40 protein-coding genes and 5 pseudogenes (2 of these 45 only partly in view) are annotated in these 57,671 nt (G+C 70.0%); 23 read left to right on the forward strand and 22 right to left on the reverse strand.

Annotation, left to right across the window (positions count from 1 at the left end; genetic code table 11):
• Positions 1 to 347 carry the start of a hypothetical protein gene (locus ACIP64_RS13175; RefSeq protein ID WP_401585003.1) on the reverse strand. Its footprint begins 784 nt before the window's first position, so 347 of the gene's 1,131 nt are visible here — the first part of the coding sequence; it begins with the start codon at positions 345 to 347; its stop codon lies off the left edge, out of view.
• Positions 348 to 703: 356 nt separating this feature from the next.
• On the opposite strand from ACIP64_RS13175, the gene ACIP64_RS13180 reads away from it, so the two are divergent.
• Entirely contained in the window at positions 704 to 1,030 is a 327-nt protein-coding gene (locus ACIP64_RS13180) for a hypothetical protein (RefSeq protein WP_401585006.1), read from the forward strand.
• Positions 1,031 to 1,171: 141 nt separating this feature from the next.
• Here the strand turns inward: ACIP64_RS13180 and ACIP64_RS13185 are convergent, their stop codons facing one another.
• The 3 genes from ACIP64_RS13185 to ACIP64_RS13195 all read right to left on the reverse strand — a co-directional run bounded on the left by ACIP64_RS13185 (position 1,172) and on the right by ACIP64_RS13195 (position 4,351).
• Positions 1,172 to 1,711 (reverse strand): hypothetical protein, encoded by a 540-nt coding sequence (locus ACIP64_RS13185; protein WP_401585009.1) that lies wholly within the window; start codon positions 1,709 to 1,711, stop codon positions 1,172 to 1,174.
• A gap of 329 nt (positions 1,712 to 2,040) precedes the next feature.
• Positions 2,041 to 3,087 (reverse strand): NAD(P)-dependent alcohol dehydrogenase, encoded by a 1,047-nt coding sequence (locus ACIP64_RS13190; protein WP_401585011.1) that lies wholly within the window; start codon positions 3,085 to 3,087, stop codon positions 2,041 to 2,043.
• A 277-nt stretch (positions 3,088 to 3,364) separates the two neighbouring features.
• Positions 3,365 to 4,351, reverse strand: a complete 987-nt coding sequence (locus tag ACIP64_RS13195) for an SDR family NAD(P)-dependent oxidoreductase (RefSeq protein ID WP_401585014.1) — start codon at positions 4,349 to 4,351, stop codon at positions 3,365 to 3,367.
• A 768-nt stretch (positions 4,352 to 5,119) separates the two neighbouring features.
• Here ACIP64_RS13195 and ACIP64_RS13200 point away from each other — a divergent pair.
• A complete protein-coding gene (locus tag ACIP64_RS13200) occupies positions 5,120 to 6,412 on the forward strand; it encodes a glycosyltransferase (RefSeq protein WP_401585016.1) in 1,293 nt (430 codons plus the stop codon).
• A 56-nt stretch (positions 6,413 to 6,468) separates the two neighbouring features.
• Here the strand turns inward: ACIP64_RS13200 and ACIP64_RS13205 are convergent, their stop codons facing one another.
• Genes ACIP64_RS13205 through ACIP64_RS13215 form a run of 3 tightly spaced genes read right to left on the reverse strand, consistent with a single transcriptional unit; the run spans position 6,469 to position 7,770 of the window.
• Positions 6,469 to 6,663: a hypothetical protein gene (locus tag ACIP64_RS13205; RefSeq protein ID WP_401585018.1), complete on the reverse strand. Its 195-nt coding sequence runs from the start codon at positions 6,661 to 6,663 to the stop codon at positions 6,469 to 6,471.
• Positions 6,664 to 6,715: 52 nt separating this feature from the next.
• Positions 6,716 to 7,171, reverse strand: coding sequence for a helix-turn-helix domain-containing protein (locus ACIP64_RS13210; protein ID WP_401585021.1), 456 nt, complete (start codon positions 7,169 to 7,171; stop codon positions 6,716 to 6,718).
• Positions 7,168 to 7,770, reverse strand: a complete 603-nt coding sequence (locus ACIP64_RS13215; RefSeq protein WP_401585024.1) for a hypothetical protein — start codon at positions 7,768 to 7,770, stop codon at positions 7,168 to 7,170. The genes ACIP64_RS13210 and ACIP64_RS13215 overlap by 4 nt, the downstream gene beginning before the upstream one ends.
• Between ACIP64_RS13215 and ACIP64_RS13220 the strand changes: the two genes are divergently transcribed.
• The 4 genes and pseudogenes from ACIP64_RS13220 to ACIP64_RS13235 all read left to right on the forward strand — a co-directional run bounded on the left by ACIP64_RS13220 (position 7,758) and on the right by ACIP64_RS13235 (position 10,436).
• Entirely contained in the window at positions 7,758 to 8,153 is a 396-nt protein-coding gene (locus ACIP64_RS13220; RefSeq protein ID WP_401585026.1) for a hypothetical protein, read from the forward strand. The two genes, ACIP64_RS13215 and ACIP64_RS13220, sit on opposite strands and share 13 nt — an antisense overlap.
• Positions 8,123 to 8,608 (forward strand): annotated as a pseudogene (locus tag ACIP64_RS13225) (IS5 family transposase); the annotation flags it as partial. The gene ACIP64_RS13220 and the pseudogene ACIP64_RS13225, both read left to right, overlap by 31 nt.
• A gap of 191 nt (positions 8,609 to 8,799) precedes the next feature.
• On the forward strand, positions 8,800 to 9,147 hold the full coding sequence (locus tag ACIP64_RS13230; protein ID WP_401585029.1) for a YciI family protein: 348 nt from the start codon (positions 8,800 to 8,802) through the stop codon (positions 9,145 to 9,147).
• Positions 9,144 to 10,436: an RNA polymerase sigma factor gene (locus ACIP64_RS13235; RefSeq protein WP_401585032.1), complete on the forward strand. Its 1,293-nt coding sequence runs from the start codon at positions 9,144 to 9,146 to the stop codon at positions 10,434 to 10,436. The genes ACIP64_RS13230 and ACIP64_RS13235 overlap by 4 nt, the downstream gene beginning before the upstream one ends.
• A 287-nt stretch (positions 10,437 to 10,723) precedes the next feature.
• Here the strand turns inward: ACIP64_RS13235 and ACIP64_RS13240 are convergent, their stop codons facing one another.
• From ACIP64_RS13240 to ACIP64_RS13255, 4 genes and pseudogenes are all read right to left on the reverse strand, one after another.
• Positions 10,724 to 10,978, reverse strand: coding sequence for a hypothetical protein (locus ACIP64_RS13240; protein ID WP_401585649.1), 255 nt, complete (start codon positions 10,976 to 10,978; stop codon positions 10,724 to 10,726).
• Positions 10,979 to 11,010: 32 nt separating this feature from the next.
• Positions 11,011 to 11,130 (reverse strand): annotated as a pseudogene (locus ACIP64_RS13245) (group II intron maturase-specific domain-containing protein); the annotation flags it as partial.
• Between the two features lie 293 nt (positions 11,131 to 11,423).
• On the reverse strand, positions 11,424 to 12,062 hold the full coding sequence (locus ACIP64_RS13250; RefSeq protein WP_401585035.1) for a DsbA family protein: 639 nt from the start codon (positions 12,060 to 12,062) through the stop codon (positions 11,424 to 11,426).
• A gap of 67 nt (positions 12,063 to 12,129) precedes the next feature.
• Positions 12,130 to 12,984, reverse strand: a complete 855-nt coding sequence (locus ACIP64_RS13255) for an oxidoreductase (RefSeq protein ID WP_401585037.1) — start codon at positions 12,982 to 12,984, stop codon at positions 12,130 to 12,132.
• A gap of 145 nt (positions 12,985 to 13,129) precedes the next feature.
• Between ACIP64_RS13255 and ACIP64_RS13260 the strand changes: the two genes are divergently transcribed.
• The 5 genes and pseudogenes from ACIP64_RS13260 to ACIP64_RS13280 form a co-directional block, all read left to right on the forward strand.
• Entirely contained in the window at positions 13,130 to 13,708 is a 579-nt protein-coding gene (locus ACIP64_RS13260; RefSeq protein WP_401585040.1) for a transposase, read from the forward strand.
• Positions 13,709 to 13,718: 10 nt separating this feature from the next.
• Positions 13,719 to 13,928 (forward strand): annotated as a pseudogene (locus ACIP64_RS13265) (ISAs1 family transposase); the annotation flags it as partial.
• A gap of 381 nt (positions 13,929 to 14,309) precedes the next feature.
• A complete protein-coding gene (locus ACIP64_RS13270; protein ID WP_401585042.1) occupies positions 14,310 to 14,510 on the forward strand; it encodes a hypothetical protein in 201 nt (66 codons plus the stop codon).
• 55 nt (positions 14,511 to 14,565) lie between these two features.
• Positions 14,566 to 15,009, forward strand: a complete 444-nt coding sequence (locus tag ACIP64_RS13275) for an SAM-dependent methyltransferase (RefSeq protein WP_401585044.1) — start codon at positions 14,566 to 14,568, stop codon at positions 15,007 to 15,009.
• Positions 15,010 to 15,150: 141 nt separating this feature from the next.
• Positions 15,151 to 15,738 (forward strand): annotated as a pseudogene (locus ACIP64_RS13280) (aminoglycoside phosphotransferase family protein); the annotation flags it as partial.
• A 291-nt stretch (positions 15,739 to 16,029) separates the two neighbouring features.
• Here ACIP64_RS13280 and ACIP64_RS13285 read toward each other — a convergent pair.
• The 3 genes from ACIP64_RS13285 to ACIP64_RS13295 form a co-directional block, all read right to left on the reverse strand.
• On the reverse strand, positions 16,030 to 17,199 hold the full coding sequence (locus ACIP64_RS13285) for a hypothetical protein (RefSeq protein ID WP_401585047.1): 1,170 nt from the start codon (positions 17,197 to 17,199) through the stop codon (positions 16,030 to 16,032).
• A gap of 58 nt (positions 17,200 to 17,257) precedes the next feature.
• On the reverse strand, positions 17,258 to 17,485 hold the full coding sequence (locus ACIP64_RS13290) for a hypothetical protein (protein WP_401585049.1): 228 nt from the start codon (positions 17,483 to 17,485) through the stop codon (positions 17,258 to 17,260).
• Between the two features lie 234 nt (positions 17,486 to 17,719).
• Entirely contained in the window at positions 17,720 to 17,923 is a 204-nt protein-coding gene (locus ACIP64_RS13295) for a hypothetical protein (protein WP_401585051.1), read from the reverse strand.
• Positions 17,924 to 17,987: 64 nt separating this feature from the next.
• Between ACIP64_RS13295 and ACIP64_RS13300 the strand changes: the two are divergent.
• Positions 17,988 to 18,317, forward strand: a pseudogene (locus tag ACIP64_RS13300) (transposase); the annotation flags it as partial.
• 69 nt (positions 18,318 to 18,386) lie between these two features.
• Here ACIP64_RS13300 and ACIP64_RS13305 read toward each other — a convergent pair.
• Both ACIP64_RS13305 and ACIP64_RS13310 read right to left on the reverse strand, forming a co-directional pair.
• The gene (locus ACIP64_RS13305; protein WP_401585053.1) at positions 18,387 to 18,683 is read right to left on the reverse strand and encodes a hypothetical protein; all 297 of its coding nucleotides are present in this window, start codon (positions 18,681 to 18,683) and stop codon (positions 18,387 to 18,389) included.
• Between the two features lie 168 nt (positions 18,684 to 18,851).
• On the reverse strand, positions 18,852 to 19,922 hold the full coding sequence (locus ACIP64_RS13310) for a Tat pathway signal sequence domain protein (protein WP_401585056.1): 1,071 nt from the start codon (positions 19,920 to 19,922) through the stop codon (positions 18,852 to 18,854).
• 266 nt (positions 19,923 to 20,188) lie between these two features.
• On the opposite strand from ACIP64_RS13310, the gene ACIP64_RS13315 reads away from it, so the two are divergent.
• The gene (locus ACIP64_RS13315) at positions 20,189 to 26,719 is read left to right on the forward strand and encodes an RHS repeat-associated core domain-containing protein (protein ID WP_401585059.1); all 6,531 of its coding nucleotides are present in this window, start codon (positions 20,189 to 20,191) and stop codon (positions 26,717 to 26,719) included.
• Entirely contained in the window at positions 26,716 to 27,279 is a 564-nt protein-coding gene (locus ACIP64_RS13320; protein ID WP_401585062.1) for a hypothetical protein, read from the forward strand. The genes ACIP64_RS13315 and ACIP64_RS13320 overlap by 4 nt, the downstream gene beginning before the upstream one ends.
• Before the next feature lie 124 nt (positions 27,280 to 27,403).
• Here the strand turns inward: ACIP64_RS13320 and ACIP64_RS13325 are convergent, their stop codons facing one another.
• Positions 27,404 to 29,620 carry a carbohydrate-binding protein gene (locus tag ACIP64_RS13325; RefSeq protein ID WP_401585065.1) on the reverse strand — a complete coding sequence of 739 codons (2,217 nt, stop codon included), beginning with the start codon at positions 29,618 to 29,620 and terminating at the stop codon, positions 27,404 to 27,406.
• Between the two features lie 547 nt (positions 29,621 to 30,167).
• Here ACIP64_RS13325 and ACIP64_RS13330 point away from each other — a divergent pair.
• The 4 genes from ACIP64_RS13330 to ACIP64_RS13345 all read left to right on the forward strand — a co-directional run bounded on the left by ACIP64_RS13330 (position 30,168) and on the right by ACIP64_RS13345 (position 40,492).
• Positions 30,168 to 31,934, forward strand: coding sequence for an NlpC/P60 family protein (locus ACIP64_RS13330; protein WP_401585067.1), 1,767 nt, complete (start codon positions 30,168 to 30,170; stop codon positions 31,932 to 31,934).
• A 394-nt stretch (positions 31,935 to 32,328) separates the two neighbouring features.
• Positions 32,329 to 33,054, forward strand: coding sequence for an ABC transporter ATP-binding protein (locus ACIP64_RS13335; RefSeq protein ID WP_401585070.1), 726 nt, complete (start codon positions 32,329 to 32,331; stop codon positions 33,052 to 33,054).
• On the forward strand, positions 33,051 to 34,733 hold the full coding sequence (locus ACIP64_RS13340) for a hypothetical protein (protein ID WP_401585073.1): 1,683 nt from the start codon (positions 33,051 to 33,053) through the stop codon (positions 34,731 to 34,733). The genes ACIP64_RS13335 and ACIP64_RS13340 overlap by 4 nt, the downstream gene beginning before the upstream one ends.
• A 2,159-nt stretch (positions 34,734 to 36,892) precedes the next feature.
• Positions 36,893 to 40,492 (forward strand): Ig-like domain repeat protein, encoded by a 3,600-nt coding sequence (locus ACIP64_RS13345; RefSeq protein ID WP_401585076.1) that lies wholly within the window; start codon positions 36,893 to 36,895, stop codon positions 40,490 to 40,492.
• Positions 40,493 to 40,750: 258 nt separating this feature from the next.
• Here the strand turns inward: ACIP64_RS13345 and zwf are convergent, their stop codons facing one another.
• From zwf to ACIP64_RS13360, 3 genes are all read right to left on the reverse strand, one after another.
• On the reverse strand, positions 40,751 to 42,211 hold the full coding sequence (gene zwf, locus ACIP64_RS13350; protein WP_401585078.1) for a glucose-6-phosphate dehydrogenase: 1,461 nt from the start codon (positions 42,209 to 42,211) through the stop codon (positions 40,751 to 40,753).
• Positions 42,212 to 42,218: 7 nt separating this feature from the next.
• Positions 42,219 to 43,250: a phosphogluconate dehydrogenase (NAD(+)-dependent, decarboxylating) gene (gene gnd, locus ACIP64_RS13355; RefSeq protein ID WP_401585081.1), complete on the reverse strand. Its 1,032-nt coding sequence runs from the start codon at positions 43,248 to 43,250 to the stop codon at positions 42,219 to 42,221.
• Between the two features lie 480 nt (positions 43,251 to 43,730).
• On the reverse strand, positions 43,731 to 44,378 hold the full coding sequence (locus ACIP64_RS13360) for a TetR/AcrR family transcriptional regulator (protein ID WP_401585084.1): 648 nt from the start codon (positions 44,376 to 44,378) through the stop codon (positions 43,731 to 43,733).
• 65 nt (positions 44,379 to 44,443) lie between these two features.
• On the opposite strand from ACIP64_RS13360, the gene ACIP64_RS13365 reads away from it, so the two are divergent.
• Entirely contained in the window at positions 44,444 to 46,099 is a 1,656-nt protein-coding gene (locus tag ACIP64_RS13365; RefSeq protein WP_401585087.1) for an FAD-binding oxidoreductase, read from the forward strand.
• Between the two features lie 361 nt (positions 46,100 to 46,460).
• Here the strand turns inward: ACIP64_RS13365 and ACIP64_RS13370 are convergent, their stop codons facing one another.
• Entirely contained in the window at positions 46,461 to 49,031 is a 2,571-nt protein-coding gene (locus tag ACIP64_RS13370; RefSeq protein ID WP_401585090.1) for an ADP-ribosylglycohydrolase family protein, read from the reverse strand.
• A 301-nt stretch (positions 49,032 to 49,332) separates the two neighbouring features.
• On the opposite strand from ACIP64_RS13370, the gene ACIP64_RS13375 reads away from it, so the two are divergent.
• The 4 genes from ACIP64_RS13375 (at position 49,333) to ACIP64_RS13390 (ending at position 56,753) form a co-directional block, all read left to right on the forward strand.
• Positions 49,333 to 53,310 carry a metallophosphoesterase gene (locus ACIP64_RS13375; RefSeq protein ID WP_401585092.1) on the forward strand — a complete coding sequence of 1,326 codons (3,978 nt, stop codon included), beginning with the start codon at positions 49,333 to 49,335 and terminating at the stop codon, positions 53,308 to 53,310.
• 108 nt (positions 53,311 to 53,418) lie between these two features.
• Complete coding sequence (locus ACIP64_RS13380; protein WP_401585094.1) at positions 53,419 to 54,567, forward strand: HupE/UreJ family protein; 1,149 nt, start codon at positions 53,419 to 53,421, stop codon at positions 54,565 to 54,567.
• An 87-nt stretch (positions 54,568 to 54,654) separates the two neighbouring features.
• Positions 54,655 to 56,148 carry an MFS transporter gene (locus ACIP64_RS13385; RefSeq protein ID WP_401585096.1) on the forward strand — a complete coding sequence of 498 codons (1,494 nt, stop codon included), beginning with the start codon at positions 54,655 to 54,657 and terminating at the stop codon, positions 56,146 to 56,148.
• Entirely contained in the window at positions 56,145 to 56,753 is a 609-nt protein-coding gene (locus tag ACIP64_RS13390) for a TetR family transcriptional regulator (protein ID WP_401585099.1), read from the forward strand. The genes ACIP64_RS13385 and ACIP64_RS13390 overlap by 4 nt, the downstream gene beginning before the upstream one ends.
• A gap of 57 nt (positions 56,754 to 56,810) precedes the next feature.
• Here the strand turns inward: ACIP64_RS13390 and ACIP64_RS13395 are convergent, their stop codons facing one another.
• Positions 56,811 to 57,671, reverse strand: the 3' end of a protein-coding gene (locus ACIP64_RS13395) for an esterase-like activity of phytase family protein (RefSeq protein WP_401585102.1). It continues 1,461 nt past the right edge of the window; the window shows 861 of its 2,322 coding nt (coding positions 1,462-2,322); its start codon lies off the right edge, out of view; it ends in the stop codon at positions 56,811 to 56,813.

The raw sequence follows: 57,671 nt of genomic DNA on the forward strand, positions 1-57,671 counted from the left end.
CAGTAGCCACCGCACTTCTCCGGGATCAGCACGGTGCCGCGGACATCTCCAGGCGCGATGACGATCGCGCCCGGCGCGCCGTCAGACAGGACGTGGACCGGCGCGTAGATGCCGCGCGCAGCCAGCTCGTCCGGATCGATCTCCTCCCACCTCCGCCACGGAGGCCCCCAGGGCTCCGGCTCCACGGCGAACGTGCCCGACTCCATAAGGACCGGGAGCTGAATCCCGTTCCCGTACTTCTGATGGGCGTGGACCGGCAGGACCACTTGGGACAGCGGGGCGGTCAGTTCGGCGCCGCACCCCTCACACTCGAAGACGAACAAATGCCCTCCGCTTGAAAACAGCATCGTCGCAGCTTGGCGGCGGCCGAGCCATGATGTTTCCCGTCCGTCGCAGGGCCCGAGGGCCGCCACGACGTCGACAACGGGTTCCAGCGCCGACGACGGCATCCGCCTTGCGGCCACCTCTCGGACCACACCTCACGCAGCGTTCGAATCCTCGGTGCGTCGTGCTGCCTCCCGAAGTGGTGCACATCTGCTGTCCGTTCTCATGAACGGAGCCAGCCGAGGAGGTCGAGCGCTTCCAACAGCAGGGCCTGTGGTGGGCGAACTGGATGACCGGCTGCTCTGCCGCGCCGGACGCTCCGTAACGGCTCTGCGTATCCTGGTCGGCGCGGGCGCGGGGCTCGACGCCTCAAGGGGCTGTGCGTCTGCGCACGCTGGACATCGACGCCTGGAGCTGGCTCAACTGCAAGCCGGTCATGGTCGATCCGGACCGTCCCGCGAACAGTGCGGCCTTCCCCGAACTTGCCAGCTCCTGGGTGCCCGCCGCTGATCTGCGGCGCCTGGCCGCGTACAAGCTCCTCGCCGCGTATGACGACAAGCAGGCCGGGCAGCTCGCCGCCGTCGCCTTCAACTCGGCCGATCTGCTGGAGTTCCTGCGGCGCGCCGGTCTCGATCCCGACACGGTCGACATCACCGAACCCGAGCTCGTTGACTGGCGCGACGGCGGCCCCGGAACCTGGGCTTGAGCAGCCCCGCCCGAGGTGCGTGCGCGGTGTACGAGCGGGGCTGCCTTTCAAGGGTGCGCGCTGCCCAAACCGGCTGCATCCTGACGGGTCCGCGCGGTCCGACACGTCAAGCCCCTGCCGCCCCGATGTTGCCAGGCGCTGTCAGCGCCGGACTTCCATGCCGAATTGATGCAGCAGGCCACTGTTGAGCTCGTATGCACATGCCCGGAGGGCTGCATCGCCGGCGTTGGGCGTCAGAACGCTGGATGCAGGCCGAAGCTTTTTCGGATGGCGCGTTTCCTCCACTTGCCTCATCCGTCCGAAGTCCGGGTCGAATGGGACGAGCCGTCGGTTGGTTTCGGGCGCCAATACGGTTGCTGCCATCTCGATCGGAGCATCCGCGGAACGGTGAAGGCGGTGGGTGTCCGCCAACGCCACTGCTTCGTCCACGACAAGGCGCAGGTTATTCGCGTCGACAGGAGGGCCGTAGCCAGGCGTAGGCAAGTTGGCACTGAGGTCGACACCCACCGCGACCGATTCGTCGTGGTGCAGTTCAACCAGGATTCCACGGCTGCTTGTGGCGCGGTCTGGCACGAGCAAGTTGCTACTCGCCCACCGTCGGAAACCGACGCTCAGGTAGTCGCCGATACGGTTGGAGAGGATAAAAGCCCGGGCGATACCCACTCGGTCGGCGGCCTCCATAGCTTTCCGGAATCCCGCAACGGCTTCGACTTGGGTTGGTGCCGGGACCAGTTTAGGTACCGGGCGGGTGAGCATCGTGGCCACTACTACTCACGCGTGTGACTCCCGAGCTTCGCCGAGAATGACGTCGGATGCCTCCGAAAGGCGTTCTTTCAGCAGAGTGTCGGGGGCCGAGGTGGAGGAGCCGGCCGAGCCGGTGGAGGTCGTCGACCTGATGGCGGCGCTCGAGGCGAGCATCGCGGCGGCGCGCCGGGAGTAATGGGGCACGCCGCCGCGTGGTCGCCTGCCGATAGCCTCCGCCGTCGGCAGCGCTGTCAAAAGGACGTATGTCAGATCGTGTCCGCGTCAATTACGAAGCGGTACCGCACGTCGCCTTCCCGCAGTCGTTGGTACGCCTCGTTGATCTGCTCGGCACGGATCAGCTCGATCTCAGCGCCGAAGCCGTGCTTGGCGCAGAAGTCCAGCATCTCCTGAGTCTCCGCGATGCCGCCGATCGCTGAACCCGCGAGGGCCCTTCGGCCTGCGATCACGGAGAAGAGGTTGAGAGAGATCGGCTCCTCGGGAATGCCTACGTTCACCAGGGTGCCGTCGGTCTTCAGCAGGGACAGGTAGGCGGCGAAGTCGAGTGGCGCCGAGACGGTGGAGAGGATGAGGTCGAAGGTGCCCTCCAGATCCGCGAAGGTCTGCGGGTCGCTGGTGGCGCGGTAGTGGTCCGCTCCCAACTTCAGGCCGTCGTCCTTTTTGCGCAGGGACTGCGAGAGGACGGTTACTTCGGCGCCGAGGAAATGGGAGATCTTCACGGCCAGGTGGCCGAGGCCTCCCATGCCCAGGACTGCCACTCTCACTCCGGGGCCGGCACCGAAGTGCCGAAGGGGTGAATAGGTGGTGATGCCGGCACACAGCAGCGGCGCGGCGACGTCAAGCGAGAGTGCGTCGGGTATACGGACCACGTAGTTCTCGTCGACGACGATGGTCCGGGAGTAGCCGCCGTAGGTGGGTCGGCCGTCCTTGCCGATCGCGTTGTACGTGCCGACCATCCCGCCACGCGTGCAGTACTGCTCGTTGCCGGCCTTGCAGTTGTCGCAGGTGCGGCAGGAGTCGACCATGCAGCCGACGCCCACACGGTCGCCGACCCGGAACTTGGTGACGCGGGGGCCGACTTCCGAGACGATGCCTGCGATTTCGTGGCCGGGCACCATGGGGAAGATGGAGTCGCCCCAGCCCTCGTCGACCTGGTGGATGTCGGAGTGGCAAATGCCGACGTACTTGATATCGATATGAATGTCGAACTCGCCCACTGTACGACGCTCGATGGTGGTGCGCTCCAGCCGAGATTTGGGAGCGAGCGCGGCATAGGCCGTTGTGGTGGTAGTCATGCTGAGATTCCTTGGAATTTGGGCGTTGTTGACAGCCGAATGGAGCAGACCTGGTCACGGCTACGCAGATCCTGAGGCGGGCGGAACAGGGCAATCGAGAGGCGGCAGCGCGTGGGCCCTCAGACGTGGCCGGAGCCGCGTACGTGCGGAACTCGGCCCCGCCCCCGGCCATGAAGCGAGGCTGGATCCCACTCGCCGCTACGACTGGATGAGACTGGCCGGCTTGAATGGCACTGAAATCGGCAGGAGTTCAGTGCCACTCTTGCGAGGATTCTGCTTACACGGCCATTGCGGCGAGTGACAGTTCCCACAGACGCTCGGCGGCGTCCGGGTCGACCGCGTACGGGGCTACGCCGCCGGGGGACTTCCCCACGGCCTCGGCCGACAGTTTCTCGCCCTCGTTGTTGTCCTCGAAGTAGCGGCCGCCGATGCCTTCCAGCTGGGGTGAGGTCGCGACCAGGACGCTCGTCGCGGCGCCCTGAGCGACCGTCTTGAACCGGAACGGCGCGCCCTGGAAGGTGCCGAATTCCCCGGCCGCGGCGGCTTCGCGCAGCTGTGCGAGTTGTTCCGGCTCCATGTAGCGCGTCAGGTTCGTCCCCAGGATCACCCCGGGGTGGACGGCGTTGGCGGTGATCCCGTCGGCTGCCCAGCGGTTCGTCGCCCCGACCGCGAAGAGGATGTTGGCGGTCTTGGACTGCCCGTAACCGAGTCGCGGGTCGTAGGGGCGGGAGGTGAAGTTGATGTCGTCGAACTCGACGGGTGAGGCATGGTGGCCGCGGGAGCTCAGCGACACGATGCGCGCGCCGCCGGCCGATGCGAGCGCGTCGTGCAGGCCGATCGCGAGCGCGAAGTGGCCGAGATGGTTGGACGCGAACTGCAGCTCCCAGCCGTCGGGTGTGCGGTCGAGTGTGGGCGGCTGCATGACGCCGGCGTTGTTGACGAGGATGTGCAGGGGCCCCGTCCATGCGCTCGTGAAGGCGGTGATCGACGCGTTGTCGGTGAGGTCGACGCGGCCGACGTGGACGGCGTCGTTGCCGGTGGCCTTGCGTATGTCGGCCGCGGCCCGCTCGCCGGCGTCCGTGTCACGGACTGCGAGGGTGACCGAGGCGCCGGCACTGGCGAGAGCGCGTGCGGTCTCGGTGCCGAGGCCCGAAGCGGCACCGGTGACGACTGCTTGCTTGCCGGAAAGGTCGACACCTTCGACGACCTCGGCGGCCGTCGACTCTTCTCCGAAGGGGGTGCGGATGCGCTGGGTGAATTTCATGGTCTCAATCCTTGTCAGTGGGGTGATCAGGGATGCGGAGCTCGGTAGATTTTGGTTCGGATTACATCTCGGCGGTTCCAGTAAATTGCGGCCCGTTTGCCGGTGAGAATGCGACTGCGACGCTGGGGACCCCTTCGTCCGAGCCCTCTGGAGAAATGTTTCGGCGCCCCTGAATCCATCGGTTTCCGTGGGCTCTTTCCTCAGGTCGAATTTCCTGGGAAGAGCAGTCCAGAATTGTGGCGTCGGGGCGTCCGTGCACCCACTCTCTGAAGTAGACGAACGGTCGCCTATTGCACGCTACCAGAACCCTTGCCGAGCGAGACCAAATGTGATGTTCACCCCATATAGCGCTTCCGCTGCATGTCGCCGCGCGGCTTCAGCAGGCAAGGGGGCGCCTTCGGCGCGGTCAAACCCCCACCGGCCCCGTCGTCACCGTCGATCCGGCCGACGCCACCGCCCGCTGGCACACCGCCGCCCCTCGACGGCCTGACCTGCGGCTGCGACCAGTGCGCTCAGGGGCCGCCAGCTCACCGAGCAGGAAGGGTGAACGGGTCTGGGTCCGCATCTGTGTATGATCCAGAAATAGGCGACCGGTCGTCTGTCGTGCCCAGTGCGCACTCACGGGGTCGAGGCTGCAACGACCTCTTTTCCGGAGTGGCCGCCGTCGCACGGCATCGGCACCGCCACCTCGACGCGCGCACGAACGGCCCTCGACTTTGGCCATCCACCGGCCGGCACACGGCATCCCGACTATTTCGAAGCGAGACCATGGCAAAGATCATTGTCACCTCGAATCCGCTGCAGGGGCACTTCGCTCCCCTCGCGGCGATCGCATCGGACCTCGTCACGCGTGGTCACGAGGTGCTCTTCTACACAAGCGCCCGGTTCGAGGAGCAGGTCCGGCGGACCGGGGCGCGTTTCACCCCGTTCGCGGCAGAAGTCGACCTCGACACGCGCGATCTGGCCGCGCTGTACCCCGAGTACGACGAGCTCTCGCCGTTCGAGCAAGCGAACTTCAACAACAAGCACCTGTTCTTCGAACCGGCTCCGCTCCACGACGCGCGCCTACAGGAACTGCTCGTCGACTTCCCGGCCACCGTGGTCATCGGTGAACTGTCACTCCTGGGGACACTGCCCATGGCTCTGCGAGCTCCCCGGCACCAGCGCCCCCTCCTGGTGCAGATCGGCATTTCGGCGCCCACCTTCGAGAGTGCGGACGCCGCTCCCTACGGTCCTGGCCTGCCGCCGCCCACCACCGACGAGGAGCGCGCCGCATACTCCGACCTGCGTGCCCGGACACGGGAGATGTTCGGCGAGGTCCAGAAGTACGGCGAAGAGCTCTTCCGCTCGATAGGCGTCGATTTTCCCGACTTCTTCCTCAACGCATGGGCCACCGTCCCGGACTACTACCTCCAACTGACCGTGCCCTCCTTCGAGTACCCGCGCGGCGACGCCCCGAAGGGCTTCCGCCTCATCGGCCCGGTCCCGTCCGGGACCAGTGCCGTTTTCGAGCGTCCCGACTGGTGGGCGGAGCTGTCCTCCGACCGACCGGTAGTGGTCGTCACCCAGGGAACCCTGGCGAACCACGACCTGTCCGAATTGGTTATCCCTACCATCCGGGCCCTGGCGGACACCGACGTCATGGTCGTCGCTGCCACCGCTCGTCCCGACGGGCCCGACATCGTGCGGGCCATGTTGGGCGGCGACGTCCCCGGCAACGTACGCCTCGCGGGGTTTGTGCCCTTCGATGAACTCCTGCCGCTGTCCGACGTCCTCGTCACCAACGCCGGCTACGGCGGCGTGCACACGGCACTGCGCCATGGCGTACCCCTCGTCGTCGCCGGGCAGACGGAGGACAAGCCAGAGGTTGCCGCACGGGTGGAATGGAGCGGCACAGGCGTCAACCTGCGCACCGGCCGCCCGGACGTTGCAGCAGTTCGCGCCGCCGTCGAGGCCGTGCTCCATCAGCCGCGCTACCGCGATCGCGCCCGGGCGCTGCAGAGTGAAATCCTGGCATCCCGTCCCTTCGAGCGCATCGCCGAGATCGTCGAGCAGGCCTAGCCAGGTAGTCCATTACTGACACTCCTCGGCACTGGGACCCATTCCCCCATCTGCACTCAGTGTCGAGGTGATGCGTCAGGGCCGGGCGACGGTACGGCGATGGTGCGGCCGCGGTACGCGTCGAGGCTTGCGAGGGCCACGAACGCCAGGACGGCGGCGATGCCGAGGGCGGCGGTGATGAGGCCGGCGAGGATCGTCTGAGCATGCGGCTGCTCCTGGCGGCCGGCGAGGTAGTCCTTGAACTCGGCCACGACGGCGCGGTCCTGGTCGGTGAGCCGACTACCGGGGATGCGGCAGGGGCCATCAGCGCCTCCGTCCGGGGTGGTTGTTGCCTCCGCGGGATCGGGACTTGACGTTGGCCTCGCTGAGGAGGCGGTGGGCGGCGCCGTACGAGCAGCCGAAGTCGGCCGCGACGCTACGGACGGAAGCGCCTGCGTTGTAGAGCTCGGCGGCGCGCTGGCGGGCGGCGGCACGGTCGGTGAACTGGGTCTTGGCCACGGGTGTTGCTCCTTGGGTGGTGGGCGGGTCCGTGAGGGAGCGCCAGGCCGGGCGGTCCGGCCGGCGGGTCGGGGTGTCGCAGGGGCAGGTGCGGAACGCGGCGAGGGACTCGCGGAGGCGGCGGGAGAGCTCGGCGAAGGCCTCGCTCATGCGCTGCATGGCCTCGGTGAAACCGGTGATGACCAGCGTCGCGGGGTGCGGGGGGAGGGCCTGCTGGAAGCGGTCGGCGGCCTCGGCCGCGGAGGGCGTGGGGCCGGTCACCAGCGGGCTCCGACGCGGAGGGTGTGCCAGCGGGTCCTGCTGGTGCAGAACGGGGCGTGGTGGGTGAGGGTGACCTGCCAGCACTCGGCGTGGTCGACGATGCGGCGGGTCTCCTTCTGTCCTGTGATGACGTCCCGGCAGGTGCGGCGATTGGTCTTGCGGTCCGGCCTGCAGAGCCTCATGGGCTTGTCGACCTGCACGGTGGTCGGCGGGACGGGGCTGTAGACGGGCCACCAGCGGCAGTCGCAGGCGCCGTGGTGGTCGCCGGTGCAGTCGGGCTCCCAGCGGACGGTGACGGGGAGCGGCCCGAGGTGGCCGTCGTGGACCCAGGCGTCATCGGCCGGGGGCTTGCCGCAGGCCTGGTGGAGGATGGAGATGCCGCCCTCGTCGACCTCGAAGGGGGACGGGCCTTCGGGCTCGACGCAGTCGCAGGCGGCGAGGCGCCCCTCCTCGGCGACCTCGACGGCGGCGGCCTCAGGCGCTCGAGGAACCGGAAGCCGAGGGGTTGCGCGGCCTCGACGCGGAGGGCGTCGATGACGGGCTGGATCGCCTGCTGCGTTGCGGCGAGGATCGCGGCCGGAGTGGCGTGCTGGCCCCACTCCTCGATCTCGCGGGCGAGCCGGGCGAAGACGAGCTCTGCGGGGTGCTCGTCCGCCGGCGGGGGGCCGACGGTGAGGGCGATGTGAGAGTCCTCCGTCTCCTGGACACCTCGGCGGTGACGGGGACCGGCCCCATGAAGAGCGTGTCGACGCTCGGCCAGCCCTTGTCGACCTCGCCGCCGCACGCGGCGTGGCGGAGCACGGGCTCGCTGCCGGTGAGCTCGAGTAGGTTCCGGACATCGGTGCCGGCGCAGGAGCAGGCGGGCAGCGGCTCGGGCGGGGTCCTCAGGGTCGTGCCGACCTCGACGGCGGTGAGCCTGCGGCTCCTGCTGGAGGGGGCGGTGCGGCAGGTGAGGCCCTCGGCCGCTCCCGCGGCGGGCTGACGACGAAGATTCACCTGGCGGCGGAGGGGAAGTGCCGCCCGCTGTCGATGGTCATCACGCCGGGACAGCGGGCGGACCGCACCCAGTTCGAACCGGTCATGGAGAAGATCCGCGTGCCCCGCAAGGGACGCGGTCGTCCACGTCGCACCCCCTGCAGCGTGAGCGCGGACGGGGCATACAACAACAGCAAGATCCGCGCCTCCCTGCGCAGTCGCGGCGTCCGGCACCTGATCCCGGAGAAGAAGGACCACAAGGCCGCTCGCCTGCGCCGGGGTTCACGCGGCGGGCGGCCTAGTGATGTCGATCCGGCGCGGTACAAGAAGCGCAACACGGTGGAGCGGGCGATCAATAAGTTGAAGCAGTTCAGGGCCGTGGCCACGCGGTATGACAAGCACGGCTACGTCTTCCTGGGAAGCGTCACCGCGGCGGCGCTCATGATCTGGCTGCGCACATAGCCGCTCCCCGGTTCTGGGGGTTGAGGAACGTCGGGACGAACGTCGTCATACCAGGACCGACGCTCTTCATCGCCCGAGGTACCGGGAGCCGGCCCGGGGCACCTGAAAAACTTCGGGTAGGTCTGTCGAATTCGCGTCCCCCGTCCGACGTAGAGGCGTACCGACCAGACACACAGCAAGGGAGACTCGTGATGGCCCAGTACGCGATCCTCATCTTCGACAACCCCGCGGCCGGCGACTACACCCCCGACCAGCAGGCGGCGAGCAGGCGGCACGCCGACGACCTCATCGACTCCGGCGCCATGATCACGGCGTACGCGCTGCAGTCCGCCGACACCGCCACCTCGCTGCGCGGTGATGTGGTCACCGACGGTCCCTTCATCGACTCCAAGGAGGTCATCGCCGGCGTCTGCATCATCGAGGCCCCCGACCTTGACGCCGCCCTGGAGTTGGCGCGTCGCAACCCCGCCGTCCAGTGGGGCCGCGGCGGTGTCGAGGTGCGGCCCGTCGCGGGCGGCATCCCGCCCCTGGCCCGATGACGGCTGAAACGGACGCAGGACATGCGGTCGCCGACGCGCACCGGCGCGAGTGGGCCTTCGTGCTCGCCGCGACGGCGCGCGTCGCCCGCGACCTGGACCTGGCCGAGGAGTGCGTGCAGGAGGCGTACGCCGCGGCGCTGTCGGCCTGGGAACGCGACGGGATCCCAGGCAACCCCGCGGCGTGGCTGACCACCGCGGCCAAGCGCCGGGCGATGGACGCGATCCGCCGCGAGCGGACGTTCCGCTCGAAGCTGCCGCTGCTGGTGGAGCCGGAAGAGGCCGTCGACGAGCTCGCCCTGGGCGAGCTGGGCGAGCAGAAGGAGGAGCAGGTCGTGGGCCCGGAGGGTGTCGTACCCGACGAACGGCTGCGGCTCATCTTCACCTGCTGCCATCCCGCGCTCGCGCAAGAGGCGCAACTCGCGCTCACATTAAGGCTGGTGTGCGGGCTGCCGACAGCGGACGTCGCCCGGGCGCTGTTGGTGTCGGAACAGACGATGGCTGCCCGGATCTCCAGGGCGAAGAAGAAGATCTCCGCCGCCCGTATCCCTTACCGGGTGCCGCGCCCGGCTGAGCTGCCGGACCGGCTGACGGCCGTGCTGGGCGTGATCCACCTGCTGTTCACCGCCGGGCACACCGCCCCATCAGGCCCCGCGCTCATGCGCACCGACCTGGCCGACCGCGCATTGCACCTGGCCCGCACCCTGCACGACCTCATGCCCGACGAGCCCGAGGTCCGCGGGCTGCTGGCGCTGCTCCTGGTCACCGACGCCCGGCGCGCGACCCGGACCGCCGCCGACGGCCGGCTGCTGCGGCTCGAGGAGCAGGACCGCTTTCTGTGGGACCGCGCCGCGCTGGCCGAGGCGCACGAGTTGATCGTGGCCGGGCTGCGCGGCGGCCGCGCGGGACGCTATCTGCTGCAGGCGGCGATCGCCTCGCTGTACGCCGAGGCACCGACGTACGAGGAGACGGACTGGCCACAGATCGTGGCCCTCTACGACAGGCTGCTGTCGCAGTGGCCCTCACCGGTCGTCGCACTGAACCGGACGGTGCCGGTATCGATGGCTCGCGGACCGGCGGTCGCGCTGGCGCAGGTAGAGGCGCTGGAGCAGGACGGCCGGCTCTCCCGGTACCAGTACCTGCCGGCGATCAAGGCGGATCTGCTGCAGCGACTCGGCCGTACAGACGAGGCCGCAGCCGCATACCGGCAGGCGCTGGAGCTGACCGGCAACGAGGCGGAGCGCGCGTTCCTCACCGCACGCCTCACCCGTCACCAGACCAGCCCCATGTAAGGGAAGTTCGTTGACGTCGGCGTAGCGCACTCGCTGCACCTCTTCTCGAGATTGCCAGGGTGGCGCGAAAGTGCACATAGTGGCCCGCCAAACTCATCGGTCATGGCCAGGTGAGGTCGAGGAGATGGCCTAGAAGGATGGGGGTTCCCGGCTTCAGCCTCGAACGGCATGTGTTGGGTGGGGACGGGACGCCTTACACGTTCTCGGGCGTCGGTTTTCCCATCCCCGCCCGCCGAACCGGACGTGCCCGTTGGCCGAGCATCCGGCTCTCCACGTGATCGGCTGGATCAGGCGAGGTACTCGCTGACCTGACCGACGAAGGCCACATCGTCGTGGCTGGTACGGCGGAAGCGAGTCCCGTCCGGATCTACCTCGTCGATGTTGCAAGGCGTGCTGATCTGCGCTCTGCGGAAGCGGTAGCGCTCGACCCGCATCTTCGCCGGGTTGTAGAGGACGAGACCGCCCTCCGTGATGCGAACGGCCCCGTAGTAGCGGCGCCGCAGTTGCTTCCAGGCCGGATGCAGCGGAAGAGCCTCCACCACGCGTACCGGCCGAGGTAGGGGAACGTCCGCTTCGAAGCGCCGCAGCGGAAGTAAGCAGCCCAGCCCCGAAGAACCGGGTTGATCGTCCGCAGTACCTCCTCCAACGAGAGCGACGTGGTACTTCGCCCCGTCAGTTTCTTGATCTTGTGCATCACCGACGCCGAGGCCGGCTTGGACGGGATGGTGAGCACGACGCGCCGGCCGTCGCCAAAGGTCCAATGCGCGGGCGCCGGCGGCTCTGACGAGCCGCCGCCGACACGGCCTCCGGCCGTGCGAAGGTGGGCTGTCGGCGGAGCGTGCTGGAGTGACGCCTTCTCTCGCCGGATGCGGACGCGGGGCAGAACGGCCCGCGACGGCCTCGACGAAACCGGGCCCGGGGGCCCACCGCGCCAGGGGGCAGCGGTGGGCCCCCGGTCGCCATCACCGTCGCCGCAGTCGCCGCGCCTCAGTCGAAGACGGGACCGGAGGTGCGGGTGCGCTTCATCTCGTAGAAGTCCGGTATGGAGGCGAGGACGATCGCGGCGTCCCAGAGGCGCCCTGCCTCTTCGCCCTTCGGGGCGGGGCTGACCACAGGGCCGAAGAACGCGGCCCTGCCACCGTCCTGACCGGGCAGGGCGACGACGGGGCTGCCGACGTCCTTGCCGACCAGGTCGACGGCTTGCTGGTGGGAGGCGCGCACCAAGGCATCGAAGGTATCGGTGTCGCCGGCGTCCGCGAGGCTCTCGGGCAGGCCGGCGTCGCGCAGCGCGGCCGCGATTGTCGACTTGGTCCGGGGCTGCTGGTGCAGGTGGAAGCGGGTGCCCATGGCGGTGTACAAGGGCCCCGTCACCTCGGGCCCGAAGGCCTGCGAGGCCGCTGTGAGGACCCGGACCGGCGCCCATGCCAGGCCCATGAGCTCGCGTATGCGCTCCGGCAGTTGGTCGAGGCGGTCCTCGTTGAGCACGGCCAGGCTCATTACGCGCCAGGTGACGTCGACCGTCCGGATCCTTTCGACCTCGAGCATCCAGCGCGAGGTCAGCCAGGTCCAGGGGCACACCGGGTCAAGCCAGAAGTCGACGGCCGTACGGGGGCGGGATTCGTTCACAGGAGGGTCCAAACTCGGTCGCGGGAACCCTGGCGGAGGGGCCAGGGAGATGTCGGGGTCACGGTGTTCACCGGGCGGCGGGGAAATCGGTGGAGACCGTGAGGTCGGCCCAGGCGGCGAGGTCCTCGCCCAACAGCCGCTGACCCTCTTCGACCAGACGCAGAGCGTCTGTGCCGAGGACGAGGTGGACCGGAGGGTTGTCGGCGTCCAGGACCCGCAGCAGCGCGCGGGCGGCGCGGACCGGATCACCGGCCTGGTTGCCGCTCTTGGCCTGCCGGGCGGACCTGATGGGGTCGAACAGCGTGTCGTAGTCGGGGATGCTGCGCGGCACGCGGGTCATCGAGCGGCCGGCCCAGTCGGTGCGGAACGAGCCGAGCGCGAGGGAGGTGACGTGGATGCCGAAGCCGGCGACCTCCTGGGCCAGGGATGCGGCGATCCCCTCCATGGCGAACTTGCTCGCGCCGTAGAACGCGACTCCGGGGAGGGCGGTGAGGCCGGCCATGGACGAGAGCGTCACGATGTGCCCGCCGCGGCGCCGGCGCATGTGGGGCAGGACCGCTTTGATGACGGCGACGCTGCCGAAGACGTTGACCTCGAACTGCCGGCGCAGGTCCGCCATCGTCGACTCCTCGACGGTGCCTTCGAGGCCGTAGCCGGCGTTGCTGATCAGCACGTCGACGGGGCCGATGTTCCGTTCCACCTCGTCGACGAGGGGGACGACGGCCTGCTCGTCCGTCACGTCCAGCAGCCTGGCACTGGCACGCCCCGGGGCCAGAGCCTCGAACTCGGTGATCCTCTCCGGTGCTCGGACCGTGCCGACGACCCGGTGGCCGGCGGCGAGTGCCTCCTGGGCGAAGGCGCGGCCGAGGCCACCGCTGACACCGGTGATCAGAAACGTCTTGCTCTGGCCCTGAACGCTCATGGTGTTCCTGCTCCGAGGGAGGTGATGAGACGTAGTAGATGATCGGTCTACTACAGGTACGATAGGCGACCGGTCGGGGTGCGTCAAAGCTGCGGGCCCCATCCACCCTCTTGGTTTCGTTCCGGAGGTGGGACACGTCCCGGATATGAGAGACCCCGCCCCCACGTCCGTCGACGCCCGCCTCGCCGAGCTGCGCGACGAGCGCGGCTGGTCCCGCACCGGCGTCACCCCGGTGTTCCGGGTCAACGGCGGCAGCAGACGTCACCTGTCAGTGGCCGCTCTGTGCTGCTACAAGCCGGGCAAGCGGCCGCGGTTGGTCTTCCGGCACACCGGTGACCGGCGGGTCGACGGCCGCAAAGGCTTCTCCTGGAAGGACTTACGAGACCTGCTCACCGCCGCCCACAGCAAGCTCGGCGGACCGATCGTGCTGGTCTGGGGCAACGTCGGCCTGCACCTCAGTCGCGCGATGCGCGCCTGGACCACGGCCCGGGACTGGCTCACGGTGTTCCAGTTGCCGGCCTATGCACCCGACCTCAACCCCGTGGAGGGGATCTGGTCCAGCCTGCGGCGCAGCGGCCTGGCGAACATAGCCTTCGCCGACTACACGCAACTGGTCAGCGCAGTCCGCCGGGGCTTACGCCAGATCCAGTACCGGCCCACCATCATCACCGGCTGCCTCATCGGCACCGGCCTCGCCACAAGCCCCGGCGACATCACGCATTAATCCTCAGTAGACGGTGGAGAACACCGTCCACTGGTGTCGAGATGTGACCTTCAACGAGGACAAGTCCCAGGTCAGGACCCATAACACGCCCTCAGTCCTCGCCGCCGTCCGCGACCTGATCCGCGGTGCGCTCAAGCTTGCCGGGTACGTCAACACCGCCGGCGGCCGCCGGGCCCATACCGAAAGCGTCCTCGTCCTCAGCCTCTACGGCATCACATGATCAAACCGGATGACCCGGGTAAACGCCGGGGCCCTGTGGAGAAAGTCACCCTCCTTGGGTGAGCTCAGGGACGGGAACGTCGCCACGCCGGGAGACGCGGATGTTGCCGGCGTGTGCGACGGATGATGCTTCGACCCGGTCTTAACTCCCGGGCCGACCGCCCTGGGGGAGACGGCGGGTTCCCTTCCCGGGACGGGAAGGGGCGGGCGGCCCTCCCGTGCACGAGCCCCCTGTCACGCGCACGAGACAGAATTCGCGTGCACCCTCCGCGACAGCGGCGGCCTCGGGGGCGCTCTGGCCCAGTTCCAGCGCAGGGTCCACACAAGGAAAGCTGCCGCGTTCGCGCGCACCCACTCTGTGGCCTTCGGCTACTACGGCGCTGTGCTCTGTCAAGGCACCATCGAGGAGGCGTGCGCGACCTGGAACCGCGCCCTGGACACCATGGATGGAGTCCGCTCCGGCCGCGCCCGCCAGCCCGCCGTCACCATGCGGTCCGCACTGTCGCCGTACCAGCAGCGCGGCGTGCGGGCCGTGAAGGAGACTGACGCTCGCGCGGCCCGGTTCCTGGCCGATGCTGCCTGACAGCCGATGAGAGGGAGACCTGACCGACTCGTTCGAGGTACAGCCCATCGCCACCGTGGTCGGCGGCCGCACCGACGTCGCAGACGATTACTGGGGAGGCGTCCTGTCGATCATCCGTCTCGACCCGAGCTTCCCGGCAGAGACGCTTCAGGGGATCGACGCCTTCTCCCACCTGGTCGTCACCTGGTGCTTCCACCTGGCCTCACCCGGCGACGTGGCGCTGCACGCCCGCAGCCCCCGCAACAACCCGGCATGGCCGCCCACGGGCACGTTCGTGCACCGCAATCACCGCCGACCGAACCAGCTCGCCGTGTCCTTCCCGCGTCTGGTCAAGGTCGACGGCCTGGACCTGCACTTCACCGACCTGGACGCAGTCGAAGGAACTCCGATCGTTGACTTGGCCCCCTACTTCCGTGCGATGGGCCCGCAGGGGCCCACCCATGAGCCGGAGTGGCCCGGCGAGATGCTGGCGGACTATTGGGCTGCGCCACGGAGCTGACGCCCGCAAGGTTCGCCTACCAGTACTCCGACCTGGCTAGGACAGGCCCCAGATCGCGACCGTAGTGCGTGGTCTGCCGGGTGGCGGCAGCGGGCGGCTTGGTCTTGGTGGCTGCGGCGCGCTGGCGCGTAGGGTGCCGGGATGATCGCGATGCCGGAGGAGTTCGCACGGAGCACCGTCGACCGCGAGGGGGAGGTCGGGGCGGCGTGGCTCGCCGAGCTGCCCGGGATCGTCGAGGAGTTGCTGGGGCGCTGGGGGTGCGTGCCGGATGGTGGGGTCATGCACGGGGGCGTCGGTGTCATCGTTCCGGTAAGGCGGCGGGCTGAGGACAGCGTCGTGCTGAAGGTGTCGTTTCCGCACCCCGGCAACGTCCATGAGCCGGATGCGTTCGTCGCGTGGGGCGGGCGCGGCGCTGTCCTGCTGCACGAGCGGGACGACGAGCGGTTCGCGATGCTGCTGGAGCGGGTTCAGCCGTCGACCCTGGCGGAGGTCGAGGACGGCGACGAGGTGGTGACGGTCGCGGGGCGGCTCAATCGCCGCCTCGCCATCCCCGCACCGCCCGGCCTGCCCCGGCTGTGTGAGCTGGCCGATGCCTGGGAAGAGCAGTTGTGCAAGGACGCCGAGGAGCTGACGCATGCATGGCCGCGCCGGGTGCTGGATGCCGCCGTGGCGACCGTTCGGGAGCTGGGTCGGTCCCAGCCGGACACCCTCATCCATGGCGACCTCCATGCCCTTCATTAGGCAAGGCGACTGTCGGGTCCAAAGTTGTCGGAACTTTGGTCCATGGATCTCAGCTGTTGTGATGCCCGGTGACGACCCATCTCTCCACGTCCTTGAGGTCGATCACCCCAAAGTCTCCTGCCGAAGATCCGGCATGCGCCGGGCCGAACCTCGGGGAGGCGGTCCGCGTCCTCCGCGAACAGCCCCCGCGCGGGGCGGGCGCATCCGGTCGGGCAGTGCGGTCACGGCTTCGCCGTAGCGGTGCGTCGGGTTCGGAAGGCGGCGCGCGGCGGGGCTTTCCTACTCGGCCGGCAGACGGAGCATCGGTTCGAAGGCCGCGTCCTCCTCGCCCTCGACCGAGGGAAGGAAGCCGTCCGGGACGGTGCGGGCTGCCGTGGTGAGGAGGCGGGCCAGGACCTCGGGCTCGGTCGCCGGGGGGAGGCGGAGGGCGGCGAGGAGGCGGTAGCGGACCTCGGGGTGGTCCGGGTTGTCCTCAAGGTAGTCGGCGTTGAGCGCGGGGGGACGGAAGCCGGCCAGGGCGTCGTGCCAGGAGGGGAGGACGATGGCCAGGGTCAGGGCCTCGGCGAGGGACTCCGCGATGAGGGAGGCCCGGCCCTCGGAGTCGGTGTAGAGGACGGGGCGGACGCGGTCGGAGCCGGCCGGGCCGCAGAGGTAGTGGGTGCCTCCCGCGTTGCAGCCTGCCACGGGCTCCACCGGGAGACCGGCCGGCAGGGCGATCGACTCGATGGGGTCGGTCCGCGTGAGGTCGAACTCGCCGTCGCAGGCGAGGTACGCCTCGACCTCGGGGTCGGCGGCGATCCGGCGGAGCAGGGCCTCGTCGGAGAGGGCGGCCGGGTTGAGGCCGTGGGCGGCTTCGGGGGTCAGGGGGTGGCCCGCGAGGACGTGGCGGACGGTGTCGAGGGGGACGGGCCGCCCGTAGTCCTCCTCGAAGTGCGCCTGGACGGTCTCAGGGGAGCGGTCGGTGAGGAGGCGGAAGAGGTGCCCGGAGCCGTCCGGGTCCGGGCTGTCCGAGGGGAACTCGATGCCCGAGCCGGTGCGCCAGGCGCTGCCGCCGGTCTCCCACCACAGGCAGGCGGTGACCCGCGGGGCGCCGAGGCCCTCGTCGACAAAGGCCGGGTCGTCCAGGAGCGGGCGCAGCGCAGCGGGCACCTCGTCGATGACACCGGGCCAGACCTGTTCGTCGTCCGTGCCGTACGGGCTCATCTCCGACTCGTGGTCGAAGCCGCGGACGAGCACACCGGCCGGGGTGAAGACGACGGAGAAGTCGTCACCCGAGCCGTTGTCCATCAGGGCCGCCTCCGTCCCAGGCCCCCAGGTGGTGGAGAAGGAGTAGCGGGAGAACCGCGGGTCGCGGCAGATCGCCTGGTCCAGCACGGCCAGCGCGCGCAGGTGCGCGCGGAGCTCGGCGGGGTCCGGGAGGAGGGCGGCGGTCGTGTGCACGGTGTCCATGGGCTCATGTAAGCAGCCGGCACTGACATCCAGGGCGGTGGATCGGTCACACCCTCTCTCACGCAGGGAACGAAAAGCCCAGCTCACGCAGGCGGGGCAAGCACACTGCGAGGCATTGCTCCACAGACGCAGCATCGGTTCGCACAAGGACGTCCTCGCGCAACGGCGCTCCACTGGCGACGAAGGTCCAAGGCTTGCCCCTCTCTGCCATCCGCTCGGCGTCGGCCTTGAACAGCACCGTTAGGCCCTGTTTAGCCAGTGCTTCCATAATCGCGACGACGTCCACCGGCACTCTCCCCTCCTGAAGCGCTTCGAACGCGCCATCGGACGAACATACTCACTCCGGGCCGGTCCCTGGACACCGCCCGCATGACCCAAAGTGACCGATCGGGGCGCTCTGAGCTGGAATACGCGACACCGCAACATGCGAGCTCACCAGTCAAGCCCGAGTACCCGCGAGGTCCCCGACGCCGTGGCCCGACGCTGCCCAACCTGACCGCACGGTGGAGTGTGCCGAGCTTCAGCCGGGAATTCGTCCAGTTCCTCGCGGACCCGGAAGCCGGGTGACCTGTTGCACCGCTGCGAGTTCTTCGCGGGTCTGCTCCAGCTCCAGGGACAGCTCGGTGGCAGCGCGTACCAGTGCGTGAACCCGTTCTCGCTCCGCTGCGAGTTCTGCCTTGATCTTCGCCAGGGCTTCGCGCAGCACGATGTTCTCGTCGGCCATGCTCTGAACGACCCTGCGGAGTGAAGTTCTGCGCTTTGGCCCGTGCCGGGAACTCGTCCACGAGCTACTCGGCCTCCTCACCACGGCCTGCACCGAGATGACCCAGCTCACCGCCCTCATCCGCGACTTCGCCGCCCTCCTGACGCCCGCAAGCCGCAACGACTCCAAGCTCACGGAATGGATCGCCCAGGCCCGCTGCGTAGGACTGCCCCACCCGCACAGCTTCTGCAACGGCCTGGAACTCGACCGTGCCGCTGTCAACGCCGGCCTGGCCCTCCCCTGGAACAAGGGCCGCACCGAAGGCGTCAACACCCACACGAAACGGATCATGCGACAGATGCACGGCCGAGCAGGATTCGAACTCCTCCGCCACCGCATCCTGCTCAGCACATAGGCACCCACCGTCACCACCGACTACGGAACAGAGCCCGATCGGCTGTGCAGGTATTGCGTGGTGCCGACCTCACCCGGTCGCAGGAAATGGGCAGTCGGGGGCGTCCAGCCAGAACCGGTGGTCTCCGTTCGGAGGGACCATGAGCCCGAAGCGGTCCAGGCCCGGTGCGCCGGCGCCCTGCCACTGCATGATGTGCTTCTCGACGTCGTCCCACAGCCGGGCAGGACCGCCCTGTCGGACCCGCCACGTGTCCCCTACGCGGTAGAGCAGCGCCCACGCGCCGGCCTCTACGTCCAGGAGGACGTCCCCGGCCTCGCCGAGTTGCAGGCGCTGCGCCGCGACGAGACGAAGGACGCCTCCGGTCACCGGCGCGAGCGCGCAACAAAGGGGCGGGGGCGTCCTCTCCGCCGCGGTGGGGAGGACGGGCGCCGAGTGCGGGCCCGCGCACCCCTGCCCTCCATGGGTGCTCGGGATCACGAAGCGGCGGGCGGATATCGAGCAACCCAGGGAGGCAGGGCAGCGGCGACGGCGCGGTCAGACCAGGCTGTCCTTGTAGTAGAAGCTGGCCTTCCTGTTGCTGTCGGTGTCGGAGGCACTGCTGGCGAAGCCCATGACCAGGCGGCACTTGGTCGTGTCGGCGGTGTTCGGTATCTGGATCGCGAGCCCTTCGGGTTCGCGGAAGAGCAGGCTGGTTCCGGCCTTGGTGAGTTCCCGCTGCTTCGTGGTGCCGGTGTTCCAGTCGACGGAGGTGATGTACGTGTTGCCGGGCGAAGGGTTGCTGTCGGAGTAGGAGTTGCCGTCGATGAGGTAGAGGTACTGGCCGAGGCTGGTGAAGCCCTGGAAGGTGCCCAGGCCCGCGGGCTGGGTCATGGTGGCCAGCGGGGTGAAGGTGCCGGCGGTGAAGGTGGCCAGGTCGTAGAGGTTGTACTTGAAGGTGGATCCGGTGCTGCCGGGGCGGTGGCGGACGGCCAAGCGGCTGTTGACCGGGTCGATGGCGATGGTGGTCCGGTCGGCCCCCGCGACCGGGCTGTACTTGGTGAGCTGGGGCGACGTCGGGGTGAGCACGGCACCGTTGGCGAACTTGAAGCGGGCCAGTCGGGTGCCCCAGCCGATGTACTGGCCGGTGGCGGAGTCGAGCGCCTGGACGGAATCCGTCTCGGTCCACAGGTAGGCACTGTTGCCCGAGGGCTCGGCGGCGATGGAAACGCCGTGGCCGAAGCCCTTGAGGTACATGCGGCCGATGATGGCGCCGGTGAGGTCCAGCCGGGTGACGCACAGGTCGCCGTTGGCCTCGCGTTCGGTGCCGGTGTAGGCCCGCGACTCACCGGGAAGTTGTCGACCGCCCTGGACCAGGCCCACGGCATACAGGTGCTTGTTGGTGTTGTCGAAGGAGAACGACTGCAGGACGCGGGTCTCTTGCAGCCAGATCTCGCGGAAGAGTTCGTCCGACGCGTCGGTCAGGTCGAATCGCGCCGAGGCGCTGACCGCACTGGCCGTGCCCCCGGACAGGGCGACGGCGGCGGATCCGAGTGCGGTTACGCCGAGCGCACCGCCGGTCCACTTGATCAGCTGTCGGCGGCTCAGTACCGGACTCGTTTCGCTCACGGCGCTTCCCAACCCCTTGTGGCTCGATGCGGGGGCGATTGAATCACCCGCCAGCGGGCCCGCGCCAGTGCAGTATCGATGAAAAGCACAGGTCAGGGACCTGAAGGAGTCGAAAGTGGTGCAGGTCACAGGCTTCTTCGGGGTGGGTGGTGTCGTCTGATCGCTATTGCCGGTTTTATTGATCTTCCCCTTGAGTTAACCAGCCGTTATGGTCGGCCCTCGCCGGCGCGACCCCGCGCCGGTTTTGTGTGCGGGGTGGGAGTTTCATGTCCTGGCGTGGGAAGCGCTTGGTGCTGGCGGTGTCCGGTGCCCTGGTCGCCGCTGTGTTGTCGGGTGTTCCTGCGGTGGCGGCGCCCGCGGCGCCCGCGGCGGCCAAGGCGAAACCTCCCGTGAACGTGCCGGTGCAGCGGGCGGGTACGGCGCCGGCGGACCGCTCCGATCTCACCCTGGGCGAGCCGGTACGCCTCACGTGGCCCAAGGCGACGGCGGCGCGGGTGCACCTGGGCGGGCTGAAGGCCGGCGAGGCTCTGGCGGTTGCGCCCTCCGGCGCGGTGGTGAAGGCCGGTGGCACCAGCTCCGACGCGAAGGCCGCCGTGGTGTCCGTCGCTCCTGCTCCCGAGCCCGACCTCGTCAAGGACGGCCTTGACTCCGGCGCCGTCGTTCCCGGTCTGCGGAACGGCCCGGTGACGGTACCGGCACCACGGGACGTCGATGTGCAGGTCCTGGACCGCAAGTCCCTGGCCGAAGCCGGGGGCCTCGGCCTCGGCGTCCGGCTGACCCGCAGTGACGGTCTGTCCCAGTCCGGCGCGGTGCAGGTGACGCTGGACTACTCGGGATTCAAGTACGCCTACGGTGGTGACCTCGCCTCCCGTTTGAGACTGGTGCAGCTGCCCGCGTGTGCCCTGAGCACACCGCGTGCCAAGGGCTGTTCCGCGCACAAACCGGTGTTCGTCAAGGCCCGCAACGACGTCGAAGCCGGCACGATGACGGCCACGGTCCAGGCCGACGGCGATCCGGCCGGACACCCGATGGGCGAGCTCGTGCCCGACTCCCTCGGGGCTGCGGCCAAGGCGGCGTCGACGAGTACGGGGTCGGTCTACGCCGTGGCGTCGACATCGTCGTCCGATGCCGGCGACTACCGCGCATCGACCCTGAGCCCGTCAGGCTCATGGAATGTGTCCGTCGGCTCGGGTGCGTTCAACTACAACCTGCCCATCCAGGTCCCCAAAGCCCCCACCGGCTCCACGCCCGGGCTGAGCCTGAGCTACAACTCGCAAGCGGTGGACAGCCTGACCTCGGCCGCCAACACCCAGGCCTCATGGGCCGGTCTGGGCTGGGACCTGAACGTCGGCTACGTCGAGCGGCGGTACCGCGGATGCAGCACGGACGGCCTCACCGGAGTCGGTGACCTCTGCTGGGACTCCCCGAACTCGAGCGCGGAGCCGGACGGCGCCATCTACGTGATCAACCTGAACGGTGTGACGTCCGAGCTGGTCCAGGACGGCACCGGAACCGGTTCGTACCATGTGAAGGACGACCCGGGCTGGCGAGTGCAGCATTTGACGGGCGGTCATGGCGCGGATGACGAGTACTGGGTGGTTTCCCAGCAGGACGGCATGCGCTACTACTTCGGCTGGGGCCGCTCCGAGCGAACGGACCCGGACCCGAACTGGGACCGTTACACGCATTCGGTGCTGACGGTGCCCGTGGTCGGCAACGACCCCGGAGAACCCTGCTACAGCCAGCGCCCCGAGCCGTGCACGCAGGCCTGGCGCTGGGGCCTGGACCGGGTCGTTGATCCCCACGAGGTGGAGAACGCCTACTTCTACGAGAAGCAGCAGAACCACTACCGGTCCTGGGCCAACGCCGACAAGGCGCGTGCCTATGACGCGGCCGGCTATCTGGTGCGCATCGAGTACGGCTGGGCCTCGGACATCGCGGGAGCGCAGCTGCCCGCGAAGGTCGAGCTCACCCATGTGGGGCGTTGCGTGGACCGCATGGCCGAGAAGGACCCGCTGGCGAACGATCCTGATCCGTGCCCTGCACTGTCGTTGCATCCGGAGGCGTACCCGGACGTGCCGACCGACCTCCTGTGCGACGGTACGGCCGCCGACGACAACTGCCGAAGCATCACGGGACAGACGGCGTCCCCCACGTTCTTCACCACGGACATGCTGTGGGACATCAAGACCTTCGTCCGGGACGACGACTCCTCGACGTGGGACCCCGCGATGCAGTACCAGATGAAGTACGGGCTGCCGAACCCCGAGGGCACGATCGGCAAGACCCTGTGGCTGGACTACGTGGAGCGCAAGGGCTACGGCGACGGCAAGGACCTCACCCTGCCGACGATCAACTTCAACGGTGAGTGGCGGGACAACCAGCTCGGCGACCACGTGCTGAACTTCCGCCGGGTCACCCAGGTCCACGGGGACCTCGGCTCGTTCGTCGACGTCGACTACCTCAACTACGACGCCGACCCGAACGGCTGCGACATCGCCGACCCGCCCAGCGAGTCGTCCAACACCCAGGACTGCTTCAAGCAGACCTGGACCCCCGAGGGGGCGACGTCGGCAAGCAGCGGCTGGTTCAAGAAGTACCTCGTCCACAAGGTCAGCGTCGACCCCGGAGTCGGCAAGGGCGCTGATGACGACGGCGACCCGGTGATGACCACCACCTACGACTACAAGGGCAAGCCGGCCTGGGCCTTCCCGAACGACCCGCTCACCAAGGACGACGACGAGTCCTGGACCGACTGGCGCGGCTACCAGCAGGTCGAGGTCTTCACCGGCACCAAGGACAACGCCGCCTCCACCTACTACTGGCTCTACCGCGGCCTGGACGGCGACCGCACCTCGAAGACCGACCCGTCCGCCACGCGCAGCGTGAACGTCACCGACGGCGACAGCGGCAGCGCCGACGTCCCCGACCGCGCCTGGCTGAACGGCAAGACCCTGGAGTCCAGCCGGCGCGACGGCACCGGACAGTCCCACGAGCGGGTCTGGCACACCTACTGGGCGCACACCACCGCCACCTACGAGGGCCTGCCCGACGCCCGCTTCGTCCGCGACGCGAAGACCACGACGGACGAACTGACCTCCTCGGGCTGGCGCGAGCACGTCGTGAACGACGAGTACGACGACACAGACCCGGTCAGCACCACCTACGGACTTCCCCTGCGCACCAACGACTGGGGCCTGGTCGACACCGACGACAACCGGTGCACCACCTACGGACGCGCCTACAACACCGATTACTTCCCGGACTCGCAGGTCCAGCGCTGGATGGTGCTGCCCGACGAGACCAGGCACTACACCGCGGACTGCGCCGCTCGCGGCGCCGCCAACCAGGACTCCTACACGGTCAAGCTCTACGACGGGGCCACGTCCGTCGCGTCCGACAAGCCGACCGACGGCAACGTCACCACGGACCGCTCGTACACCGACGCCACGCACTACCGCGACGTCACCAGCACCTACGACGGCGGTGGCCGGGTCCGGTCCACCACCGACGGGATCGGCAGCGCCAGCAGCGACCCCACCGTCAAGGCCAACCACACCACGACCACCACCTACACCCCGGCCACCTCCTGGCCGACCGGCGGCGTGAAGGCCACCACCCCCGACCCGGATGGTTCCGGGCCCGGGACGAAGATGAGCACCACGACGTGGTCCTCGCGGCTGTGGGGCACCCCCTACAAGATCTTGGACGCCAACGGTGTGTACACCCGGGTCGATTACGATTCCGTCGGCCGCGTCTCCAAGGTCTGGAAGCCGACCGAGATGGCCGGTTACGACGCCGGCACGACCCCTTCGATGAGATTCACCTACACCATCTCCATGGGCCCGAACTCCGAGGGCGTGCCGAACCTGGTCCGCAGCACCGACACGCCACCCCGCGTTCTCAGCGAGAGCCTGCAGTCAGGTGGCACGTACCTCACGTCCTATGCCTATGCCGACGGCTTGGGCCGCGCCCGCGAGACGCAGTCCCCCGCCGGAACAGGGACCGGCCGCACCGTGGTCTCCACCCGCTACGACACCTCCGGCAACGTCACCGGCACCTCTGCGGCGTTCTACAACTCCGGCAACGCGGGCACCGGCATGGTCTACCCCACAGTGGACTCCCTGCCCTCGTACACCGATCTCGTGATCGACTACGCCGGCCGCACCACCCAGTCGCGGATCCTGGTCAAGGGCGACGCCCAGATCCAGGGTCAGAGCGTCACCAACTACCACGGCGACTACACCACTACCGTGCCCGCTGTCGGCGAGCGCACCAATACCTACACCGACGTGTTCGGTCAGACGTCCAAGGTCGTGGAGTTCGGTCCGTCGACCTACACCACGAACTACGAGTACGACCGCAGTGGCCACCCCACCAAGATCACCGACGCCAAGGGCAACGTCACCACGTACACCTACAACTGGCTCGGCGAGCGTCTCACGACCACCGAGCCGGACACGGGAGCGACGTCCAGCACCTACGACGGCAACGGCAACCTGCAGTCCGCGACCGACGGCGGCAACGTCACCGTCGACTACGCGTACGACAACCTGAACCGGCCGCTGACCACCAGCGCCGGCGGCACGGTGCTGACCGCCCGGACCTACGACACCGCCACCCTCGGAGCCGGCAAGCCCGCGACGGCGACGTCGTACTCGGGTGGGAAGGCCTACACCACCACAGTCGACAGCTACGACGCCCGGGGCCGCCAGACCGGCGTCACCGTGACCATCCCCGACGACGGGAACGGGTTGGCCGGCAGCTACTCGACCACCTACGGCTACGACGCGGCCGACCACCGGACCAGCGTCGGGTACGCCCGAACCGCCGGCCTGCCGACCGAGACAGTGACCACCGGGTACGACGACAACGGTATGCCCGACACACTCACCAGCGGTCTCGCCACCTACGTCAACGCCACCGACTACGACGCCATCGGGCGCCTGACCGGGCGCACCTACGGCACCACGGGATCCACCGGCACCACGGCACGCCGCAGCTACGCCTACGACGATGCCACCAACTGGGTCACCAACATCACCACGACCACCAGCAGCCAGACACCGTCCGTACAGAACGACACCTACACCCGAGACGCAGCAGGCCAGATCACCGATGTCGCCGACAACGTCACCGGCCAGCGCGAGTGCTTCACCTACGACGAGCTGAACCGCCTCACCCGCGCCTGGACGACGCAGGCCGGCGGCGGCTGCGCGGGCGCCTTCAGCCCCGACCTCGCCGGCAGCCTCGCTCCGTACCAGCAGGACTACACCTACGACGGCATCGGCAACCTCCAGAAAGTCACCGACACCACGGCGACCGGCAGTACCGTCCGCGACTACGTCTACCCCGGCTACTCCGCCGACCAGCAGTCCTACACTCCCGGCGCGGCCCGTCCTCACGCGGTCACCGGCATCAAGACCAGTTCCGGTACCGAGACCTACGACTACTACGGCGCGGGACAGATGAAGACCCGGACCGTGGGCGGCGTCACTACCAGCTACCAGTGGGACGCCCTCCACCGGCTGAGCAAGGTCACCGGGCCGGTCAACAGCAGCTACGTCTACGATGCCGACGGCAACATCCTGCTGCGCAGCAACACCAGCGAGAGCGTCCTGTACCTGTCCGGTCAGGAACTGCACAAGCGCGGCACCAGCGGTCCCGCAGCCACCCGTTACTACACCGCGGGCGATGCGACCGTCGCCATGCGCGTCGGCGACGGCACGACGAACGGCTCACTGACCTGGCTGATGTCCGACGGACAGGCCTCCACCCAGCTCATGGTCCTCGCCGCCACCGGCGTCGTCACCCGGCGCCGCTACAAGCCCTTCGGGGAGCAGCGCTCCACCGGCCTGCCTGCGGCGACCGACCGCGGCTTCCTCGGCAAGCCCGAGGACGACTCGACGGGTCTGTCCATCCTCGGTGCCCGCATGTACGACCCGGGACTCCACCGCTTCCTCAGCCCCGACCCGCTCAACGCCCAGTACTCTCCGCAGGATGTGAACGGGTACAGCTACTCGGCCAACAATCCCGTCAATTTCAGTGACCCCACCGGACTGACCAGGTGCGACGTCGACCCGTCCTTCTGTCACGCGCACACTCCTCCTCCCGCGCCTGTGTACGGAACTGGCCATGACGCCCCTAACGACATGAAGAACACAGGTTCCTGGGGATCCAAGTCGGATGACTTGGGAATCAAGGACCGCATGAACTATGCACGGCTCGGGGAACTGGTCGGGTGGTGGTATGCGACGCTTTTGACCACGGCCGCGGACATGACCCAGCACTACCTCGGAAATTCCGGGGATCCGTACACGCTGAAGCAGGGCGACATCAAGAAGCTGTTGAGCCTGGACACGGGGAAGCAGGCCATCACCGCTGCTCTCAAGGAGTTGGACAGCAAGATGACGTCGGTTCCCGAAGGGGAGACGGTGGGAGTCGACAGCAAGTGGAAGGACGCCTCGGTGGGTTTCCGGGAGGATCCCGACCTTTATTTCGCGATGCGCGGCTACCAATTCAGGATCACCGGGACCGGCCACAACGAAAAGGCCAAGGGAGGGGACAAGGCCGTCATTGATTACTCCGTCGAGTTCCGTAAGGCCTACAACTTCGACTACGGCGAGAGGGTGGGACCCTACGACTTCGGTGACTTCGCTCGCCTCCATGATGTGGGTATTGCGCGCGAATACGTGATCACGGGACGGAGCAGCGCGATGACGTACGAAACGGGTGGGGGCCTCCCCGCGATGGAGTCCGGCCGTACGGACAGCATCTGGCACGGTCCGATGCGGTGAGCTCCGCTGAGCTTGCCGCGCAGGACAGCCAGCCCCGCCGGTGGGAAAGTGAACTTCTGGTGCGAAATCGTATCTCTTCGAAGCTGTACATCACCTCCTTTGCCGCGTTGGCGGTCCTGGGGTTCGGGTATGTCTCGGTGTTTGGCGTGCACGCACCTTCCTGGGCGGGGGCGGGGGAGTCGTGCACCCGCTCCGGCCGGGCGGAAGCCGCCGGCACAGCCCACGACTGGGGTGTGGTACTTCCGGGCGAAGCCTCCGACGTGTTCCGATGCACGGAGGGGACCGGCGGCAGGACGGCAGGCCAAGCCCGGTTCGTCTTCGCCATGCCCGCGTACCGGGTTCCGGAATACTTCGACTCCATGGGCATCGAACCCCTGCCCCGGTTTGACATCCGAGACCTCTTCGATGACTTTTCTCGGTCGGCCGGCCGCGACACGAAGGATATCCAGAAGTATCAGGCAGGCACGGTATCCAAGGGACACTTCACCCTCTCCGTACTGATCGACGAGGGAAACTCCGACAGCGTCGCCGTGTACGTACATTCGGTCTCCTCCGGATGACCGCAGGATATTGCCGGCCGTTGTGGACGCACCTGCTCGCTCGTGGAATGCGGGTTTCAGCACGGCGGCCCGCCGTCACTCCTCGCCCGTAGCCGGGGAGTGACGGCGGGCCGCCGACAGTGCCCTACGACAGGCGGAAGTAGTCGATGTTGAAGCCGCCCGTTTCGCAGAAGAGCCTGACCGTCTGGTCGCCCGCCGCGAGAGTGACCGGGACGTGGACCGACTGGTACGAACCCCAGCCGCCCGTGTTCGGGACCGACGCTGTGGCCAACGTCGTGCCAGCGGCGTCGCGGAAGGAGAGGGCGTTCGGGACCGTCGCGCCGCCGCCCGTGGCGACGCGGAGTTCCAGGTCGTACGTGCCGGGCTTCGGGACGTCGACCCCGTAGTCGAGCCAGTTGCCCGCCGCTGTCCAGCCCACGTTCGCGCCGCCGCTCGCCGCCGGGTTGGACTCGATGAAGTTGGCGCCGCCCGTCGTCCAGCCGTGCTGGGCCGCGTACGACTCCGCCTCGACCCGGACCCCCACCGGTGCGCTGTGCGGGCGCACCGTCACGTGCAGGGTTGCCTTCGTGCGCGCCGTCCCGTCGGTGACGTACACCGACACATCGTGCTCGCCCGCCACCGTCGGGTTGACCGTCACTACTCCCGTGGCGGCGTTGACCGTGATGCCGTCCGGGAGGTCGGTCGCGTAGAAGGCGAGCCGGTCGCCGTCGCGGTCGGTGGCCTTGAGGGGGACCTGCAGCGTGGCGTACTGGTCCGCCACCACATCCGGCACGGGGGCCACCACCGGCGCCCTGTTGTACGTGTTGCGGGGGACGTGCTGCTTCCACTGGTACGTGGCGTACGAGTGCGCCGGGACCTTCACCGCGAACGACGTGCCGGCCAGTACCACCCGCACCGTGGAGTCCGTGCTGTTGGTGTTGCCCAGGACCGCCGTGAACCGGTCGGTGCCGTGCCGGTAGACGACGTTGCTCACGCCGTTCGCCGTCGTGCTCGACTCCAGCCGGACATCGCCCGGCGTCAGGTACTTGGCGAACTGCCCCATGGCGTACAGCTCGTCGCGGACGGTGAAGTCCTTGGTCGTGGTGTTCACCTTGACCAGGCGGTCGGGCCACTTGGTGGTCGCGGCGACCTCGTCCCAGTCGATGTTGTTGTCCCGGGCAGGCGTCCAGTGGAGCGTGCCGCCGTCCTGGTCGGTGGTCTGCGCCCACAGGACGTACGAGCTCGCGTCGAGGCGGAAGTAGTTCAGGATCGTGGCCGCGGACAGGTCGCTGGTCTCCGTCATGTGGACCGGCTTGCCTGTCTGCTCGAACGCGTCGCGCATCACCGTCGGGTCGCCCCAGTAGGGGTGGAAGGCCACGGCGTCCGTCGCGTTGAGGACCTGCCGGCCGGTCACGGAGCCGTCCGGGGCGTCGTTGAAGATGCGGTAGTAGTTCTTCGTCGCGGTGCTGTTCGGGTCGCGCCAGTCCCAGAAGTTGAAGTCGTGGACGTACAGCCCGGTGTTGAGATCGGCCTTGTGCAGCGCCTTCTTGATCGCGAGGGCGAGCTTCTGCTGCTGCGCCACGCTGATGTCCATCGCCGGGTAGACGACGTCCATGCCGGGCTCGTTCAGCAGCGTCAGGGCGTCCACGCGGATGCCGTGACGGGCGTACGCCTGGACGAACTTGACGTAGTAGCGGGCGAAGACGTCGATGCAGTCGTCCCGGAGCTTGCCGACCTGGTAGTAGTCCGTCGTACTGCCGGGCTTGAGCGCGACCTCACCCGTGAACCGGTTGTTGGTCTTCATCCACGCCGGGGCGCTCCACGCGGACCCGAAGAAGGTGGCCTTCGGGTTGTAGCGCTGGATCAGCTTGATGGTGTCGATGATGTGCAGGTCGATGTCGCGCTGGATGGAGAAGTGCTTCAGCTGGAAGTCGTCGGTCACGCCGGGCGGAAGGTCGTCCTCGGACCAGAACGGCAGGTGCTCGATGAGGTCCGGGCTGCCGATCGTCAGGCGGAAGCGGTTGAGTCCGGCTCCCGTCTTCGGGTCGACGAGCAGCCGGACGGCCTTCTCGCGTTCGGCGGGGGTGAGCTTCCACAGGTTGGAGACGCTGGTCTCGTCGAGCGAGAAGCCGATGCCCGAGTACTTCTGGCGGGTGGTGCTCGGGTCGACGACCACGGTCGCGTCGGCAGGAGCGCCCGGGCTCACCGCCGGCAGCGACTGCCATGGGTGGTCGGCGCCCGTGGAGTAGGTGCCCGTCACGGAGGGGCCGTGGTGCGGGACGGCGGCCGGGGCCGCCGACGCCGTGCCGACGAGAACGACCAAGGTGAGAGCCGCGGCTGCCCCTATGAGGGAACGTCTCACGATGTCCTTCCTTCCTGGTGCGATACGAAGGCCGTACGCGGTCCCGCCCTGTGGGCGGTGTCGCACGGCCCCTGACGGTCGATCGACTGCTGCGTGCCCGGCGGGTCTCCCGAGTTCCCGGCGGACATGAGGACGATGCGGTCGGGTGGCGCCCGCTCGGCCCGTGCGCGTGCTGCCGGGCCGGACGGCGTACGGGGAACCTCTCCTCCCTCCGCGTTCCTCGGGACGCGCCCAGATCGAAACAGTCTTGTCGGGGTTCAGTCAAGACATGAACAAAGGCGTGAAGAAAGTCCCTGCGTCCTTCTGCGGCGGGGTGCGGGAGGCACGCGGGCCGGCCCGCGCTGTGGGAGGTCGCTGCCGAGGCTTCTCCCGTCCTCGTAACCCGGGGCAGGGCGTCGGCGTCGGTGCGGACACGGGAGCGTGCGCACGCGACACTGCCGGGCGCCGCGACCAACAGAGGCCACGTGGCATCCGGCGCGCCAAGAAGCACAGGTCAACTCCCTTATGCACTACCGGCACCGGCCGCGATCCGGGGATCATGAAACGTATGTCGAACACCTCACGGCGCCATGTGCTTGCCGCCTTCGCAGCCTCCGCTGCCGCCGTCCCGCTCGGCGGCCTGACCGCTGCCCCCGCACGCGCCGCCCAGCCGGCTGCCGCCGCCCCGTCCGCGGTCCAGCCGCTGCCCCTGCCGTCCGGACCGGCCTCCGGCCCATCGGCCGTGACCCTGCCGCCGCTGAACGCCGACTACTTCATCCGTGAGACGCTCGCCGCGCACCTCACCGCAACCGTGCTGCCGGGGGCCCCGGCCCGCACCGAGGTCACCTCCGGCGGGCGGCGCGTGGCGCTGCTGACCCACGGGGCACGCACCGTTCTGCTGCCCGGCCCGCAGCGCACCTTCACGGAGAACAAGAAGCCGTTCGCGGACGACTTCCAGCGCACGCTGCCCGACCCGGCACTGCCGGAGGACCAGCGCGTGTACTGGGGCGGATCCCCCGGTGGCGGCGCCTGGTCCACCCTCGGACCCGCCGACAGCGACTACGCGGTGGTGCCGGGAACGGGCGTCATCACCCTCACCACCGACTTCGCCAGCCGCCACGCCAGCGTCCGCGACGACCAGATCAGCGACGTGGACGTGCGCACGGTCGGACGGTTCGACAAGGTGCCCACCGGGCAGGCCTGCTCCTTCGCCCTGTCCTTCGGCTACCAGGACACCCACAACAACTACCGGGCGCGGCTCTCCTTCCTCACCTCCGGCGCGGTCGAGCTGAGGGTCGAGAAGGAGGTCGCCGACACCGTCACCCAGCTCGCACCGGCCGTCTCCCTCGCCACCGGTGTACCCGCGGGCACCGACTGGACGATCCGGGTCCGCCGCGAGGGCACCCGGATACGCGCGAAGGCATGGCGTACGGCCTCGGCGGAACCGTCCGACTGGGCCTTCGACGTCGCCGACCCCACCTTCGGCAAGGGCCGGGTCGGCCTGCGCGCACTCGCCAACGACGGCTGCACCAACCTGCCGGTGAGACTGCTCGTCAGCCGGTTCCAGGTTGACGCCGCCAACTGGGCGGCCCCGCCCGCCGTCACCCACGGCGACTGGGTGCGCGTGCTCCCGGAACCCTTTGACGGCACCTGGACCCCGGAGCTGGAGAAGACCGTCCGGGAGTGGTCCGGCTCCACGGCCCCGGACGTCCTCGCCTACGCGGCCACGTTCCTCGCCGGCGCGCCCGGGGTGGTCGCCGGCGCCGGGCCGGCCGAGGGGAAGCAGGTCCTGGGCGAGTCGGGCTACGGCTACCTCGACCCGCAGGGGAACCGCTACGAGGGCGCCGACTTCCACGAGTACATGAACACCGGCTGGACCTTCCCCGACGGCACCCACACCGGCCCGTCCGCCAAGCAGGTCGGCAACCTCGACTGCTCCGGCTACACGCGCATGGTCTACGGCTACCACATGGGCGTGCCACTGGCCGCGGGTGAGGACACCTCCCACTCCCGCATACCGCGCCAATCCAGATCCATGGCCGACTACGCGCCCGGCGTCCGCATCGACCGGACGGACGGCACGAATCCGCCGGCCGCCGAGGGCCTCCAGCCCGGCGACCTCGTACTGTTCAACGCCGACTCCGGTGACGACACCACGACGCCGACGGTGGACCACGTCGGCATCTACCTCGGCAAGGACACGGACGGCGGAAGGCGCTTCCTCTCCAGCCGAAAGACGATCAACGGACCCACGATGTCCGACCTGGGCGGGGCCTCACTCCTGGACGGCACGGGCACCTACGCCCGGGCCCTCCACACGGTCCATCGCATCTGACGCGGCGCGACGGTACGAGGGACGCCCCCCGCCGCCATCGGCACGAGTACGCGCCAGGGGCCGGGGGCCCCGTGAGCCTCGCGGAGCGAGGGCGGGATCGCGGTCGGTCACGGTGGGTTCCCGCGCCGTTGCTTCCGGTCGGCCGCGTACACCTCCACCGGCGGTGGGGGCGCCGGTGCGGTGGCGGGCGAGGCAGGGGAGGGCTCGGGCGTGGAGGGCCGCGAACCCGGACAGGAACATCGTGCATGCCGGCCCCCTCGGTGCCTCGGGGCGGGCGAACAGCGGGCCGATGGCCTCCGTCCAGGTCGACCGTGGAGAATGGCCGGGCCGCTCCGGGCCGTCGTCCGAGGCCGAAGCGGGGACAGCGATCGCGGTTGACGAGAGGCCCGGCGACATGGGTGCACCACCATTGCTCGAACTCAGCGGCGTCAGCCGGGTCTACGGCAAGCGCACCGCGCTGGCCACCATGAACCTGCGACTCCGGGCCGGGAAGTGCGTCGCGCTGCTCGGCCACAACGGCTCCGGAAAATCGACCCTGCTGCGCATAGCGGCCGGCCGGGACAAGCCGAGCACCGGCACCGTGAAGTTCGACGGCAGGCCCATGAACGAGAACGACCCGGCGGTCCGGGCCCGGGTCGCGGTCGTCGGCGACACCGCGGCCTGTTACCCCGACCTCACCGTGCGCGAGCACCTGCAGCTGGTGGCGGTGGCCCACGGCGTGGAGGACGCCGGCGACTGGATCGGCCACGTCCTGGCCGAGCGCGCGCTGACCGACCACGCCGACGCGCTGCCCGGGGCCCTGTCCTCCGGACAGCTCCAGTCCCTGCTGCTGGCCTCCGCGATGGTCCGGCCGCGTGACCTGCTGCTCCTGGACGAGCCGGAACAGCGGCTGGACCCGGGCGCGCGCCGGCAGCTGGCCGACCTGATCAAGAAGGAGACCGCGGAAGGCGTCGGTGTGCTCCTGGTGACCCACCACGGGGAGCTGGCCCGCGCGGTCGCCGACCAGGTGCTGGTCCTCAGCGACGGCAAGGTGGTCGCCGACGGTCACCCGGACAAGGTGCTCGCCACCGGCACCGACGGACTGACCTGGCTGGCCGAGAGCCCGGACGGTGCCCGGTGACCGCCCTCGCAGAGGACACCGGCGAGCACGCTGCGGCCTGGTCCGACGAGGACGACTGGACCCGGGAGACCCTGCGGCTCGTCCGAGACCTGCGCACCCCGCACCGCCGCAAAAAGGCCGGCCAGATCGGCTACACCGTCTACTGCGTGGCGCTGCTCCTCGCGGTGTGGGGCGGGCTGCCGAGCCTGGGGCTGTTCCTCGAGAAGTCGATGGGCGCCGACTACTCCGGCCACGGCCCGGCGATCCTGGCCGCCCTGCCGGCCGGGTCCTGCGCGCTGGGGCTGGGATGGCTGCTCGTCGCCGCCTGGGACGCCCAGTGGCGCGGCCCGGTCGTGCCGCCGCGCGAGACCGTGGACTGGCTGCTCGCCCAGCCGGTGGACGTCGGCCGGGTGCTGCGCCCGTGGTTCTGGGGGGCAGCCGCGATCTCCGGCGGCGCCGGGCTGCTTGTCTCGGCCATCGCCACGGTCGCGCTGGGCCTGACCGTCGGTGTGGGGCTGCCGGCCGCGTTCGGCTGGTGCCTGCTGGGCGGTGTTGGTATGCCCCTGCTGGCGACCGCGCTGGCCACCGCGGTGGAGGGCAGCGAGCGGGTGGCCCGCTGGGCCCGGCTGGCCACTCCGTACGTCGGTATGACCGTGCTGGCGCTGGCGGCCCAGACCGTGCTCGCGGTCAACGGGAACCGGCTGCCGGGACTGGAACGTGTCGAACTGTGGTCCGGGCCCTGGGGCTGGGCCGGGCTGGCCGCGCTGGCCCCCACACCGACCGCACTGCCGGGCGGCCAGGTCGCGGGCGTCCTGCTGGCGGTCGTGGTGGCCGGCGCGCTGGTCGCGGCACACCGCTTCTCCGGGTCGCTGGCGCTGTCCGCCGTACGACGGCGTTCGCGCACCGCGACCGGGGTGATGGCCGCACTGCGCACGGTGGAGTTCCGTACCGCGCGGCAAGTGGTCGCCGGGGTCACCGGCGGGGGCCGATCGGCACGCTGGCGGCTGCCGGCGCCCCGCTGGGCGCAACTGGCCGTACCGTGGCGCGACAGCCTCGCACTGCTGCGCGCCCCGGGCCGCCTGGGCCGCGCCGTGGTGCTGGGCGTACTGGCCGTGCTGGGCGCGGTGCTGGCCGCCTCGGCGCACGGCGGCACGGGCGTGACGGCGGCGCTGGCCGCACTGATCTTCGGCTACTGGTCGCTGACCCAGCTGATGGAGCCGGCCCGGCTGGAGACCGACGACACCCGGCGCGCGTCCTGGGCGCCCTACCCCTATCGGGACCTGATGCTGCGGCACACCGCGGTGCCCGTCGCGCTGGGGCTGGTGGGCACGCTGGTGGCGGCCGGGGTCCTGGCCGCGGAGGGCGCGGGGGCCCGCGCGCTGCTGGCGCCCGCCCTGGTGCCCGCGCTGGTGGGCGCTTCGCTGGTGAACGCCTGCCGGGGTGCGACCAAGCACCATCTGCTGATGTCGTCGGCCCAGTCTCCCGCCGGCAGCCTGGGCCCGGTGCTGTTCCTGGGCTGGTACGGCTCCGGGATGCTCGCGGCGGTGGCCCTGCTGGTCGTCCCGTTCCTGACCGCGCTGCATTCCGGCTCCGCCGCATCGATCGTCACCGCTGTCGCGGCAAGCGGCTTCGTGACCGTGATCATGGTGCGCTGGGCGGTCACGCGGATCGGGAACCTGACGGCGCCCTTGGCGGACTGACGGGGGTGATGCCGGTGGCTTGTGCCGTCACTTGCATCCCTCACATGTGGGGGCCGGCCGGTGACAGTGCCGGGGCTAGAGCACGGTGCCCTCCAGACACCGCCGGTCCTCTACCAGTTGCGGGCCCGGTAGCTTCTCCTGCCACGGCAGCACCGGCCCGATCGATACCCAAAGGGGTCTGGTGGGCTGGCTTCGGCTCGCTCGCGGGGCCGGATTCCGCTCACAACCGCCTGCCTTGCGACGGCGGCCAATGCCGGTGCGCACTGGCCGACAAGACGCCTTGGATGTTCGTACGCCGGCAGCGCCGCGGCGGCACCGTCGCGTGGGTGGCGGCCACCTGCCGCTCACCCATGTCGCTACGCCACAGGAGGGCGAGAAGCACAAGGCGATGAAGGAGCGGATCGCTCGCACCGCGTCCCGAAACGGGCTCCAGGTGCAGACCGAGGCCCGGTCCGCAGACGGAAAGGTGATCACCGACGTACTGGTGACCGGAGCCGGCGGAAGTGTCGGATGGGAAGGGCAGTACTCCCCCCCCTCAGCGCCAGCACCGTACGTCGCCGCTCCGCCAACGCCAGGGCCCTGAACATCGCTCCGCTGTGGGTGACCGGGGACGAGACCTCCGCCCTGATCGACCGAGTGCCCTGGGCCCGCGTGGACAACGTGCCCTGGCAACGCATCGCCTCCCCCCTGACCATGATGATTCTTGGTGGCGTACGGCGCCTGCAGATCTGGAAGTGCACCCCCGTCAGCAAGCGCACCTGCCCAGAAGCCGGTCACCCCTGCGGAAGGTGGCACAGCGGCTGGTTCCTGCCCGCCCTGTGCATCCCACAGGAACGCGCCACCTCCCTGGACGAACTCGTCGTCACCAGCGCGTACGGCGAACACCTCGCCGTACGCGCCCGAAACCGGCACGACCCCAAGCGGATCTCCTACCTGTGGGCCCTCGCCCGAGATGGACGGCAGTGGCAAGAGATCACCGGCGAGAGCGACAGCCCGCCCGAGTCCGAACCGGACGACGAGCCAGTCACCTACACCGAGCAGGACCGCGACAGTTCCTGCCGCTACGGTGAAGAGCGACACGGGACCAGCGCTCCCCGTCCCCGGCGCGAAATGGCTTCAGCCATCGGCCTGCACACCTTCGACGAGGCCCACGACGCCACCCACCGCCAGCCGAGCCGCCCCATTCAGCTCCGGCTGACTCCTCGCGAGCGCTCAGTGGTTGCCACCCAGCAGTGTCCGCCCTGGGAGATCGGCCCATGCATGCTGCGTGCCGCCCCCATCCATCGCTACGGACCACGCAGTCCCCTCGTCTGCACACCCTGCTGCTCCAGCTCCCCGTTTCTCTGCCAGGCGGACTCCGACGCTGGGTGGGTGGCCCCTGTCCAAGCCCATTGCGGCAGTCGAAGGTGGTCAGCCACTCGATGCGAGCTGTACGAGGCGGGTTCAGAGGAGGCACGACTCGAAATCACCCTGACACGGCCATCATGTACACATCACCCGGGGAGGCGCCTTTCCAGGGATGCGTGGCCCGCCCGGGACGGTCCGGGATCGTATACAGCGGGCGGAGCCGTAGATCGCCGCGGCAAGCAGAGTAGGTCACCCGACCCGGACCGAGGTATCTCGCTCAGCGGCCCCCCTTCGCCGGGTGATCCGGGTGGGGCGCTCTCCGGCCCGCAGTCGGTTCGACGTGCCATCGGCAGTCCATTGGAAGGAAGTCGACTCCTTATCGGGGAGTGCGTACCGATTACCGGACGGTAATTCATTGCTGGTGGTTCGTCAATAAACACGGGTAGCTGGGATTTTGTGGCACCAAGATAAACAACATGCAACATCAAAATTTCTTTATTCAATTTCACTTGTTTATCTGTCAACCTTTGGCCGGGCTATGGATCAGTAGCCGTTGTTGCACGGACTGGCGCGCGCACCGCACAGCGGGCGCCAGCCTGTGCGCTCGTGAGTAAGGTCTGGCACTGGTGGAGATATCCGATCCCCTGTGGGCGCGGTTGTTGCGTCCGCTGGCCGGGGGTGTCGCGGGACTCATGGCGCTTGGTGCGCTGTCGGTCGCCGCATCCCCGGCATCCGCTTCCGAAGGTCCCGGTACGTCTGTGGTCGCTTCGGGTGACGGTTGGTCCGTCACCCAGGCCGCGGGTGGCTATGCCGTGTCGCTGACGCTGGACACGGCACTGCCCATGAGGGACGACGCCCCCGAATTGCTGGCTGACGGTGTCGACCTCGGTCCGGCCACGGAGTCCGCCGATGGGCGCACGCTCACGGTCACCACTCCCGACAGTTCGCCGGCCACGGCCAAGTCGATCACCTGGCAGTGGTCCAGCGGGGGTGACAGCACTGCCACCGGCCCGACAACGTTGCCATCGGCGGCCGGACAGGCCAAGGCCCTGAAACGGCTCTCGGCGGTCCCGAACGGCATCGGCGGTTCGGGACCCACCTCCGGGGACCCGACGACCAACGGCACGTCCCCGTACACGATCGCCGACTACAACTTCGGCGCGCAGTCGATCCCGTTGGCGGACATCGGCGGTATCCGAGGCGAGCTGGAAGGCCGTATCTACCTGCCCACCGGCACAGGCACCCACCCGCTGGTGGTCTTCGTGCACGGCCGCCACAGCTCGTGCTACAACCTCACGACGCTCAGGGGCGCCAGCGGTTGGCCCTGCCCCGACGGCACCGCCCCGGTCGTGAGCTACGCCGGGTACGACGCCGCGGGCAAGGCACTCGCCGCGGACGGCTACACCGTCGTGTCCATCTCGGCGAACGCCATCAACGCCAACGACAACCAGCTCTCTCCGGACGACGGCGCGATCACCCGCGGCCAGCTGGCCCTGGACACGCTGACCATGCTCAAGAAGGCCAACCAGGGTGAGTCCGTCAGCTACCACGACGCGGCGACCGACCAGGACGTGACGCTGGACCAGGCGCTCACCGCCGGCCAGGCGACCTACCCGGCCGGCGCCATGACCGCCGCGCAGCTCGTCGGCACCATGGACTTCAGCAGGATCGGGCTCATGGGCCACTCGCGAGGCGGCGAGGGCGTGGTGACCGCGGGTACCCTCAACGCGGGACTGGCGAACCCGTGGAACATCAAGTCGGTCTTCGCCCTCGCCCCGATCGACTTCACTCGCGCCACCCTGCCGGACGTCGTCACCACGACACTGCTGCCGTACTGCGACGGTGACGTGTCCGACCAGCAGGGTCAGCACTTCTACGCCGACTCGCGGGACAACACGTTCTCCGACGACGTCCAGCGTTCCGACATCTGGGTCATGGGCGCCGACCACAACTTCTTCAACACGTCGTGGACCCCGCCCTTCCCGGCAGGCTCGGACGACTGGTCGAGCTCCAACGACGCCGTCTGCGGCACGAGCAGCACGGCTCTGGCCTCGGGCAAGAACATCCGGCTCACGGCCGAGCAGCAGAACCAGGTCGGCGCGGCCTACATCTCCGGCTTCTTCGAGCTGACCCTCGGCGGACAGACCCAGTTCCAGGGGATGTTCGACGGTTCGCAGCTGGAGCCGCCGTCCGTGGCGGACTTCGCCGACGTGCGTACCGTGGCCGAGCAGCCCTCGTCCCTGCGCGAGGACATCGCCTCGTTCAAGACCACCAGCCCGCTGATCGGCACCACGACCGGGGCCACGGCCACGGTCTGCGCCAACAAGTACGGCCGCACCGTTCCCGAACCCCTGCCGTACTGCACCAACCCCGGGAGCACGCTCACCAATCAGCAGGTGCCCTACTGGACTCCCGCGTCCTTCGCACCGAACGTCCCGCTGAATCCGATGACGCACCTGACCTGGACGACGGCCGCCGGAGCGCTCGGCGTGACCATCCCGGCCGCACAGCGGAACGTGTCCGGTTACGAAGAGATGACCGTGAGCATGTCCCCGGACGAGAGCGTCACCACCGGGACGGACATGACGCTGAGTGTGACCGACGCCTCCGGTCGCACCTGGAGCGACCTGGTGTCCGACCTCAACAGGTGGGGCGTCACCAGGATGCCGTCCAGCACGTCGACCAGCCTCAACAAGATCGTGCTGCAGCAGGTGCACGTGCCCACCGCGACCCTGGCCGCGGCGGGTCTGGACCTCAAGCACGTCACGAAGGTCACGTTCACCGCGGCCGTCGGCGCCGACGCCGTGACCACCGGTGGCGTGTACCTGTCGGACCTGGGCTTCGACAGCAAGGGCGTGGGCACCCCCGACCCCCGCACGCGGACCACGGTGAACGTCGCGTCGACCGCCGCGGAGGAAGGCAGCGGCCCGGACACGGACGATGTCGCGGTCTACCTCTCGCAGCCGAGCACGACGCCGGTCACCGCGTACCTGACCGTGGTGGGTTCGGCCACGGGCAAGGTCGGCCTCGCCATGCAGCCCGTCACCTTCCAGCCCGGCACGACCTGCCAGGCGGTGACGGTCCCGGTGACGGGCGACACCGTGGCCGGAGCGACCCCGACCACCGCGTACAAGATCGGGGTGTCGAACTCCACCAACGCGGTCCTGGGCAGCCAGGACTTCGGCACCCTCACGGTCCGCGAGGACGACGGCGTCACGGGCACCACGTCCGCCGTGCCCCCGGTCGGTGCCCAAGGCAGCGTCTGCGCCGAACACCAGGCACTCTCGCAGCCGGGGACGCTGGCGGTCAGTGACAGCAAGCCCGCTCCGGGCGCCACGGTCACGGTCGGCGGCTCGGGCTACCGCAGCGGCGAGAGCGTGGCCTTCACGCTCGCTTCCACGTCGCTCGGCAGCGCCGTCGCCAACAGCGACGGTAGCGTCTCGTTCCAGGCCGTGCTGCCTGCCGACCTGGCCTACGGCGGCACCACCGTCACCGCGGTCGGAGCAGGCTCGGGCTACACCGGGACGGCTGACATCGATGTGCTCGCCACGACATCGACGACCCTGAGCCTGAACCCGGCCGCTCCTGGCATCAACAAGGCGGTCGCGCTGAAGGCGGCCGTCACCGGCGACGGAGCCGACGGCGGAGTGGTGACTTTCCGCGACGGAACCACCGTCCTCGCGCAGGGCACGGTCACCGGCGGGACGGCATCGTTGTCCGTACCGGCCGGATTCAAGGCAGGGACGCACAGCTTCACCGCGTCCTTCGAGGGAACCGCCACCGCGGACACCTCGGCCTCGGACGCCGTGCAGCTCGTCCTGACCAAGGGCCAGAGCGCCATTGCCGTGTCGCTGCAGCAGACCTCCACCACCTACGGGCACGCGGTCTCCGGGATCTTCGCGGTGGCGGGTGCCGACAGCGGCACGGTGAAGGTCAGTTACGGAACCGGCTCGCTGTCCGCGAAGGTCGGCGCCTCGGGCTCCGGCAGGTTCACGCTGCCGGCGTCCCTGTCCGTCGCCAGCCACACGGTGTCCGTACAGTTCACCGGCACCGACGTCGTCGCCCCCAGCGGTGTCACGACGCAGAAGCTGAAGGTCGCCAAGGCGAAGTCGGCCACGACGCTCACGCTGTCCCGGACCAAGGCGACGCACGGCAAGACCGAGAAGGTCCGGGTGGTGGTGGGCGGGCACAGCGGTGCCGCCTATCCGACCGGCACGATCACGGTGACCGCCAAGGTCGGCAATACGACCGCAACCACCAAGGTCACCCTGACGGCAGCCGCGAAGGGCGCTCACAGCTTCACGATCAAGCTGCCCAACAAGAAGGGAACAGCGACGGTCACGGCCGTCTACGGCGGGAACGGCAACTATGTCAGCAGTACTTCGGCGCACAAGAAGCTCACGCTGACCTGATCCGGGTCGGCTGACGCGGTGGGGGGAGGGGCCGACCGGGTCCCTCCCCCACTGGCGTCGAAGCCGGACTCGCCAAGTCGTCCCCGCCCGCCAGGTCGGCCGTCGTGCTTGCGGAACAGGTCCGGTCCGTGTGCGAAGCAGCCTCCCAAGTGCTCGCGGGGTGGGCAAACCGCCCTCCGGTGGGAGAGGCCCAAGCCTCTGCTGGTGACGCTCGGTGCGGCCGGCTGTCGAGGCCCGGCAGTCGGCCGCCGCCCCCGTTCACCCCCGCCGGGGCAGGCTCCAGTGGTGCGGTGCGATCAGCTTGCGTACGGCGGGCTCCGGGCCCCACGAACCGGGCGCGTACAACTCCACGGGCGGCGGGTTCTCCAGCAGCGGGGCCGATGCCTCCCACAGGCGCTCGATGCCGTCGGAACGCGTGAACAGCGACTGGTCGCCCAGCATCGCGTCCAGGATCAGGCGTTCGTAGCCGTCGAGCGCGTGCATCGAGTTGAAGGACTCGGCGTAGCTGAAGACCATCTCCGCTTCGCGCAGGCGCATCGCGGGGCCGGGGTCCTTCGCCAGGAAGCAGGCCGTGATGCGGCCGGGGTCGTCGAAGTCGATCATCAACTCGTTGCTCCGGACGCCGGCGCCCGCCCGTGCGGCCAGCGGGAACATGCGCAGCGCCGGTTCCCGGAAGCCGAGCGTCACCACGTGCCGCGCCTCGCCCAGCGACTTGCCCGAGCGCAGGTAGAACGGCACCCCGGCCCAGCGCCAGTTGTCGATGCCGACGCGCAGCGCGATGAAGGTCTCCGTGTCGGACTTCGGGTCCACGCCGGGCTCGGAGCGGTATCCCTCGTACTGCCCGCGGACGACATGGGCCGGGTCGACGGGCTTGAGCGACTGGAAGACCTTCTCCTTCTCGTCCCGCATGGAGTGCGCCTCGAGCGCCGTGGGGGGCTCCATCGCCACGAATCCCAGGAGCTGGAACAGGTGCGTGACGATCATGTCCCGGAAGGTGCCGGTGCCCTCGAAGAACTGCGCGCGGCCCTCGATGCTGATGCTCTCCGGCACGTCGATCTGCACATGGCTGATGTGGTCGCGGTTCCAGATCGGCTCGAAGAGGCCGTTGGCGAAGCGGAGGGCGAGGATGTTGTCGACCGACTCCTTGCCGAGGAAGTGGTCGATGCGGAACACCCGAGACTCGTCGAAGACCGCGTGGATCGACGCGTTCAGCGCTCGGGCGGAAGCGAGGTCCGTACCGAAGGGCTTCTCCACGATGATCCGGCCGTTCTCGGCCAGGCCGCTCGCCCCGAGCGTCTCCACCACGGAGACGAACGCGCTCGGCGGCACCGCCAGGTGGAACAGGCGCCGCGGGCTGGCCCCGATGGCCTTCTCGGCCTCCTGCACGGCCGCGAGCAGCGGCCCGGCGGCTCCGGGATCGCACGCGCCGAAGGAGAGCGTGGACTCGAACTCCCGCCACGCCTTGCCCTCGGGCTTGGACCGGCCGAACTCCGCGACCGCATCCCGCGCGTGCTTGCGGAAGTCCTCGTCGCTCATCGTGCTCTGGGCCGGAGCCGAGCCGACGATACGGTAACGGGCAGGCAGCAGCCCCGCCTTGGCCAGGTGGAACAGCCCGGGCAGCAGCTTGCGGCGGGCGAGGTCTCCGGTCGCGCCGAACAGCACCACCACGTGGTCGTCGGGCACCGGGCCATGACTCGGCGAGGGGGAGTGGCGGGTCATCGCGCCCTCACCCGGTCTTCTCGACGTGGCCGCCGAACTCGCCGCGCATCGCGGACAGCACCTTGTCGCCGAACTCGCCCAGTCCGCGCGACGCGTACCGCTCGGCGAGCGCGGCGCTGATGACCGGGGCAGGGACGCTCTCGTCGATCGCCGCCTGGACCGTCCAGCGGCCCTCACCGGAGTCCGAGACCCGGCCGGTGAACGAGTCCAGTTGCGGCGAGCGGGCCAGCGCGTCGGCGACGAGGTCGACCAGCCAGGACCCGACCACCGAGCCTCGGCGCCACACCTCGGCGACCTCGGCCACGTCGATCTCGTACGGGTACGCCTCGGGCTCGCGCAGCGGCGCGGTCTCGGCGTCGACGGTCCGGTGGCCCAGCCCTGCGTCCGCGTGCCGGATGATGCTCAGGCCCTCGGCGATGGCGGCCATCATCCCGTACTCCACCCCGTTGTGGACCATCTTCACGAAGTGGCCGGCGCCGCTAGGCCCGCAGTGCAGATAGCCCTCCGGCGCGGTCCCGTCGGACCTGGTCCTGCCCGGTGTGGGCTCGGCGTTCCCGCGGCCGGGGGCGATGGTGCGGAAGATCGGGCCCAGCCGCTCCACCGGCTCGTCCTCGCCGCCGATCATCAGGCAGTAGCCGCGTTCGAGCCCCCAGACGCCGCCGGAGGTGCCGCAGTCCACGTAGTGGATCCGCTGCGGGGCGAGCTGCTTGGCGCGGGCCATGTCGTCGCGGTAGTACGAGTTGCCGCCGTCGATGACGGTGTCGCCGGGCTCCAGCAGAGGCGCGAGTTCGTCGAGCGTCGGCTGCACCACCCCGGCGGGCAGCATCAGCCAGACGTTGCGCGGCGTCTCCAGCTTCTCCACGAACTCCTGGAGGGAGCCGGCGCCCGTCGCGCCCTCCTTCTCCAGCTCCAGCACGGCATCGCGGCTGAGGTCGTGCACGACGCACCGATGGCCGTCGCGCATCAGCCGGCGCACGAGATTCGCGCCCATCCGGCCGAGCCCGATCATGCCGAGCTGCATGGGTGAGTCAGTGGCCATGGTCGGTCTCCCCGTTCGTCAGCGGCGGCCTGCGCGGGCCGGACGTGGGTCTCGCGGTCGATGCCTGTGCGGGCGGCCGTGTTCCGGACGCCCGAGGCGGAATCTACCTATTCGGGGTGTTTGGTGCTCAGGGGATACCCGTCCCGGGACGGCGGTTCGCGGTCGGGCCCGGCCCGCGATCCCCCTCCGCGCCGGGGGTTCCCCTCTGCCGAGTGAGGTCCGGGCCGCGCTGCGCCGTACCGGTGACGTGTGACCACGCAAAGACTCGCGCCGAGCGCCGAGCGCCGTCGGCGTCGGCGTGGGCGGGTACTCCGGTGCGCGGTGGGTGTCCCGGCCCGATGTGACGGCGGCGGGAAGCTTGCGCCGCGCGTGGCGCCGGGTCCGTCCGGACGGACCCGCTCGGGCTGATTCCGGCGGGCATCAGCGGCGCGGTTCCGCGGCCCGTTTTTCAGCTGGGCCGGGCGGGCGATTTTCGGTTCTTCAAGGTCGGCCCGCCGTGGTTGGTGCGGCAGTCTGCGGATACAGCACCGCGAGGATCCGTTCGAAGCGTGCCGTCATGTCGTCGGCGCTCTGCTCGGGGTGGTGGCGCCACCAGGCGACTGCGGCGCTCACGGTCCCGTACCACAGGTGCGTGGCGAGGTCGGTGTCGAGCGCCTCGCCCGCCTCCGAGGAGCCGAGGAACTCGGCCACGCCGACCGCTCCGAGGCGGTTCAGCTCCTGTCGGTAGACGGCAGCCGCCGCATGGAGGGGCCCGTCGGCCGGCAGCGTCGTGTCATAGACGAGAGCCCAGTCGTCGACACGGGGCTCCAGCCTCCGGAAGATGGCCTCGAGAGTGCGCGCGGCACGCGTGATGTCGGACGGACCCTCCTGCGCCGCAGCGACGGCTTCGACGAGGCGGGATCCGGCGTACTCCAGGCACATCAAGTAAAGGCCGTCCTTGGAACCGAAGTACTCGTAGATCATGGGCTTGCTGATTCCGGCACGCGCTGCCACCGCGGCGGTCGACCCGCGTGCGTAGCCCTTGGCGCCGAACTCGTGTGCCGCCGCGTCCAGGATCAGCCTCTCCCGGTCGGCGCGGGGCATCCCCTTTGTCCCGGCCGTGCGGGCGGCCTTCTCCTCCTTGTCCATGGGCCCATCCTATGCGAAAGTGACCGACGGGTAATTTACCCGGCGTTCAGATCGGGGGTGCGGCATTGGGCAGCAAGACGCGGTCGTGGTGGGGATGGGGAAACGTCGAGGACGCGGTGACGGGCGCGGAGCGTGCGGAGATCACCCGGCGTACCGCGGAGATGCTGCCGGGCGCCGACCTGACGGTGCACGAGGCCCCGCCGATCGAATCGTTCGAAGTGCGGGCGAGCCGCGTCCAGGCGCCGCCGGCTCTGGCGTCGATCGCGTCCGCCGATGTGCGCGACCGGCTCGCGCACAGCCACGGGCAGGCGTTCCGCGATGTCGTGAGAGCGCTGCTGGGGCGCCTGCCCCACGTGCCCGACCTTGTGGTGCGCCCGACATCCGAGGCACAGGTCGTCGATCTCCTGGACTGGTGCAGTGACGCCGACATCGCGGCCATTCCGTTCGGCGGTGGTTCCTCGGTGGTGGGAGGCGTCGAACCGAGGGTGGGTGACGCCTACGCCGGGGTGGTCAGCTTGGACATGGGCGCCATGGACCAGGTCCTGGAGATCGACCGCACCAGCCGGGCCGCGCTCGTTCAGGCCGGGGTCCTCGGCCCGCACCTGGAGGACCAGTTGCGGCCCCACGGCTACAGCTTGAGGTTCTTCCCCCAGTCGTTCGAGTTCTCCACCCTCGGCGGCTGGCTGGCCACCCGCGCCGGCGGCCACTTCGCAACGAACCTCACCCACATCGACGACCTCACCGAATCGATGCGGGTCATCGCTCCCAGCGGGGTCCTCGAGTCCCGCCGTCTCCCGGGCTCGGGAGCCGGACCGTCCCCCGACCGGATGTTCCTCGGCTCGGAGGGCGCGCTCGGCGTCATCACCCAAGCCTGGGTACGCCTCCAGGACCGGCCGCGGTGGCGTGCGGGAGCCTCGGTGGGCTTCGCCGACCACGACGCGGGCGTGCGCGCGGTGCGCGCCCTGTCGCAGTCCGGCCTGAACCCCGCCAACTGCCGCCTCCTGGACCCCATGGAGGCGTTCATCAACGCCGCCGCCCCGACCGCCGTCCTGGTACTCGGCTTCGAATCCGCCGACCACCCCGTCAACGCCTCGATGGAACGCGCGCTGGACCTGTGCAGGGACCACGGCGGCACCCTGGCCGAGGAACCGCGCTACGCCGACACCGCGGAGCAGGACGCACGGACCGGGGCCGCCGACACCTGGCGCAACTCCTTCTTGCGCATGCCCTACCAGCGGGACGCTCTCGCCGCTCAGGGCATGATCGTGGAGACGTTCGAGACGGCCTGCACATGGGACCGGTTCGGCACCCTGCGCGCCGCCGTCGACGCCGCTGCCCAGGACGCGATGCGCCAGGTCGGCGCAGAAGGCGTCGTGACCTGCCGCTTCACCCACGTGTACCCCGATGGTCCGGCCCCGTACTTCGGTGTCTACGCCGCAGGGAAGTGGGGCAGGACGGTCGAGCAGTGGGACGAGATCAAGCAGGCGGTCTCCGAGGCGCTGATCAGCTGCGGGGCGACCATCACCCATCATCACGCGGTGGGGCGCGACCACCGCCCGTGGTACGACCGCCAGCGCCCCGACCTGTTCGCCGCCGCCCTGCAGGCCGGTAAGACGGTCCTCGACCCGGCCGGAATCCTCAACCCCGGCGTTGTCATCGATCCATCGGGTTCCAGCCGCGATGCGCACGGCCCACGTGCCGACAACGCGCCCGGCAGATGATCGTCGCGCCGCCGTCGGTTCCGGCGGACACCACCCGGTAGGCGTCCCCGTTGTTTCCGTCTTGGGGGTTGAAGCGCCGGAGTTGGCGGCAGCGGATGAAAGTCCTTGCACACGTCCTCGCAGCTACTGCAGCTGACCAGCAAGCGCGAGACCGGTGCGAGTGTCTACGCCGTCACCAGCCTCGACGCCCACCAGGTACGTTGAACGTTGCTGAACTTGGCCGGGTGACGTCGGGGGCCGTGCACGCGCATCCACGCCATGCAGACCTGCCGCCTGCGACGGCCGGGCGGTGCGCCGGGCCAGGCGGTGGCCGGACCTCTCATCAGCGCCTCCGACAGCATCCCGCAGGCCCGGTGCCCGTTCACCAGCCGGGGTAACGCCCCCGCCAGTGCGGGTCTCCGTCCGCGTGGGCCAGCTGCGTGACGAGATCGCGGGCCAGGATGTCGAGGACCCAGGCCAGTTCGTGGCGGCTGACCAGTTCGACGGGCAGGGCCTCCGCGCCGTGCGCGGCGCCCAGCAGCGCGCCCGCCACGCAGGCGACGGAGTCGCCGTCCGGCGCCCCCGCCGCGAAGCGCAGCGCGTCACCCACCTGCTCCCGCTGGGGGAAGGAGGCGGCGACGTACACGCCGCCGAGCAGCGCCGAGGGCGCGGTGGCGTCCGGCGCGAGTGCCGCGAGGCGTTCGGCGTCGGCGCCGTGGCCGACGGCCTCCTGCAGCGCGGCGTCGAGCCGGTCCAGTTCCCCTGCGTTCGGGTCGCGGTCGGCGGCGCGAAGAGCCTGGAGGCCCTCCCGCAGGGCTTCTCGCACCTGCGTACCGGTCAGGCAGTGCCCCGCCAGTACCACCGCGTGGGCCGCCGCGGAGTGCGCGGCCGGGTCGCCGTGGGTGAGGGCGGCAATCTCGCGAGCCCAATCGGCGGCCAGCTGGGGGCCTTCCGCCGCGCCCAGTACCGCGAGGGGAAGGGCCCGGGTCAGCGCGTGGCAGCCGCGGCTGGTCGTCGCCGGCTTCTCCCTGGTGCCCTGCTCGATCCCGGCCAGGGCGGCCACAGTCGCCGGTGCGGAGCCGCGGCGTTCGGCCAGCGCCGGCACCTGGGCGAGCCAGCCGTCGGGCCACACCTCTTCGCCCGACTCCCAGCGCTTGGCCTCCAGGCCTTGCAGCGCGGCCCAGCGGCCGTACGCGTGCCACACCACCGACGGCGGGTGGCAGATGCCCTTGTCGGCGTCGCGTACCAGGGCGCGGATCGTGCCCTCGGCGGTGAAGCACGCCAGTTGGGTGCTGACCCCGGCCCGCAGCGCGCCTTCGGCCGGCAGCTTGCCCCCGGCACGGCCCACCGTGTCGCCCACGGCCAGGCCGAGCATCAGCCCGCGCGCCCGGGACGATGCGACCTTCGCCTTCACGCACTCCCGGCCCTCGACGGCAACCGCCCGCGCGGTCAGTTCGTGGACCGCCTCCTGGAGTTCGGGGTGCGCGTGGAGGTGCCAGCCGCCGGTCAGCGTGCGGCGCAGGTCGCGCAGCGCGGTCTCCGCGCCGATCCCCTTGGCCAGGTGGCTGTAGACCGCCGCGACGGCCGGGGTGCGGCTCTGCCCGGCGAAGCAGTGGAGCAGGACGCGCTTGCCCTCCTGGCGCAGCCGCAGCACCTGGCGGGCGGCCTGGTCGACGGCGTAGTGGAGGTTGGCGTTCGATCCCTGACTGTCCACCAGCCACACGCGGACCTGCTCGACGTCGGTGCCCGTCCCCGGCAGGAGAGGTGCCGTGCCGATGCGGCAGAGCGAGACCACGGCGTCGACGTCTACCGGCCCGGCACCCTGGGCGAGGGCCAGGTTGCCCAGGACCACGCCGGGGTCGTGGGGGTGGGGTACGGCGAAGCTGCTGTGGTCGCCGGACGGCAGGTGCGGCGACGAGGGCCAGCCGAGCTTGTCGTCGCTCCCGCCCCGGGCGGTGAGCGCGGCCAGCCGGACCAGGTCGGGCGCGGTGAGGCCCGGCCAGCCGTTGACGGCCTGCTGCCACTCCAGCGGGACGCCCGAGCAGCCCCAGCGCGCGCCGAGCAGGGCGCCCGCGATGGCCGCGACGGTGTCGGTGTCCGTGCCGGCCCGTACCGCCGCCTCCAGAGCCAGTTGCAGGTGCTGGGCGGGGAAGCCGCCCTCGGCGGGCCTCAGTTCGGGGACCGCGGTGCGGGTGACGGCCGACCAGGCGGCCTGGAGGGCGCCGACGACCCAGCCGTTGTTGCCGAAGTGGCGCGGCGGATGGGCCTCTGCCTCGTCCAGCCGCTCGGCCCACGTCGCCCGGCGCTCGGCGGGGAGCAGGTCCAGGCCCTCGCGTACGCCGTCGAACGTGCCGTGCAGCACCGCCGTGCGGATGCCGGAGCACCACAGCACGCAGGCGTCGGCGCAGTCGGGGTCGGGGTGGGTGAGGGCGCTGACGGCGACGGCGGCCTCGGCCATGGCGGCGGCGTCGCCGAGGTGGGCGAGGGCGACGATCCCGGTCCGCATCAACGAGCCGTTCCCCGCGCTGCGGAGGTTGCCGGCGGTGTACTCCCGGGCGGCCTCCCGCATCGCCGTGCCCGCCGAGCCGGGTGCCCGGGCGGCGGTGCTCAGGATCACGCTGGTCTGGTTGCCGACGTCGCTGGCGCCCTCGCTCAGCCAGCCCTGGAAGTTCGCGGCGATCGCGTCCAGGGCTTCGGGAGTGCGCAGATCCGCTCCGGCCGCCGCCACCTCGGCGATGCAGACCTGCATCTGGGTGTCGTCGGAGTACTCGCCGGGCTCGTACGGTCCGAGGCCGCCGCCGATCATCCGCGGCTGCTGGTCCTCGCTCAGCGTCGGCTTGAACTCGTACGGCACGCCCAGCGCGTCGCCCACGGCCGCGCCGAGCAGCACCCCGGCGGCCCGGTCCAAGACCCGCGCGTCCAGATGGGAGTCGCTTACGGGGGCGTGCGCCATGGGTGTCCTCCAGGTCGTCGGGCGGTACACGCAGGACGGGCCGCGGTCCTGATGTCGCGTCAGCCTCGCACGCCGAGGACTTATCGTCAATGGGACCTTATGGGGTGTCGATCGGGGCCTCAAGGGGCCGACGAACGAACCGTTTTGGACCGCCGTCCCCGCCCGCCCCAGCGGACCATTCCGCTGCTTGTTTACTTTTGCTTTAACGCCGTTCATCTGCGCCGCTCAGGATCCGCCATGGGCATGTCGTGGGTCTTTCCCGACGTGCCCTTTACCTTGCATCGATCGGGAGGGGCAGTTCGTGAAGCGGCCAACACAGTGGCGCAGACGGCCACATGGCGGATCCGGGGGATCGGGCGGCCGGCGGCTGCTCGGGGCGGCGCTCGCCTCGCTGCTGCTCGTGAGCGGAAACCTGACGGCGGCCTACGCCGCCGACTCCGCGCCGGAGCGCAGCGCGTCGGCCGACGCCCCGAGCCGGCCGACCCTCACGCCCGGCGACGGCACGTACCTGGAGGGCACCCGGAAGCTCGTGGCCACGCCCACGGCCGCCGGGGACTCCATCCGCCGGATCACCGTCGACGGCAAGGGCATCGACGCCGAACCGACGATCGGCGTGTCCCGGCTGAGCTTCGACGTCGGGTCGAACTCCACCGAGGCCCGGTACCACAACTACATCCTCGTCAACGGCGACTACCGCGCCGACATCGGCGACCTCGTCAACCAGCGCGGCACCATCGAGATCCCCAACGACCGCCTGCACAAGGGCGAGAACACCGTCGAGTTCTTCGCCGGCACGGTCGACAGCTCGTGCGGCACCAACTTCGACGACTTCGTGCTCTCCGACATCGGCCTCGACCTGCTCGGCGAGGTCGCGGACGGCGAGGAGAACGAGTACACGTACTCCTTCGGCGACGGCAGCTGCGGCAGCAACACCACGCTGCTGACGAAGGCGAAGCTGAGCTTCTTCGTCCTGGGCGACCCGCAGGCCACCACCGGCCTGTCCGCGGACGTCGACACCACCGGGCTGTCCAACGGCGAGCACGTCATCGGCGCGCGGACGGTCTCGGGCGAGTCCGTCAAGAACACCGTGACGGTCAACAACGCCCCGGCGGGCGCCCCCAAGCTGCTGCCCACGGACGGCACGCTGGTCAAGGGCCTCCAGCCGGTCTTCGCGAACTTCCCCGCGGGCGCCGAGGGCGACACCGCGGCGCTGACCGTGGACGGCAAGGTGCCCGCCACGGCCGCGCACCTCGGCAACGGCGCGGCGACGTTCTCCTTCGACGTCGGGTCGAACTCGATCGACGACAGGTACGACAACTTCCTGCTTGTCAACGGCAAGCGCATCGACCTCGGCGGCACCTGGGTGAGCCAGCGGGTCGACATCGCGGTCCCGGCGCGCTTCCTGGTCCCCGGTGACAACACGATCACCGTGGTCACCAGCGCGTACAAGGAGACCTGCGGCAACAACCGCGACGACTTCGACATCTCCGGGCTCGCGCTGACCCTCGACGGCGGCACCGTCACCGGCCACGGCATCGCCGACTCCTACGCCATGGGCGACGGCAGCTGCGGCAACAGCGCCACCCGCCTGCGCGAGGCGGACCTGCACTGGACGATCGACGCCCCGGCCGTGCACGCCGAGCCGACCCTCGGCGCGGGCAACGCGACCCTCGGCTTCACCGTGGGCACCAACTCGATCGAGGCCCGCTACCAGAACCACCTGCTGGTGAACGGTCAGAAGCACGTTCTCGACGGCGACTTCGTCAGTCAGCGGGTGAACCTGGCGCTCCCCAACGAGTGGCTGGTCCCCGGCTGGAACACGATCGACTTCGTCACCGGCACGTTTCCGACGTCCTGCGGTGACAACCGCGACGACTTCGCCGTCTCCGACATCACCCTCACCCCGGCGAGCGGCACGGCCACCGGCCGCATGCTCAAGGGCTCGTACAGCCTGGGCGACGGCAACTGCGGCGACAACGTCAACCCGCTGACCGAGATCGACCTCGAGTTCTTCGTCGACGGCCCCGCCCAGGGCCTGCGCGCCGACCTCGACACTGCGGAGATCGCCGACGGCACGCACACCCTGGCCGCGACGTCGAAGACCGGCAGGACCGCCACCCGCGTCCTGGTCACCGACAACTCCGCACCCGAGATCGCCTCCAGCGTCCCCGCCGCCGGGCAGCGGATCACCGCCTCGGTCGTCCTCGACGTCCGCCTGAAGGACCTCTCCGCCGTCGTGACCGGGCCGGTCGTCACCCTCGACGGCAGGCCGGTCCAGCCCGGCGCGGCGGTGGGCCCCGGCCTGTCCGCCGGTGAGCACACGCTGGCGGTGTCCGCCACCGACGGCGTCGGCAACAGCGCGAGCCGCGAGGTGAGGTTCACCTCCGCGGGCATCCCCGACGTCCCCACCGGCCTCTCCCCGGCGTCCGGTACGACCGACGCGGGGGGCAGCGTCCAGCTGTCGGCGAAGGTCGCCGAGCCCGACGGGGGCGAGGTGACGGCGACGTTCTCCGAGACCGAGATCGTCACGCCCGACCACGTCTACCAGGGCACCGCCCCCGCCGTTCCCACCACGCTCAAGGTCGACGGCGAGCAGAAGCTGAAGGCCACCGGCATCGAGCCCGCCGACGGCGCGACGATCGACGCGCCGGCCGGTGACGCCGTCACCTACCAGCGGTTCGACGTCCGGGCCAAGGACCTCGTCGACGCGCCCGTGCTGCGCTGGGAGGGGACCATCGACCCCGAGCGGCTGGCGGCGCTGCGCGTGTGGAACTCCGCGACCGAGCGGTGGGACGTCCTGACCAGCGCCCGCGGCGCCGTCAAGGGCGACACCGTGCTGACCGCGGCGGTCGACCGGAAGTATGTCGACGGCACCAAGGTGCACGTCATGGTGACCGGTGAGGACCCGTTCGCCGACGACATCGACGCCGGCGACCCGAACACCTTCGCCGACCCCGACTCCTACGACTTCTCGATCGTCCACTACACCGACACGCAGTACCTCTCCGAGGGCGCGGTCGAGCAGGAGACGGCCGAGGAGCGCGCGGTCTGGGAGAAGGCGTACGGCGACGTCTCGCGCTGGATCGCCGACAACAAGGACAAGCGCAAGATCGCCTACGTCGCGCACACCGGCGACCTCATCGAGAACAACATCCGCAAGCCCGCCGACGAGGCCACCCAGCGCCAAGTCACCGGCGAGCTGGAGGTGTCCTCGAAGCAGCAGAAGATCCTGGACGACGCCGGCGTGCCCAACGGCGTCATCGCGGGCAACCACGACAACCAGTCGGGCACCGAGAACGGCCCGGGCGCCATCTACAACAAGTACTACGGCCCCGACCGCTACCAGGCGCTGTCCAAGGGCTGGGAGCACGCCGAGTACGGCGGCCCCTGGCGCGAGGGCGACAACCAGAACCACTACGACCTGTTCTCCGCCGGCGGCCTCGACTTCGTCGTGGTCGGCCTGTCCTACGGGGTGACGCGCGAGGAGGCCGAATGGGCCGACTCGATCTTCAAGCGCTTCCCCGACCGCAACGGCATCCTGCTCTCGCACGACTACCTCGCACCCAGCAGCAACCCCAACGGCCGCGGCGCACCGTTCTCCGCGCCCGACGGCTCGATGCTCTACAAGACCGTGGTCCAGGACAACCCGAACGTGTTCCTGATCCTCGCCGGTCACGAGCACGGCGTCGGCACCAACATCAAGCCCCGGGTCGGCGAGGTCGCGCACGACGTCGTGGAGCTGCTGGCGGACTACCAGTTCTACACGGTGTCCGCGGACCGGCTGGGCCTCACCGAGATCGGCGGCTACAAGCCCGACGACCAGCTCCAGTTCGGCGCGAGCTTCTTCCGGATGCTCCAGTTCGACGTCAAGCGCTCCCAGCTGACCGTCGACACCTACTCGCCGCTGCTCGACGAGTTCGGCGCCACCGAGTACGACACCGACCACCGGTACGACGGCACCGAGGACAACATGGTGCTGCCGATCGACCTCAGCAGCCGCAGGACGACCTTCAGGACCGACTCGCTGGCGCTCTACAACCCCGTGAGCGTCATCGGCGAGGCCAAGGCCGCCTCCGGCGGGGTCGCCTCGGTGACCTGGCGGGACCTGGAGCCGGACACGACCCACGCGTGGATCGTCACGGCGCGCTCCACCGGCGGCGGCGTCACCGGCTCCGAGCCGGCCGTGTTCGTGACCAAGGACGCCAAGGGCAGGGCCGGTTCGTGGGGGCCGGAGGACTCCGCGTACCCGTGGTTCGGCCCGTCCGCGTCCGGCAGGTGACGCGCTGACGTGCTGACCGGCTGACCGCCCGCCGTCCCGGACCCGACCCGGTCCGGGACGGCGGGCGCGCCGCTTCCACCCCCTTCGACCACGAGAACCGGGATCCCCATGCGTTCCGCCGCTCCGCGCCTGCCCGCCGCGCTCCTCACCGTCGTCGCGGCGCTCCTGACCCTGCTCGCCGCCGGCCTCGCCCGCCCCGCCCCGGCCGCCGCGCACGACGCGACCACGACCGCGTACGTCGAGGTGACGGGCACCGGCACCGATGTCCGGGCGGAACTCGACCTCGAGTACGACCTCCTGATGAAGTCGGCCTGGCTGTACGAGGAGGCGTACGGCGCGAAGGACCGCGCCGAGCAGCTGCGCCAGCTCAAGGCCAACGCCCAGGCCGTGAACGCGTACGTCACCGGGCGCTTCGCCCTCGCCCACGACGGCACCGCCTGCGCACCCCGGCCGGCCGGGGACGCCCGCGTCCACACCCGCGGCAGCCGCCCGTTCGCCGTCCTCACCCTGGCCTACGACTGCCCCGCCGGCGCGGACGGCACCTACACGGTCTCCAGCGCCCTGTTCCCCGACGCCGAGAGCTTCGTCCACAGCACGGAGACGATCGTCCACTACGACATCGACGGGCAGCGCGGCTCCCAGGTGCTCACCGCCGCCGAGCCGACCCTGACGACCGGGGGACACCACCAGTCCCGCCAGATCGCGGACTTCTTCCTGCTCGGCATGGAACACCTGCTGTTCGGCCTGGACCACATCCTCTTCCTGCTGTCCCTGCTCATCGGCGCCCGCGGCCTGCGCGACGTGCTGCTCGCGGCGACCGCCTTCACCGCCGCGCACAGCGTCACCTTCCTGCTGGCGGCCATGGGCGTCGTCACCGTGCCGGCGGCGGTCGTCGAACCGGTCATCGCCGCCTCGATCGCCGCCATGGCGTGCGCGGGCATTTTTCTGCGGGACCGCGAGGGCACCGGGCGCTGGCGCCTGCCGGTGGTCTTTCTCTTCGGCCTGGTGCACGGCCTCGGTTTCGCGGGGGCGCTCGGCATCGACGAGAGCTGGTCCTGGGAACTGCTGCTGTCGCTGCTCAGCTTCAACGTCGGCATCGAGGCGGTGCAACTGGGCGTCATCGCCGTGGTGTTCCCGCTGCTGGTGCTCCTGCGCAGGACCCCCGCGCACCGCTGGGTCCTGCCCGCGATGACCGCGCCGATCGTGATCGTCAGCCTGTACTGGTTCTGGGACCGGGTGACCGCCGTCCCGTCGTGACCGCGGGCGCGGGATTGGTGAATCGCCATTCACCCGATAAGGTGAATCGCGATTCACCGTCCCGTCGCCTCGTCTGGAGACGCCCCCATGGCCCAGCCCGCCCCGGTTCCCGACACGACCAGGACCGGGCCCGTGCCGGGCGGCCTGCGCAAACGGCTGACCGTGCCGGTGCTGGCATTCGGCGGCATCCTCATGGCCGTCATGCAGACCGTGGTCGTCCCGCTGCTGCCGGACCTGCCGCGGCTCACCCACTCCTCGGCGGGCACCGTCTCCTGGATGGTCACCGCCACCCTGCTGTCCGGCGCCGTGCTCACCCCGGTGCTCGGCCGCGCCGGCGACATGTACGGCAAGCGCCGCGTGCTGACCGGCGCCCTGGCCCTGATGACGCTCGGCTCGGTGATGTGCGCCCTGTCCTCGCAGATCTGGGTGCTCATCGCGGCCCGGGCCCTGCAGGGCGCCGCGGCCGCCGTCGTCCCGCTGTCGATCAGCGTGCTGCGCGACGAACTGCCGCCCGAGCGGCGCGGATCCGCGGTGGCGATGATGAGCTCCACGGTCGGCATCGGCGCCGCCCTCGGCCTGCCGCTGGCCGCGCTGGTCGTGCAGTACGCGGACTGGCACACCATGTTCTGGCTCACCAGCGCCCTGGGCGCGCTGGGTGTGGCCGGTGTCTGGTGGGCGGTCGCCGACGCGCCGGGACGGACGCGCGGCCGGTTCGACGTCGTCGGGGCACTCGGGCTGGCCGCCGGGCTGATCTGCCTGCTGCTCGGGGTGTCCCAGGGCGGGCAGTGGGGGTGGGGCAGCGGCCGGATCGTCGGCCTGTTCGCCGCCGCGGTGGCCGTCCTCGTGCTGTGGTGGCTGCACCAACTGCGCGCCGCGCAGCCGCTGGTCGACCTGCGCCTCGCCTCCGGCGCGCGGGTCGGGCTCTCCCATGTGGCGGCGATGCTCACCGGCTTCGCCTTCTACGCCAACTCGCTGGTCACCGCGCAACTGGTGCAGGCGCCCAAGGCCACCGGGTACGGCCTCGGCCTGACCGTCTTCGAGACCGGTCTGTGCCTGCTGCCCGCGGGCCTCACCATGCTGCTGCTGTCGCCGGTCTCGGCCCGCATATCCGCCGCCCGCGGTCCGCGGATCACACTGGCCCTCGGCGCGGCCGTCATCGCCTTCGGCTACGTGATACGCGTCGCGGACAGCCGCGACCTGTGGGTGATCCTGGTCGGGGCCACCGTGATCTCCAGCGGCACCACACTCGCCTACTCGGCGCTGCCCACCCTGATCCTGCGGGCCGTGCCCGCCGAGCAGAGCGCCTCCGCCAACGGCGTCAACGTCCTCATGCGCACCATCGGCCAGGCCGCCTCCAGCGCGGCGGTGGCCGCGGTGCTCGTCCACCACACCAGCCCCGTCGCGGGGGTCCCCGTGCCGACGCTCGCGGGCTACCAGGTCGCGTTCGCCATGGCCGGCTTCGTCGCGGTCGTCGCGATCGCCGCCGCGCTGTCGATCCCCGGCGACCGTGCGCCGCGCGGGGACCGGAACACAGCCGGGACGGCGGAGCAGGCGCCGAACGCGACCCTGGAGGACGCGTGAGCGCCCACGACGCCGCCGCCGACTCCGGTGCGGGCGGGCGCCGCGACGCGGAGGCGACCAGGGCCGCGATCCTGCGGGCCGTGCGCTGGTTCCTGGCCCGCCAGCCGCACGCCGACATCACCTTGAAGGCGGTTGCCGAACGGGCGGGCGTCAGCCCGCCGTTGGTCCTGAAGTACTTCGGCAGCAAGGAGGCCCTGTTCGCCCGGGTGCTGTCCTTCGAGAGCGACGCCGATGCCCTCCTCGACGCGCCGCTGGACCGGCTGGGCCACCACATGGTGCGCCATGTGCTGGAGACCCAGCGCCACGACGGCACCGACCCCGTGCTGCGGATCGCGTTCGCACCGCTCCACGGGGACTCCGGGGACGTCCTGCGGGCCAACTTCCGCGCGCAGGTGACCGATCGGCTCGCCCAGCGGCTGACCGGCCCCGACGCCGGGCTGCGCGCGGAGCTCGCGCTGGCCGTGCTGCTCGGCTTCGGCGTCATGTACGGCATCGCGCGGGGCCCGGCGATGCGGGAGTCCGGCACCGACGACCTCGTCGCGCGGTACGGGCCGTTGGTGCAGGGCCAGTTGACGCCGGACGCCGGACGCCGGACGACGACGTGAGGCCCGGACGGCCGCCGGCACCTCGCCGGCGGCCGTCCGCGTCCGTGCCGTGACGGGTCAGCGGCGGCCGAAGATGCCCTTGGCCGAGCCGAGGCGGAGGAAGACCGTCTCGCCGGTGGCGTCCGCCAGGCCGTCGTTGTCGGTCACGGCGTAGACCTCGCCGTCACCGCCCACGGTCAGGCCCTCCAGCTTCTCCTGCGTCCAGCCCTTCGTCGCGCGCAGGTCGGGCAGCACGTCGTGGGCGAGCTTCTTCTGCAGCACCGGCACCGTGCCCGCCGGGGCGGCGGACCCCGGCATGTCGACCGTGTAGATCCGCTTGACCGCGGCGGCCGGGCCGTTGAGCTTGTCGCGCTCGATGAGGGCGAGCTTGTCGCCCACCGCGGTGATCTCGGACAGGCCGATCCAGTCACCGGGGACGGTGGTCGTGCCGATCCGGTAGCCGTACCAGCTCCAGGTGCCGGCCTGGACGTCGTACCGGCCGATCCTGACGACCCCGGCCGGGTCGCCCTTGACCTCGCGCTGCAGCGTCACCCAGACCACCTCGTGCCCGTGCCGGTCGGTGGTGGCGGTGACGCCCTCGAAGCCCTGCTTGGCCAGGCCCGCGGCGACATCCGCCGGGAGCGCGACGACCTGCCGGGTCACCCCGTCGCGGTCGAGCCGCACCAACTTGTTGCCGTCGCCGGTCGCGCCCTCGACGGCGAGCCAGAAACCGCCCTGGGGACGGGCGAAGATGCCCTCGGCGTCGTAGCCGACCGGCTTGCCGTCCGCGTCCTTGACGGTGAGCGCCCTGGTGACGACCGCGGGCGAGCACGAGGTGTCGACGGTCAGGATCCTGGTGACGGCGTACGCGGCGTCGGTGACCGTGTACAGCTCGTGCGACCGGCCGGGCACGGCCGACAGCGCGCCCAGCGCGCCCCA

The sequence above is a fragment of the Streptomyces sp. NPDC088733 genome, from assembly GCF_044751185.1.
GTDB lineage: Bacteria > Actinomycetota > Actinomycetes > Streptomycetales > Streptomycetaceae > Actinacidiphila.

Excerpts from the sequence above, each read along its gene's own strand:
- ACIP64_RS13385 (WP_401585096.1), top strand. The coding sequence starts at position 54,655 with ATGGCCCAGCCCGCCCCGGTTCCCGACACGACCAGGACCGGGCCCGTG.
- ACIP64_RS13315 (WP_401585059.1), top strand. The coding sequence starts at position 20,189 with ATGTCCTGGCGTGGGAAGCGCTTGGTGCTGGCGGTGTCCGGTGCCCTG.
- zwf (WP_401585078.1), bottom strand. The coding sequence starts at position 42,211 with ATGACCCGCCACTCCCCCTCGCCGAGTCATGGCCCGGTGCCCGACGAC.
- ACIP64_RS13260 (WP_401585040.1), top strand. The coding sequence starts at position 13,130 with ATGAGAGACCCCGCCCCCACGTCCGTCGACGCCCGCCTCGCCGAGCTG.
- ACIP64_RS13185 (WP_401585009.1), bottom strand. The coding sequence starts at position 1,711 with ATGGAGGCCGCCGACCGAGTGGGTATCGCCCGGGCTTTTATCCTCTCC.
- ACIP64_RS13295 (WP_401585051.1), bottom strand. The coding sequence starts at position 17,923 with ATGGCCGACGAGAACATCGTGCTGCGCGAAGCCCTGGCGAAGATCAAG.
- ACIP64_RS13230 (WP_401585029.1), top strand. The coding sequence starts at position 8,800 with ATGGCCCAGTACGCGATCCTCATCTTCGACAACCCCGCGGCCGGCGAC.
- ACIP64_RS13380 (WP_401585094.1), top strand. The coding sequence starts at position 53,419 with ATGCGTTCCGCCGCTCCGCGCCTGCCCGCCGCGCTCCTCACCGTCGTC.
- ACIP64_RS13235 (WP_401585032.1), top strand. The coding sequence starts at position 9,144 with ATGACGGCTGAAACGGACGCAGGACATGCGGTCGCCGACGCGCACCGG.
- ACIP64_RS13195 (WP_401585014.1), bottom strand. The coding sequence starts at position 4,351 with ATGAAATTCACCCAGCGCATCCGCACCCCCTTCGGAGAAGAGTCGACG.
- ACIP64_RS13360 (WP_401585084.1), bottom strand. The coding sequence starts at position 44,378 with ATGGACAAGGAGGAGAAGGCCGCCCGCACGGCCGGGACAAAGGGGATG.
- ACIP64_RS13255 (WP_401585037.1), bottom strand. The coding sequence starts at position 12,984 with ATGAGCGTTCAGGGCCAGAGCAAGACGTTTCTGATCACCGGTGTCAGC.
- ACIP64_RS13335 (WP_401585070.1), top strand. The coding sequence starts at position 32,329 with ATGGGTGCACCACCATTGCTCGAACTCAGCGGCGTCAGCCGGGTCTAC.
- ACIP64_RS13285 (WP_401585047.1), bottom strand. The coding sequence starts at position 17,199 with ATGGACACCGTGCACACGACCGCCGCCCTCCTCCCGGACCCCGCCGAG.
- ACIP64_RS13370 (WP_401585090.1), bottom strand. The coding sequence starts at position 49,031 with ATGGCGCACGCCCCCGTAAGCGACTCCCATCTGGACGCGCGGGTCTTG.
- ACIP64_RS13330 (WP_401585067.1), top strand. The coding sequence starts at position 30,168 with ATGTCGAACACCTCACGGCGCCATGTGCTTGCCGCCTTCGCAGCCTCC.
- gnd (WP_401585081.1), bottom strand. The coding sequence starts at position 43,250 with ATGGCCACTGACTCACCCATGCAGCTCGGCATGATCGGGCTCGGCCGG.
- ACIP64_RS13200 (WP_401585016.1), top strand. The coding sequence starts at position 5,120 with ATGGCAAAGATCATTGTCACCTCGAATCCGCTGCAGGGGCACTTCGCT.
- ACIP64_RS13190 (WP_401585011.1), bottom strand. The coding sequence starts at position 3,087 with ATGACTACCACCACAACGGCCTATGCCGCGCTCGCTCCCAAATCTCGG.